Annotated in this window: 56 protein-coding genes and 1 pseudogene (1 of these 57 only partly in view); 31 read left to right on the forward strand and 26 right to left on the reverse strand. The window is 58.5% G+C overall.

What is annotated here, in order from left to right; all coding sequences use genetic code 11:
• Positions 1 to 167: 167 nt before the first annotated feature.
• Together PMI22_RS31000 and PMI22_RS01640 are read right to left on the reverse strand one after the other, a co-directional pair.
• Positions 168 to 329 carry a hypothetical protein gene (locus PMI22_RS31000; RefSeq protein WP_238543987.1) on the reverse strand — a complete coding sequence of 54 codons (162 nt, stop codon included), beginning with the start codon at positions 327 to 329 and terminating at the stop codon, positions 168 to 170.
• A gap of 98 nt (positions 330 to 427) precedes the next feature.
• On the reverse strand, positions 428 to 2,041 hold the full coding sequence (locus PMI22_RS01640) for a Fic family protein (protein ID WP_007949153.1): 1,614 nt from the start codon (positions 2,039 to 2,041) through the stop codon (positions 428 to 430).
• Positions 2,042 to 2,557: 516 nt separating this feature from the next.
• Between PMI22_RS01640 and PMI22_RS01635 the strand changes: the two genes are divergently transcribed.
• Entirely contained in the window at positions 2,558 to 3,484 is a 927-nt protein-coding gene (locus tag PMI22_RS01635; protein ID WP_007949154.1) for a LysR family transcriptional regulator, read from the forward strand.
• Here the strand turns inward: PMI22_RS01635 and PMI22_RS31005 are convergent.
• The 8 genes from PMI22_RS31005 to PMI22_RS01605 all read right to left on the reverse strand — a co-directional run bounded on the left by PMI22_RS31005 (position 3,401) and on the right by PMI22_RS01605 (position 11,562).
• The gene (locus tag PMI22_RS31005; RefSeq protein WP_007949155.1) at positions 3,401 to 3,718 is read right to left on the reverse strand and encodes an AzlD domain-containing protein; all 318 of its coding nucleotides are present in this window, start codon (positions 3,716 to 3,718) and stop codon (positions 3,401 to 3,403) included. The genes PMI22_RS01635 and PMI22_RS31005 overlap by 84 nt on opposite strands.
• Positions 3,697 to 4,413, reverse strand: a complete 717-nt coding sequence (locus tag PMI22_RS01630) for an AzlC family ABC transporter permease (RefSeq protein WP_007949156.1) — start codon at positions 4,411 to 4,413, stop codon at positions 3,697 to 3,699. The genes PMI22_RS31005 and PMI22_RS01630 overlap by 22 nt, the downstream gene beginning before the upstream one ends.
• A complete protein-coding gene (locus tag PMI22_RS0129830; RefSeq protein ID WP_177323452.1) occupies positions 4,410 to 4,823 on the reverse strand; it encodes a GNAT family N-acetyltransferase in 414 nt (137 codons plus the stop codon). Before PMI22_RS0129830 ends, PMI22_RS01630 begins: the two co-directional genes overlap by 4 nt.
• A 43-nt stretch (positions 4,824 to 4,866) precedes the next feature.
• A complete protein-coding gene (locus PMI22_RS01625) occupies positions 4,867 to 5,616 on the reverse strand; it encodes a 2OG-Fe dioxygenase family protein (protein WP_007949158.1) in 750 nt (249 codons plus the stop codon).
• 279 nt (positions 5,617 to 5,895) lie between these two features.
• On the reverse strand, positions 5,896 to 6,108 hold the full coding sequence (locus PMI22_RS01620) for a hypothetical protein (protein ID WP_007949159.1): 213 nt from the start codon (positions 6,106 to 6,108) through the stop codon (positions 5,896 to 5,898).
• A gap of 248 nt (positions 6,109 to 6,356) precedes the next feature.
• Complete coding sequence (gene aguA / locus PMI22_RS01615) at positions 6,357 to 7,463, reverse strand: agmatine deiminase (protein WP_007949160.1); 1,107 nt, start codon at positions 7,461 to 7,463, stop codon at positions 6,357 to 6,359.
• Between the two features lie 5 nt (positions 7,464 to 7,468).
• Positions 7,469 to 8,347: an N-carbamoylputrescine amidase gene (gene aguB, locus PMI22_RS01610; protein ID WP_007949161.1), complete on the reverse strand. Its 879-nt coding sequence runs from the start codon at positions 8,345 to 8,347 to the stop codon at positions 7,469 to 7,471.
• A gap of 302 nt (positions 8,348 to 8,649) precedes the next feature.
• Positions 8,650 to 11,562 carry an aminotransferase gene (locus PMI22_RS01605; protein ID WP_007949162.1) on the reverse strand — a complete coding sequence of 971 codons (2,913 nt, stop codon included), beginning with the start codon at positions 11,560 to 11,562 and terminating at the stop codon, positions 8,650 to 8,652.
• Positions 11,563 to 11,734: 172 nt separating this feature from the next.
• Between PMI22_RS01605 and rfbB the strand changes: the two genes are divergently transcribed.
• From rfbB to PMI22_RS01570, 7 genes are read left to right on the forward strand one after another with little or no spacing between them, the layout of a single operon-like run.
• A complete protein-coding gene (gene rfbB, locus PMI22_RS01600; RefSeq protein WP_033049780.1) occupies positions 11,735 to 12,817 on the forward strand; it encodes a dTDP-glucose 4,6-dehydratase in 1,083 nt (360 codons plus the stop codon).
• Positions 12,814 to 13,689: a glucose-1-phosphate thymidylyltransferase RfbA gene (rfbA, locus tag PMI22_RS01595; protein WP_007949164.1), complete on the forward strand. Its 876-nt coding sequence runs from the start codon at positions 12,814 to 12,816 to the stop codon at positions 13,687 to 13,689. Before rfbB ends, rfbA begins: the two co-directional genes overlap by 4 nt.
• Positions 13,686 to 14,231, forward strand: coding sequence for a dTDP-4-dehydrorhamnose 3,5-epimerase (rfbC, locus tag PMI22_RS01590; protein ID WP_007949167.1), 546 nt, complete (start codon positions 13,686 to 13,688; stop codon positions 14,229 to 14,231). The genes rfbA and rfbC overlap by 4 nt, the downstream gene beginning before the upstream one ends.
• Positions 14,228 to 15,097 carry a dTDP-4-dehydrorhamnose reductase gene (gene rfbD, locus PMI22_RS01585; protein WP_007949168.1) on the forward strand — a complete coding sequence of 290 codons (870 nt, stop codon included), beginning with the start codon at positions 14,228 to 14,230 and terminating at the stop codon, positions 15,095 to 15,097. The genes rfbC and rfbD overlap by 4 nt, the downstream gene beginning before the upstream one ends.
• 36 nt (positions 15,098 to 15,133) lie before the next feature.
• Entirely contained in the window at positions 15,134 to 16,942 is a 1,809-nt protein-coding gene (locus tag PMI22_RS01580) for a sensor histidine kinase (protein WP_033049781.1), read from the forward strand.
• Positions 16,939 to 18,330 carry a sigma-54-dependent transcriptional regulator gene (locus PMI22_RS01575; RefSeq protein ID WP_007949170.1) on the forward strand — a complete coding sequence of 464 codons (1,392 nt, stop codon included), beginning with the start codon at positions 16,939 to 16,941 and terminating at the stop codon, positions 18,328 to 18,330. The genes PMI22_RS01580 and PMI22_RS01575 overlap by 4 nt, the downstream gene beginning before the upstream one ends.
• A 40-nt stretch (positions 18,331 to 18,370) precedes the next feature.
• Complete coding sequence (locus PMI22_RS01570; protein ID WP_007949171.1) at positions 18,371 to 18,826, forward strand: thioesterase domain-containing protein; 456 nt, start codon at positions 18,371 to 18,373, stop codon at positions 18,824 to 18,826.
• A gap of 199 nt (positions 18,827 to 19,025) precedes the next feature.
• Here the strand turns inward: PMI22_RS01570 and cysQ are convergent, their stop codons facing one another.
• On the reverse strand, positions 19,026 to 19,859 hold the full coding sequence (gene cysQ, locus PMI22_RS01565; RefSeq protein ID WP_007949173.1) for a 3'(2'),5'-bisphosphate nucleotidase CysQ: 834 nt from the start codon (positions 19,857 to 19,859) through the stop codon (positions 19,026 to 19,028).
• On the reverse strand, positions 19,856 to 20,422 hold the full coding sequence (gene nudE / locus PMI22_RS01560; RefSeq protein WP_007949175.1) for an ADP compounds hydrolase NudE: 567 nt from the start codon (positions 20,420 to 20,422) through the stop codon (positions 19,856 to 19,858). Before nudE ends, cysQ begins: the two co-directional genes overlap by 4 nt.
• A gap of 90 nt (positions 20,423 to 20,512) precedes the next feature.
• Here nudE and yrfG point away from each other — a divergent pair, with 90 nt between their 5' ends.
• Positions 20,513 to 21,175 carry a GMP/IMP nucleotidase gene (gene yrfG, locus PMI22_RS01555; protein ID WP_007949176.1) on the forward strand — a complete coding sequence of 221 codons (663 nt, stop codon included), beginning with the start codon at positions 20,513 to 20,515 and terminating at the stop codon, positions 21,173 to 21,175.
• 100 nt (positions 21,176 to 21,275) lie between these two features.
• Here the strand turns inward: yrfG and lysM are convergent, their stop codons facing one another.
• Complete coding sequence (lysM, locus tag PMI22_RS01550; RefSeq protein WP_007949177.1) at positions 21,276 to 21,716, reverse strand: peptidoglycan-binding protein LysM; 441 nt, start codon at positions 21,714 to 21,716, stop codon at positions 21,276 to 21,278.
• Between the two features lie 136 nt (positions 21,717 to 21,852).
• On the opposite strand from lysM, the gene PMI22_RS01545 reads away from it, so the two are divergent.
• From PMI22_RS01545 to PMI22_RS01530, 4 genes are all read left to right on the forward strand, one after another.
• Positions 21,853 to 22,740 carry a LysR family transcriptional regulator gene (locus PMI22_RS01545; protein ID WP_007949178.1) on the forward strand — a complete coding sequence of 296 codons (888 nt, stop codon included), beginning with the start codon at positions 21,853 to 21,855 and terminating at the stop codon, positions 22,738 to 22,740.
• 95 nt (positions 22,741 to 22,835) lie between these two features.
• Complete coding sequence (gene fdhD, locus PMI22_RS01540; RefSeq protein WP_007949179.1) at positions 22,836 to 23,675, forward strand: formate dehydrogenase accessory sulfurtransferase FdhD; 840 nt, start codon at positions 22,836 to 22,838, stop codon at positions 23,673 to 23,675.
• Positions 23,672 to 26,020 (forward strand): FdhF/YdeP family oxidoreductase, encoded by a 2,349-nt coding sequence (locus PMI22_RS01535; RefSeq protein WP_007949181.1) that lies wholly within the window; start codon positions 23,672 to 23,674, stop codon positions 26,018 to 26,020. The genes fdhD and PMI22_RS01535 overlap by 4 nt, the downstream gene beginning before the upstream one ends.
• Positions 26,021 to 26,350: 330 nt before the next feature.
• Positions 26,351 to 26,845 carry a glycine zipper domain-containing protein gene (locus PMI22_RS01530; protein WP_007949182.1) on the forward strand — a complete coding sequence of 165 codons (495 nt, stop codon included), beginning with the start codon at positions 26,351 to 26,353 and terminating at the stop codon, positions 26,843 to 26,845.
• A gap of 71 nt (positions 26,846 to 26,916) precedes the next feature.
• Here the strand turns inward: PMI22_RS01530 and PMI22_RS01525 are convergent, their stop codons facing one another.
• Together PMI22_RS01525 and PMI22_RS01520 are read right to left on the reverse strand one after the other, a co-directional pair.
• Positions 26,917 to 27,336, reverse strand: coding sequence for an acyl-CoA thioesterase (locus tag PMI22_RS01525; protein ID WP_007949183.1), 420 nt, complete (start codon positions 27,334 to 27,336; stop codon positions 26,917 to 26,919).
• A gap of 30 nt (positions 27,337 to 27,366) precedes the next feature.
• Positions 27,367 to 28,593: a 3-hydroxyacyl-CoA dehydrogenase gene (locus PMI22_RS01520; RefSeq protein ID WP_007949184.1), complete on the reverse strand. Its 1,227-nt coding sequence runs from the start codon at positions 28,591 to 28,593 to the stop codon at positions 27,367 to 27,369.
• A 300-nt stretch (positions 28,594 to 28,893) separates the two neighbouring features.
• On the opposite strand from PMI22_RS01520, the gene PMI22_RS01515 reads away from it, so the two are divergent.
• Positions 28,894 to 30,396 (forward strand): Fic family protein, encoded by a 1,503-nt coding sequence (locus PMI22_RS01515; RefSeq protein WP_007949185.1) that lies wholly within the window; start codon positions 28,894 to 28,896, stop codon positions 30,394 to 30,396.
• Between the two features lie 32 nt (positions 30,397 to 30,428).
• Here the strand turns inward: PMI22_RS01515 and PMI22_RS01510 are convergent, their stop codons facing one another.
• The gene (locus tag PMI22_RS01510) at positions 30,429 to 32,357 is read right to left on the reverse strand and encodes a RecQ family ATP-dependent DNA helicase (protein WP_007949186.1); all 1,929 of its coding nucleotides are present in this window, start codon (positions 32,355 to 32,357) and stop codon (positions 30,429 to 30,431) included.
• Positions 32,358 to 33,187: 830 nt separating this feature from the next.
• Here PMI22_RS01510 and PMI22_RS01505 point away from each other — a divergent pair.
• From PMI22_RS01505 to PMI22_RS01485, 6 genes and pseudogenes are all read left to right on the forward strand, one after another.
• Complete coding sequence (locus PMI22_RS01505) at positions 33,188 to 33,463, forward strand: hypothetical protein (RefSeq protein ID WP_007949189.1); 276 nt, start codon at positions 33,188 to 33,190, stop codon at positions 33,461 to 33,463.
• A 282-nt stretch (positions 33,464 to 33,745) separates the two neighbouring features.
• Complete coding sequence (locus tag PMI22_RS01500) at positions 33,746 to 34,042, forward strand: hypothetical protein (protein ID WP_007949190.1); 297 nt, start codon at positions 33,746 to 33,748, stop codon at positions 34,040 to 34,042.
• A 129-nt stretch (positions 34,043 to 34,171) separates the two neighbouring features.
• Positions 34,172 to 34,486: a type II toxin-antitoxin system RelE/ParE family toxin gene (locus PMI22_RS01495; protein ID WP_007949191.1), complete on the forward strand. Its 315-nt coding sequence runs from the start codon at positions 34,172 to 34,174 to the stop codon at positions 34,484 to 34,486.
• A gap of 2 nt (positions 34,487 to 34,488) precedes the next feature.
• Complete coding sequence (locus tag PMI22_RS01490) at positions 34,489 to 34,776, forward strand: helix-turn-helix domain-containing protein (protein WP_007949192.1); 288 nt, start codon at positions 34,489 to 34,491, stop codon at positions 34,774 to 34,776.
• A 66-nt stretch (positions 34,777 to 34,842) separates the two neighbouring features.
• Positions 34,843 to 35,010, forward strand: a pseudogene (locus PMI22_RS32200) (YhfG family protein); the annotation flags it as partial.
• Positions 35,011 to 35,087: 77 nt separating this feature from the next.
• Positions 35,088 to 35,441: a DUF1493 family protein gene (locus PMI22_RS01485; RefSeq protein ID WP_007949195.1), complete on the forward strand. Its 354-nt coding sequence runs from the start codon at positions 35,088 to 35,090 to the stop codon at positions 35,439 to 35,441.
• 140 nt (positions 35,442 to 35,581) lie between these two features.
• Here PMI22_RS01485 and PMI22_RS01480 read toward each other — a convergent pair whose 3' ends face one another.
• The 3 genes from PMI22_RS01480 to PMI22_RS01470 form a co-directional block, all read right to left on the reverse strand.
• Complete coding sequence (locus tag PMI22_RS01480) at positions 35,582 to 37,123, reverse strand: phosphoenolpyruvate carboxykinase (RefSeq protein ID WP_007949196.1); 1,542 nt, start codon at positions 37,121 to 37,123, stop codon at positions 35,582 to 35,584.
• A gap of 180 nt (positions 37,124 to 37,303) precedes the next feature.
• On the reverse strand, positions 37,304 to 38,206 hold the full coding sequence (hslO, locus tag PMI22_RS01475) for an Hsp33 family molecular chaperone HslO (protein WP_007949197.1): 903 nt from the start codon (positions 38,204 to 38,206) through the stop codon (positions 37,304 to 37,306).
• 201 nt (positions 38,207 to 38,407) lie between these two features.
• On the reverse strand, positions 38,408 to 38,815 hold the full coding sequence (locus tag PMI22_RS01470; protein ID WP_007949198.1) for an RNA-binding S4 domain-containing protein: 408 nt from the start codon (positions 38,813 to 38,815) through the stop codon (positions 38,408 to 38,410).
• A gap of 216 nt (positions 38,816 to 39,031) precedes the next feature.
• Between PMI22_RS01470 and rimB the strand changes: the two genes are divergently transcribed.
• Positions 39,032 to 39,511 (forward strand): retropepsin-like aspartic endopeptidase RimB, encoded by a 480-nt coding sequence (gene rimB / locus PMI22_RS01465; protein ID WP_007949200.1) that lies wholly within the window; start codon positions 39,032 to 39,034, stop codon positions 39,509 to 39,511.
• On the forward strand, positions 39,508 to 40,413 hold the full coding sequence (gene rimK, locus PMI22_RS01460; RefSeq protein ID WP_007949201.1) for a 30S ribosomal protein S6--L-glutamate ligase: 906 nt from the start codon (positions 39,508 to 39,510) through the stop codon (positions 40,411 to 40,413). The genes rimB and rimK overlap by 4 nt, the downstream gene beginning before the upstream one ends.
• A gap of 110 nt (positions 40,414 to 40,523) precedes the next feature.
• Here rimK and PMI22_RS01455 read toward each other — a convergent pair whose 3' ends face one another.
• From PMI22_RS01455 to PMI22_RS32300, 3 genes are all read right to left on the reverse strand, one after another.
• Entirely contained in the window at positions 40,524 to 41,837 is a 1,314-nt protein-coding gene (locus tag PMI22_RS01455) for an ATP-binding protein (RefSeq protein WP_007949202.1), read from the reverse strand.
• Between the two features lie 103 nt (positions 41,838 to 41,940).
• A complete protein-coding gene (gene ompR / locus PMI22_RS01450) occupies positions 41,941 to 42,681 on the reverse strand; it encodes an osmolarity response regulator transcription factor OmpR (protein WP_007949203.1) in 741 nt (246 codons plus the stop codon).
• Positions 42,656 to 42,784, reverse strand: a complete 129-nt coding sequence (locus PMI22_RS32300) for a hypothetical protein (protein ID WP_007949204.1) — start codon at positions 42,782 to 42,784, stop codon at positions 42,656 to 42,658. The genes ompR and PMI22_RS32300 overlap by 26 nt, the downstream gene beginning before the upstream one ends.
• 258 nt (positions 42,785 to 43,042) lie before the next feature.
• On the opposite strand from PMI22_RS32300, the gene PMI22_RS01445 reads away from it, so the two are divergent.
• From PMI22_RS01445 to tauD, 7 genes are all read left to right on the forward strand, one after another.
• A complete protein-coding gene (locus tag PMI22_RS01445; protein WP_007949205.1) occupies positions 43,043 to 45,367 on the forward strand; it encodes a Tex family protein in 2,325 nt (774 codons plus the stop codon).
• Positions 45,367 to 45,750: a PaaI family thioesterase gene (locus tag PMI22_RS0129840; protein ID WP_007949206.1), complete on the forward strand. Its 384-nt coding sequence runs from the start codon at positions 45,367 to 45,369 to the stop codon at positions 45,748 to 45,750. The genes PMI22_RS01445 and PMI22_RS0129840 overlap by 1 nt, the downstream gene beginning before the upstream one ends.
• A gap of 243 nt (positions 45,751 to 45,993) precedes the next feature.
• On the forward strand, positions 45,994 to 47,577 hold the full coding sequence (gene gshA / locus PMI22_RS01440; protein ID WP_007949207.1) for a glutamate--cysteine ligase: 1,584 nt from the start codon (positions 45,994 to 45,996) through the stop codon (positions 47,575 to 47,577).
• 238 nt (positions 47,578 to 47,815) lie between these two features.
• Positions 47,816 to 48,793 carry a taurine ABC transporter substrate-binding protein gene (gene tauA / locus PMI22_RS01435; protein ID WP_007949208.1) on the forward strand — a complete coding sequence of 326 codons (978 nt, stop codon included), beginning with the start codon at positions 47,816 to 47,818 and terminating at the stop codon, positions 48,791 to 48,793.
• A 16-nt stretch (positions 48,794 to 48,809) separates the two neighbouring features.
• Positions 48,810 to 49,604, forward strand: coding sequence for a taurine ABC transporter ATP-binding subunit (gene tauB / locus PMI22_RS01430; protein WP_007949209.1), 795 nt, complete (start codon positions 48,810 to 48,812; stop codon positions 49,602 to 49,604).
• Positions 49,601 to 50,434 carry a taurine ABC transporter permease TauC gene (gene tauC, locus PMI22_RS01425; RefSeq protein WP_007949210.1) on the forward strand — a complete coding sequence of 278 codons (834 nt, stop codon included), beginning with the start codon at positions 49,601 to 49,603 and terminating at the stop codon, positions 50,432 to 50,434. Before tauB ends, tauC begins: the two co-directional genes overlap by 4 nt.
• Before the next feature lie 59 nt (positions 50,435 to 50,493).
• Positions 50,494 to 51,336, forward strand: a complete 843-nt coding sequence (tauD, locus tag PMI22_RS01420; protein ID WP_007949211.1) for a taurine dioxygenase — start codon at positions 50,494 to 50,496, stop codon at positions 51,334 to 51,336.
• Between the two features lie 131 nt (positions 51,337 to 51,467).
• Here tauD and mgrA read toward each other — a convergent pair whose 3' ends face one another.
• From mgrA to PMI22_RS01405, 3 genes are all read right to left on the reverse strand, one after another.
• The gene (gene mgrA / locus PMI22_RS01415) at positions 51,468 to 52,505 is read right to left on the reverse strand and encodes an L-glyceraldehyde 3-phosphate reductase (RefSeq protein ID WP_007949213.1); all 1,038 of its coding nucleotides are present in this window, start codon (positions 52,503 to 52,505) and stop codon (positions 51,468 to 51,470) included.
• A 135-nt stretch (positions 52,506 to 52,640) separates the two neighbouring features.
• Positions 52,641 to 53,042, reverse strand: coding sequence for a type II toxin-antitoxin system HicB family antitoxin (locus tag PMI22_RS01410; RefSeq protein WP_007949214.1), 402 nt, complete (start codon positions 53,040 to 53,042; stop codon positions 52,641 to 52,643).
• A gap of 108 nt (positions 53,043 to 53,150) precedes the next feature.
• Entirely contained in the window at positions 53,151 to 54,041 is an 891-nt protein-coding gene (locus PMI22_RS01405; RefSeq protein WP_007949215.1) for a LysR family transcriptional regulator, read from the reverse strand.
• Between the two features lie 122 nt (positions 54,042 to 54,163).
• Here PMI22_RS01405 and PMI22_RS01400 point away from each other — a divergent pair, with 122 nt between their 5' ends.
• The gene (locus tag PMI22_RS01400; RefSeq protein WP_007949216.1) at positions 54,164 to 54,898 is read left to right on the forward strand and encodes an SDR family oxidoreductase; all 735 of its coding nucleotides are present in this window, start codon (positions 54,164 to 54,166) and stop codon (positions 54,896 to 54,898) included.
• 154 nt (positions 54,899 to 55,052) lie between these two features.
• Entirely contained in the window at positions 55,053 to 55,313 is a 261-nt protein-coding gene (locus PMI22_RS01395) for a hypothetical protein (protein WP_007949217.1), read from the forward strand.
• 27 nt (positions 55,314 to 55,340) lie between these two features.
• Here the strand turns inward: PMI22_RS01395 and betT are convergent, their stop codons facing one another.
• A protein-coding gene (betT, locus tag PMI22_RS01390; RefSeq protein WP_162830884.1) for a choline transporter BetT crosses the window boundary here: on the reverse strand, positions 55,341 to 56,040 show its 3' end. The gene runs 1,256 nt beyond the window's last position; the window shows 700 of its 1,956 coding nt (coding positions 1,257-1,956); the start codon falls outside the window, past its right edge; it ends in the stop codon at positions 55,341 to 55,343.

Below are 56,040 nucleotides of genomic sequence, written 5' to 3' on the forward strand. Positions count from 1 at the left end.
CAACTACCTTGAAAAACGCCGTGTCGCCGAAATCGGATTTTTGCGACATGAGTGTTATCGCGAGGAAGGTTTCTACCGCTTGAGTGCAAAAAAGGCGTTGTTTGTGAGACTTTTGGGGCTGCTACGCAGCCCAGCGCGAGCAAGTTCGCTCGCCACAAGGTGAGCAATCAAGCGACGTCGACGGTTTCCACAGTGATCTGCTTCAGCGCATAAAACGGCGCAAACGCTGCTTCATCCGCAGTGGAGCCGGTAATCAAGCGCCACTCCCGCTCAATCGGCGTCCAATGCCGCTGACGTGCGCGCCCCAGTTTGTCGGTATCGGCCAACACAACTATCTGCGCCGCCCGCTTGATGATGCAGACTGTAAAAAAAGCCCCGAATCAATCGGGGCTTTTTTCTTTGCCTGAGCGAGCCCAGCTTGAGTCTGTCATCTACCAACAGGCTGATGCGGGTGGTATCGATCACTCACGCTACTGTCTATCGGCTCTTCCCCCCGCATCGACTGAGCCACAGCTTCGGTAATGGCGTCCCAAATGTCAGGCCTTGTCAGCACAGGCATTTCCTTTGCCAGGACGTTGCTCAGCTTCCCTTCGTTTTGCTCCATGGATCGCAGGAGCCGATCAGCCTGTTGATCCGGCATTTCAACGACCTCCTTGATCGCCTGTCTGGCCCTTATGTGGCTACGTAAATACCGCGACTCTTCACGCATTTGTTCAGTGATTGTGCGGCGAATGACGTTCGAGATGAACACTACGTGTGGCCCAAGGTTTGGATACCGCCACACCGGACGTGCCTGATCCTGGCCTGTGAATTCAATGTTCGAGACCACGCCGTCAGGGTACTGCGTACGAGTACTGGCGAACGTTACCTGGTCTCGTATGCCCTGCATGAGTGGTTTTGAAACATGATCCAGCACGCTGTCATACAGGCGCCGCTCAGCCGAGTCGTCGGTGATAACCGCTGAAATCGGAAGAATCACCGGGTCTGGAATGGCCCCGTCACGACGCAAAATGTCGTTGATCAGGAAGCGATGGACCCGGCCGTTGCCGTCAGCCAGTGGATGGATATAGACGAAAGCAAACGCGGCTACAGTGCTGCGCATGACCGGGGATTGCCCTCGGGTGCGATTCAGAAAGACGCGAATGCCTTCTAACATCCGTTCCAAATCACTCTCCGGGGGAGCGACATAATGGACAATCTCCTGATAGCGAACCGTCTCGCCAACAAACACGGGAGATTGCCGAATCCCCAGGCGTGTCAGTGTGGTCACTGCGCCAAGGATTTCTTCCTGCATCTCAGCCAGTGCAACATCGGTGAGCGGCAAGTCGCCCTGACCGGTTCGTCGCGCCAACACATCTGCGAAACGCTGGATACGGGTAGAACGATCCGCCTCCCCTTCAATCGCGAAACTGGCTTTGCTTTCCCGAAGTGTCATCCATGCGGCGGCGCGCAGCAGAAGGGCTTCGCCAAATTCAGCGGTCAGTTGACCAAAAAGATGAGGCACATCGAGGTCCGCTGCTGACTTGACTGCGGCTGTCTTGACGACGATTGGGCAGAAGTAACTCGTGCCCGGCAGGTTGTCATTCACTCGCCAACGCGGCACCTTCACCGCCTCTTCGGGTGACGCCGCCACCATAAGATCGGCGTTGATGGCGTCGACATACTTACCGCCTATAGGCTCGGGCGCTTGCAATTGCTCGCCTGTGAGCCACTCAAACAGAAACGCTGCCCTGCGTGCATATTGACCGGTGGGCTCAACATTTAACCAGTCTTGTACCGGTGCGGGACCCTCCTTGGTAAACAGCCGGCTCAAGAACTCAAGGTTCGGGACTTCATGCCGTAGGTGAAATTGCAGATGAGATGAGAGGTCCGGAGCGGGGCGCATATTCTCCGTATAGGTCTCAAGACGAAACCCATCTTCGACTTGAGTTGACCGTCGGCTACCGACCTGACTTAACACGGGTAGCCGTGCAATCGGCAGCACGTCGAATGTCGTCGCTAGCCAGGCAGCACCGATGGGGTCTACGGGAAACTCGCTCACGGTCACACTCCTTTGAACAACTCGGCTGAAATCAAAAATGCCTACAAATGAGAGTAACGATCAAAATCAGGTTTTGCCGCATAAAAACGATTATTTTTTGATGGATTTGCATAAAAACGAATATTTCAGACGCGTCAGATTGATCCGGCCTGATCCCTGAACGCATAAAAACGAGTTTCCGCGCTCAAAAATGATCATAAATCCTGACTTTTGCATAAAAACGTTTCGAGGGCGGCCAGCCTTACGAAGTCCGCAGGACGAAACCCGTACCGACAACCCCATTCTCACTCCAAAAAAATGCCCAAACCTCCCGGCCCGAGCATTCTTTTTTCCCGATCTCTTACCCTTCCCCTAAAACCCCGACGCGCCGTAATCTCCAACCATCGGACGCTAGCAACATTTCGCAACTAAACTCGGGACAAGCGGGTTCAGGTGCAGGATTATAGCCAGCACGTATCGCCCAACCGACGGCCAGGTACTCAACAACAGCCAGCCCACTTTAGAGGGCATTACCCAATGGATAGCAGAACCCTACGCAACCTCATGCGCATTGTGCAGACCGGCTCTTTGTCGGCGGCGGCAGAGCATTCCTGTTTAACGGTGCAGGCATTGGCTGCGCAATTGAACAAGGTCGAAGAGCAGTTTGGTTTTCGGTTGTTTCGTCGCTCCAACAAGGGGTTGACCCTGACCACCCAGGGCTCGGAACTTACGCCTTACATGGACAAGGTGTTGCTGGCCACGCGGCAACTTGAGGAAAAAGTGGCTGCGCTGAAGGTGCCTGGGCAGCGCACGCTCAAGGTGGCGCTGAACACCACGCTTTCGTCTGACTTCAATCGGCGAATGATCGGACGCCTGATTGAGGTATTTCCCGACTATCAGCTGGAATTCAGCTACGCCGAGTCGATGGAAAACCTCAGCAAGCTCAAGAATGAAGATTTCGATCTGGCCGTGTTGATCGGCCCGCAGCAGCCGGGATTGCCAAGCATTATCCTGCCCGAGGTTCAGGTGCAGGTAGTCGGTGCCCATTGCGGTCAGGAACATGATCCGCTGGTGATGCTGGGCAACAAGTTTCAGGTGCGTCCGGCCGGCGATTGTCCGTACTCCCACAGTTTTTTGCGTTTTCTCGACGCCGGCCTTGGCAATTACGAGTCGAACAAGCGGATGGTCTATTCCTGCAGCGAGACGCTGACGCTGTCGCTGATCACGCAGATGGATGGCCTCGGCATGGTGTCTCGTGACGCGGCCCAACGTAACGGCTTGACCATTTTCCCTGGCTTCGAAGATGCCCTCGAAGTCCGGTTGGCGGTCAATAACCCTGAGTTGTCGGGCCAGGCCTTGCAAGATGTGGTCGACCTGCCGCTACAGGAACGAGCCGAGCGCAATGTACGCAGCCGTTCCCACCGCAACGGAGAGAAAGAGGTTTTTGCTGAAGTACGCACATAACAACGTCGGAATCGCGGCATAAAATTCCGGGCGATCGAGCTGCAGGTGTTGATCCTTGATTAACAACGGCGTGAGGCTGATGGCAGCGACGATCGCCACGGGCAAGTATTCCAGCGCCCGGGCAATGAAGGGCGGCCAATGGTCGGTGTTCACTTGCAGCGGCAGCGCTCGTGGCAGGAACGTCACGGCCATCATGAGCACAACGACCAGAATCAGGAACGTTTGGTCAGGCATACACCCACCCCGCAGCCCACAAAGGTGGCGATAAATACGTTGAACGGCGAACTGCCGACCAGGCTCAGCGCGCCCATGCAAGCGACGGCGGCCAGTGCGGCGATGAGTTTGTTACGCGTATTGCACAAAGAAACCAGCACATAGAGCATCATCGCCGTCAGCGCGTAGTCGAGCTGATACTTGATCAAATGCGCCGCGTACTGCGCGCAAATCGCCCCGAGCAACCCGCCGAGCACCCATGAGGTGTGGCAATACAGATTGAAGCCGATCAGGTATCGCACATTGACCGGCGTACCTTTGCCCAGTTTGACGCTGTGGAAAGCGAACGATTCATCGGTCAAGCCTCCCGCATAACACCAACGCTCAAGTCGACTGAGCCCCATCGCCTGCAACGCCTTGGCCATATAGACCGACATCAGCATGTGCCGCGCGTTGATCAGAAACGTGGTGAGGACGATGGTGGTCAGCGACGCACCGCTGGAAATCAGCGCCAGGGCGGCAAACTGCGAAGCGCCCGCGTAAACGAACAGGCACATGGCGACCGGCAACCATAAAGGCATCCCGGCATTGACCGCCATCAGGCCGAACACAAACGCCACCGTGAAATAACCTGCCACCACCGGGCTGGCCTCCGCAAAAGTGCGCGAACGCGGTGGCCGGACCATCAGCGGCTGGCTGCTGGACGTCTCATTCATAGATCCCTCTCTAATGTTCTTTCGCCGCGCGGTTCGCAAAAACCCTGGGCACTCCAAAAGCGTTGGCCGGCGAGGTTCGCATCGTCGACAAACAGGAACATGCGCAGCACGCCCACACGTTTCATGTCCGCCGATGCCGCTTCAACCAGCCGTTGACCGACGCCCTGGCTGCGGTACATCGGGCTCACCGCCAGGTGGTTGATGGTGCCGCGACTGCCCAGCATGCCGCCCAGCACCGCGCCGACGATTTCGCCACTGAGGTCCAGCGCGATGAACGAGGTGGTGGTCTTTTGCACCAACACCCCGCGCAGGCATCTGGCGTCCTGCCATTCGCAGAAAGACACCTCTTCAAATTGCCGAAAAAAGCGTTCCAGACGCGGTGCATCTTTGGCCGTCGTGCGTCGCAACATCACCGGTGCAGGGCACTCGGAAAGGTTCGTGGGGTCGAGCTGTTCAGCGAACAATGTCAAAAGCGGTCCCGGGCCGCGAGAAGGAGATCGCCAGAATTTGTCGATAGGCCATGTTGTGGGAATGGGTATTGCGCGCCGGCGTGACGTAGTGGCGCATGTCCCGGTCAAGGAAGTAAGTGGTATCGAGAATGTCCGTGTACGTTGTCGACGCCAAATGCTCTTGTTCATGGGCGCTGTACAAGCGGCTCTCCGCCCCCTCCACATTATTACGCCCCCAAAAATGTACGCCGCTGAACGGGTAGCCGTCGCAGTGAATACCTTCCGGGGTGATTTCCAATTGTTTACCTGGCTTGATCTCGATACGGATCTGGTGAATCTGGCACTGCCAGATTTCGTCGTGCAGTTCCGGTGGCAGGACGTTTTTGTACACGTCGAAATCGGTGTCGATCAGGCTGCGCATCACCGGTGAATGGATGATTTCATCGGAGAAGTCCTGGAAGTGCCGCACCATTCCGCCCACATAGCTGTTGTTGGCCTTGGACTGAACGTAAGCGCGGTGTTCCAGCTGGGTCAGTTCGCGCGTAACAGGGTTGTATTCGAAGTCGCTGTAGCGGCGATACCGATTGCCCGCCTCGGCCTGACCGTAGTAACTGTCTGGCTCCATGTTTTCCCAACTTCGCGTCAATCTGACGAAGTCGGAGAAGTGTCCGAATAAATTGAAATCACTACTTTTGACGTTGACGTATTTATCGCGCCGTAGCGATTCGCCCACTTCTTTATTCAAAACGAGCATTTTTAAAATCTCCGTGCATTTAGCTACCTAATCTAGAGAGCACAGAATTTGCGTCCATGAGAAAGAATTTCAGGCTTCTCAAGCACGGCTTGAAACGGCGTTTGAAGCGGCTTTGAGTCGACTTTTACGACTGAAAACAGCCGTTTTCAGTGCTTTTTTACTGTGTCGAGGTAAAAACCAACGAACCCGTCAGGGGATTTTTTGTAGCTCGCAAAGTCATCGCCCATAAAAAAGCGCCGCCATCCCGGCAGCGCTTTATCAATCCTTTGTTTTTTCTTCTTATCCTTCCATCACATCCCACAACGCTTCCAGTTCCGCTTCGCTGAATAAACCAGCGGGGTAGCGCTCGATCATCGTCCGGCGCGGATCAGGTGCACTGATCTGACGCATTCCATTGGACTTCAACCAGTGCCCAAGATCCTGGAGCGATTCACCATTAATTGCCAGGGGATGCAACGCCCGCTCGCTCACTACATTTACTTCGGCGTTCATTTCAGCGCTCTCTCCTGGTTCGTGAGCGGCTAACTTTTCCAAGGTTTATGACAGAACATCGCAGTTCTCCCCCCCTCCCTGTTTCACGCGCTTACTGATACAAGAGCTGTGCCAATGTTTCCGTGCTGTCGAAAAGCGCAAACAAAAAAGCCCACAGTCCTTCAGGACTGCGGGCTTTTCATGTAGCGCAGGAGGGTTAACCTCTGCACAGCAATTTTTGCAACCATCTCAAGATGTTACAACTGCACTCACTCTTTGTGCGGCGCCGGTTGTTGTTGGGTAAGGCAGTGGATGTTACCGCCTCCCAGTAACAGTTCCCGGCCTGGCACCATCACCACTTCATGTTGCGGGAATAGCGTCTGCAAAATTTCTTTTGCCGGGCCGTCCAGCGGGTCATCGAAGCTCGGTGCGATAATCCCGCCGTTGACGATCAGGAAGTTCACGTAAGAACCGGCCAGACGAACAGTCGGATTGCGCTCCTGAGTGCCGTCCACCGGATCCACACCGGCGCACTCTTCTTCGGTCGCATACAGCGGCCCCGGAATGGGCATCTTGTGCACCGTGAACGGGCGACCCTTGGCGTCGGTGCTGTTTTGCAGCACGTTCATTGCCGCCTGGCAACGCGGGTAGTTCGGGTCTTGCGGGTCATCGGTCCAGGCCAGCAATACTTCACCCGGGCGCACGTAACAGCAGAAGTTATCCACATGGCCGTCGGTTTCGTCGTTGAACAGGCCGTCCGGCAGCCAGATGATTTTATCCACAGCCAGATTGGCGCTGAGTACTGCTTCGATCTCCGCACGATCAAGGTGCGGATTGCGATTGCGGTTGAGCAGGCATTCTTCGGTCGTGATCAGGGTGCCTTCGCCATCGACGTGAATCGAACCGCCTTCGAGCACGAAGCCTTCGGTGCGATAACGCTGGCTGCGCTCAATCTCAAGGATTTTGCCGCCGACCTGCGAATCTCGGTTCCACGGCGAATACAGACCGCCGTCAAAACCGCCCCACGAGTTGAAATCCCAGTTCACACCCCGGACTTCGCCACGTTTATTGATGACAAAGGTCGGGCCGGTGTCGCGAACCCAAGCGTCATCGCTGGACATTTCCACCACACGAATATTCGGCACATCGAGACGGGCGCGAGCGTTTTCGTATTGGCCCGCCGATACCGCGACGGTCACCGGCTCGAAACGCGCGATGGCTTTCGCCACCGCCACGTGTGCGGCTTGTGCCGGTTTGCCACCCAGGCGCCAGTTGTCCGGGCGCTCGGGCCAAATCATCCAGGTCTGGGTCTGTGGTGCCCATTCGGCCGGCATATGGAAGCCGTCGGCGCGAGGCGTGGTGTGCAAAGTGGTCATGACAATCAGGACTCCAGGGAACCGTCGAGAGTTTTCAGTGTGCCGTAAAGGTTCGGGCGGCGATCACGGAACGAACCCCACGCGCTGCGAATGTGCTCCAGCTCGTCGAGGTCAAAAGTGTGCACCAGAATACCTTCTTCGGTTTTGTTGAGCTCCTGAACTTTTTCGCCGAACTGGTTGGCGATGAACGACGAGCCATAGAAAGTAATGTCGTAGCCATCTTGCTCTTCGTTGCCGATGCGGTTGCTGGCGATCAGCGGCATCAGGTTCGCACCGGCATGGCCCTGTTGTACGCGCTGCCAATGTTCACGGGAGGAGATGGTCTTGTCGTGTGGCTCGCTGCCGATGGCGGTCGGGTAGAACAGAATTTCCGCGCCTTGTAACGCCATGCTGCGTGCGCATTCGGGAAACCACTGGTCCCAGCAGATACCCACGCCGATTTTCGCATAACGGGTGTTCCACACTTTGAAACCGGTATCGCCCGGGTTGAAGTAATACTTCTCGTGGTAACCAGGGCCATCCGGGATATGGCTTTTACGATAAATCCCGAGATTGGAGCCGTCGGCATCGATTATCGCGATGCTGTTAAAACGCGCGCGACCGGCCAATTCATAGAAGCTGATCGGTAGCACCACTTGCAGCTCTTTGGCGACTTTCTGGAAGTGCTTGATGGCAACGTTGTCTTCAACGGTCGTGGCCAGTTGCAGGTAATCCGGGTTCGGCTTCTGGCAGAAGTACGGGGCCTCGAAAAGCTCCTGAATCAAAATGATCTGCGCCCCCTTGGCCGCCGCTTCACGGACCAGCTTCTCAGCGGTTTCGATATTGGCTTCAAGGTCCCAGGAACAGGCCATCTGGGTAGCGGCGACGGTAACGATACGGCTCATGAATCGGCTCCTGAGCAAGGCTTGGGGTCGAGTGTGGCATCGACCCATGACAGAAATGGGAAGCACTGACTGTGGATCGACCATAGCGAGGCAGTGATGACTTTATAGACGATAAATATCGACTTTAGAAGCCAGAAACATGCCATCTGTCATATTTTTTTGCGCAAACGCCGATATCTATCGAGTTTTCACCGTACCAATGTGGGAGCGAGCCTGCTCGCGATAGCGGTCGAACATTCAACATTGTTGTCGACTGATCTTGCCCCATCGCGAGCAGGCTCGCTCCCACAGGAGAGATGTGTTTACAGGCCTTCTGCGAGCACCTTCGAGAGCATGTCGACAAAGAAATCCACGCTCCGGCGCGAGGTCACCATCGGCGGTTTGATCTTGAGGACGTTGAGAAAGTCGCCGGTCGGTTGCATGAAGATCCCCAGTTCACGCAAGCGATCACACAGCGCCGTGGTTTCTTCGGTCGCCGGCTCCAGTGTGTCGCGGTTGCGGATCAGTTCGACACCCAGATAGAAACCGGAGCCATGCACCGCACCCACTAGCGGATGAATATCGATCAGCGCTTCGAGGCGCTCCTTGAAATAGCCGCCCACCACCTGAGCGTTTTCCCAGAGCTTTTCTTCTTCCATCACATCCAGCACTGCCATGCCGATCTGGCAACTCACCGGACTGCCGCCCGCTGAAGAGAAGAAATAACCTTCGGCCTCCAGTGCTTCGGCAATTTCCCGACGCGTGATCACTGCGCCCAACGGCTGACCGTTGCCCATGCCTTTGGCCATGGTGATGATGTCCGGCACCACGCCCTGCTCTTCAAAGCCCCAGAAGAAATGGCCCATGCGCCCGTAACCGACCTGCACTTCGTCGGCGATGCACACGCCACCCTGTGCGCGAACCATTGCGTAGACCTGCTGCAAATAGCCCGGTGGCAACGAGATCCCGCCAGCATTGCCGTACACCGGCTCGCAAATGAAACCGGCCAACTGACGCTTTTGCTCGGTGATTTTCGCGAGATTGTGCTCAACGCTGCGCACGTAATCCGGCGCGCTGTCCGGGCCACGGAACTCACCGCGATACGTATTCGGAGCGATGACCGGATGCACCCAATCGGGACGGCTGCTCAAGGCCTTGGGGTTGTCGGCAATCGACGTTGACACCGCATCGGCGCCCACCGTCCAGCCGTGATAGGCCTCCAGCACGCTGAGCATGTCGCGCCCGCCGCTGTAAGCCCATGCCAGGCGAATCGCCAGATCGTTGGCCTCGCTGCCGCTGTTTACCAGGAATACGCGGTCCATGGAGTCCGGCGCCAACTTCAGCAAACGCTCGGAAAACTCGGCGACCGCTGCATAGTTGAAGCGCGAATTGGTGTTGAGCAACGACCATTGACGACTGGCGACTGCCGACATGCGCGGATGGCCATGGCCGAGTACCGCGACGTTATTGAGCATGTCGAGGTAGGAACGGCCCTGCATGTCGATGAGGTGGTTGCGCCAGCCGCGTTCGATGCGCGGCGGGTCGACGTAATAGTGCTTCTGGGTACGGGCAAAACTGGCGCTGCGACGCGCCAGCAAAGTCTGCGAATCGAGTTCCTCTTGCGCATCACAAGCCAGTCCCAGCAACGCGGCCGGCGACGGGCACAAGGCTTGCCAGGCCAAGGCGCGAGAAGGTGTGCAAAAAAACGGTGCATTGAAAGCAGTGCCTCGGCACATCTGCACGATCAGCGGTCCGCTGACCGAGCCCAACACCTGACCTTTGACCAGCGCCGCGCCAGTGTGCAGCGACGGTGTCACACCCCACAACCGCACGCTCAATTGCGGGCCGTCCAGTTGCAGCACGCCCGCCGACGGTTGATGAACCACACCGGCAAACGGTGATTCGACCGCCGTACCGTGGGGCACTCGCAACTCGACGTGCAACGGGCACGTGTCGGGTTCGGCCGCACTGTCTGGCTGAGTCCGCGACAATCGATACTGCCCATATCGACTGGCTGCCAGACCGTGAGTCTGCGCAGCTTGCGTCAGCAACTGCTGATCAATCCCCTCCTGCTCCCAGTTACCCGCCTCGAAATGCGGGCTGAGGACACCCAGATCAATCAAGGCAAACTCTCGTCCCACCAGGCTCGGCAGCAACGGTGCGAAACCTTCACTGCCAATACTCGGCAGGCTCTGGCCAACCGACGTCAGAATGGCCGCCTCCATCAATTCCAGCGGTACCGACGTGGCCACGCGGAAAATTTCCCACTCATGGGTCAGGTTGTCACGGCTGTACTGGTTGCCCGGATCAATGCTGACCTGCTGCTCGCCGCTGAGCACCAACACCGCCGCACGCGCGACGATCAACGGCCAGAGCGCCTGTAGTTCTGCCGGCTGCAACGGATTGACCGCGTGATAGGCCTCAATCGCCGGCAAAATGTAGAACGGATCGCTGTTGGCGTGATGCAGTAACGCCGCGCACGTCACCGAAAGATCAGTAATGCGCCAGGTGCGGACCAGGTCGCCGAAATCGATCACGCCCTGCAATTGCCATTGGCGTTGCGAATCCCGCTGCCAGACCACGTTGTCGTCGGTGATGTCCATGTGAATGGCCTGCACCGGCAACTTGTCCACCAACGGTTGCAGATGACGCTCGGCGCGTTCGGCGGCATCGGCGATCACCCGGCGTTGCGCGTCGTCCTTGATGACCGGCAGCAAATGGCCGATCAAAGCATTGGCGTGGCGGGCATCCCACTGCAACGTGCGCTCAAGGCCCGGATGTTCAAAAACGGCCAGCGCCAGGTCCATTTCACCGCATAGCTGGCCGAAACCGGCTACTACGGCTCCCGGCAGATGATCCAGGTGGGTGAGCGATTGGCCTTCGATGTAGTCAAGCAGGCGCACGTGCACCGATTGGCCCGCGACGTCCAGCGTGAGCAGATCAGCACCGTTTTTGGCCGGGATCACTCGCGGCACCTTCACCCCGGACTGCTCGCCCAGATGCTTAAGCCCCGCATGCTGGGCGTGCAGTTCCAGCGCCGCATAATCGCCACGGCAGATTTTCAGGACGAATCGCCCCCGGTCGCTGTCGACGCGAAAGTTGAGATCCTGCTGGCTGCCAAGAGCCTGCAACGTCCCGCTCAGCCCGTAATGCCCTTCCAGCAGCTCAAGCGCTTGCTGCGCAGACACTATCGGGCTAGGCAAACTGGCGCGGTGAATCAACGTGGCGAGCGGCATACAACGACCTCTGAAATGTTATTAGGCGCTTATATCGCCACTGCATCGATCGATAATCAACCCCCCGTTGACGCTGTGAATCTCAAATACGACCAACAACCCTCTTGCACCACCCCGCTCCTGCCGACAAGCTATGCTCATCCACTTGTCTTACGAAAAAAGGCTGGCCAACATGCGTATTCTCATCACCGGCGGTGCCGGTTTCATTGGCTCTGCCCTGATTCGTCACCTGATCCGGAACACGGGGCACGAAGTGCTCAACCTGGACAAACTGACCTACGCCGGCAATCTCGAATCGTTGACCAGCATTGCCTCCGACACCCGCTATGAATTCGTGCAAGCCGATATCGTCGATCAGGCGGCCGTGAGCGCAATCCTGGCGCGTTTCCAGCCGCACGCGATCATGCACCTGGCGGCCGAATCCCATGTAGATCGTTCCATCGACGGTCCTTCGGATTTCATTCAAACCAACATCGTCGGCACCTACAGCCTGCTGGAAGCAACCCGCGCCTACTGGCAGACCCTGGCCGAACCTGAAAAAAGCGCCTTCCGTTTCCATCACATCTCCACCGATGAGGTCTATGGCGACCTGCACGGCGTCGACGATCTGTTCACCGAAACCACGCCCTACGCGCCAAGCTCGCCGTATTCCGCCAGCAAAGCGGCGTCCGACCACCTGGTCCGCGCCTGGCAACGCACCTACGGCTTGCCGGTATTGCTGACCAATTGCTCGAACAACTACGGGCCGTTCCACTTCCCCGAGAAACTGATCCCGCTGGTGATCCTCAACGCTCTGGCAGGCAAACCGCTGCCGGTATACGGCAACGGCCTGCAAGTGCGTGACTGGTTGTTCGTCGAGGATCACGCCCGCGCGCTGCTCAAAGTGGTCACCGAAGGGGTGGTCGGCGAGACGTACAACATCGGCGGTCACAACGAACAGAAAAACATCGACGTGGTGCGTGGCATCTGCACCCTGCTCGAAGAACTGGCGCCGCAAAAACCGGAAGGCGTGGCGCATTTCGCCGATTTGATCACCTTCGTCCAGGACCGCCCCGGTCACGACCAGCGCTACGCCATCGACGCCAGCAAGATCCAACGCGAACTCGGATGGGTACCCGAAGAAACCTTCGAAACCGGCCTGCGCAAAACCGTTCAGTGGTATCTGGATAACCTGGAGTGGTGCCACCGTGTTCAGGACGGCAGCTATCAGGGCGAACGACTGGGCGCCATCACTACCAAGGAACTGCTCGCATGATGAAAGGCATAGTATTGGCAGGCGGTTCGGGTACGCGTTTGCACCCGATCACGCTTGGCGTATCGAAACAGCTGTTGCCGGTCTATGACAAGCCGATGATCTACTACCCGATCTCGGTACTGATGCTGGCCGGCATCAAGGACATCCTGCTGATTTCCACACCTCAGGATCTGCCGCAGTACCGCAACCTGTTGGGCGACGGCAGTCAGTTCGGGGTCAATTTCAGCTACGCCGAACAACCGTCGCCGGACGGTCTGGCCCAGGCTTTTTTGATAGGCGAAGAATTTATTGGCGACGATCCGGTGTGCCTGATCCTCGGCGACAACATCTTCCATGGTCAGCACTTCGGTGATCAGTTGAAAAACGCGGCAAAACGCCCTTCTGGCGCGACCGTGTTCGGCTACTGGGTCAACGACCCCGAACGCTTTGGCGTGATTGATTTCGACGGCGAAGGCCGTGCCTTGTCGATCGAAGAGAAGCCGAAAAAACCGAAATCCAGCTACGCCGTCACTGGGCTGTATTTCTACGACAACGACGTGATCGACATCGCCAAGGCCGTGAAACCCTCGCCTCGCGGCGAACTGGAAATCACCGACGTCAATAACGCCTACCTCCAACGCGGCGATTTGCAGGTCGAGCGTTTTGGTCGCGGTTTCGCCTGGCTGGATACCGGCACCCACGACAGCCTGCTCGAAGCCTCTCAGTACGTGCAGACCATCGAGCATCGCCAAGGCCTGAAAGTTGCATGCCTGGAAGAGATTGCCTACGAGAATGGCTGGATCAGCCGCGAGCTTCTGCTCGAGCGCGCCAGTTATTTCGGCAAGACCGGTTACGGCCAATACCTCTTCAAGTTGGTGGGGGAAGAACAATGAAGGTGACTGAAACCGCCTTGCCCGGTGTATTGATCATCGAGCCCAAAGTCTTCGGTGACGAGCGCGGCTTTTTCTACGAAAGCTTCAATGCCAAGGCGTTCGAAGATGCAACGGGGCTGAACACCCAGTTCGTTCAGGACAACCACTCCCGATCCCAGAAGGGCGTGTTGCGTGGTCTGCACTACCAACTGCAAAACACCCAAGGGAAACTGGTGCGCGTGACCGTCGGTGAAGTGCTCGATGTGGCGGTAGACATCCGTCGCAGTTCGCCGAATTTCGGCAAATGGGAGGCGGTGCGGTTGTCCGCCGACAACCACAGGCAACTCTGGGTGCCCGAAGGCTTTGCCCACGGGTTTGTCGTGCTCAGCGACTTTGCCGAGTTCCTCTACAAGACCACGGATTACTACACACCGTCTGCCGAACGCAGCATTCGTTGGGACGATCCGACCCTCGCCATTGATTGGCAACTGGAAGAAGCCCCACAGTTGTCGGCCAAGGATCAGAACAGTCAGCTCTTTTTAGAGGCTGATCTGTTTCCATGAGAATACTCATCAGTGGTCAAAACGGTCAGGTCTCCCGTGAGTTGCAGCGTCGCCTGGGTGATGTCGGTGAATTGATCGTGCTGGGGCGCGATCAGCTTGATCTGGCTCAACCGGAACAGATTCGTCGGCAGGTCCAGCGTGTTCGTCCCGACCTGATCATCAACGCGGCGGCTCACACGGCTGTCGATCAGGCGGAGAGCGAACCTGCGCAGGCATTTGCCATCAATGCGACCGGCCCGGGTGTATTGGCTGAAGAGGCGCTGGCGCTGGGCATCCCGTTGATTCATTACTCGACCGATTACGTGTTCGACGGCAGCAAGACCGCGCCTTACAACGAAGACGATGTGCCCAATCCGCTCGGCGTGTATGGCAAGAGCAAACGGGCCGGCGAACAGGCGATCACGGCGGTTCAAGGCCTGCACCTGATCTTGCGCACCAGCTGGGTTTACTCGACCCACGGCCGCAACTTCCTGCTGACCATGCAACGTCTGCTGCAAGAAAAACCGGAATTGCGCATTGTCGCTGACCAGATCGGCGCGCCCACCTGGGCTGGCACGATTGCCGAAAGCACCCTCGCCCTGATTGAACGCTGGCAAGCGGGACAGGCCGGTGCCTGGGGCACGTATCACCTCACAGCTCAGGGTGAAACATCATGGTTCGGCTTCGCCCAGGCCATTGGCGATGCGCTTCGGGAACAGGGTAAGCCGTGCGCCAACCTGCTGCCGATTCCGTCCAGCGACTACCCGACACCCGCAGCCCGGCCACTGAACTCTCGCCTCGATTGCAGTCGTCTGCAGCGCGAATGGGGCGTCTGTCAGCCTGACTGGCAAACTGCGCTGCGCGAGTGTCTTGCCGGGCAAGCCTAGGCATAATGCGCCTGTACCCCCAGGCGCCCGATGCTCATGACTCCAACCCTCCCTCGCAGACCCCGCTGGCGCAGCCTCGCCCTGCTGGCGCTGTGCCTGGCGCCGTTACTGTGGCCGCTGGAGCATTTGGCCGAGCGTTACTATCGCAGCGAACTGGCCGGGCAGAACCGTCAGACCCTCGACCTGTACGTCGCCAACCTGTTGGGCACGCTGCACCGTTATGAGGTCTTGCCGCAAATCCTCGGCGACCTGCCGGCCCTGCGTGCGGTACTCGGCGCGCCCGATGATGGCGTCACCCAAGGCAATGCCAATCGCTTACTGAAAAACATCAGCACCCAAACCGGTGCCGAAGTCATGTACTTGATGGACACGAGCGGCAAGACGCTGGCGGCATCCAACTGGGACAAGCACGACAGTTTCGTCGGGCGTAATTTTTCTTTCCGGCCCTATTTCAGCGAAGCCATGGCCGGGCGACTCGGACGGTTTTTCGGCTTGGGCACAACCTCGGCCAAACGCGGCTATTTCTTTGCCGCCGCAGTTCGCAATGGCGAAAAGGTCATCGGCGTGCTGGTGGTCAAAGTCGACTTGGACCACACCGAAAGCCTGTGGGGAAAAACCCCGGAGCAGCTGCTGCTGACCGACCAAAACGGTGTGGTCATTCTCACGTCGCGGCCGGAGTGGCGCTTTCGCTCAACCCGCCCGTTGACCGAAGAAGAAAACAAGGCCATTACCGCGATTCAACCGTACCCGACCCGCGATCCAAAACCGTTGAAGCTCAATCCCAATGCCTGGCTGACACAAACGCGGCAGATCGCCGAAACCGGCTGGAACGTCAGCATCCTCGCCCCGCGCACCTTGATCAACCGCCCTGTCCGCACGGTGGTCGCCATCGGTGGCGCAGCGCTATTGGTGTTGATGCTGTTGCTCGGGCTGATGATGCAGCGCCGCCGTCATTACCTCGAGCGCATCGCCTTCGAAGCCAAGGCCAGGCGCGAACTGGAAGGCCGGGTCGCCGAGCGCACCAGCGACCTCGAAGGCCTGAACCGGCGCCTGAAACAGGAAGTGCTGGAGCGCGAACACGCCCAGCAGGAGTTGGTGCGCGCGCAGGATGATCTGGTCCAGGCCGGTAAATTATCAGCGTTGGGAACCATGTCGGCGAGCATCAGCCATGAGCTCAATCAGCCCCTGGCGGCGATTCGCAGCTACGCGGAAAACGCTGAAGTGCTGCTCGATCATCAACGCACCGACGATGCTCGCGGCAACCTCAAACTGATCAGCGAACTGACCGGGCGCATGGCCTCGATCATCGCCCACCTGCGCGCCTTCGCCCGACGTGATCGCCATGCGCCGGAAAGCGTTGCGCTGCAACCGGCGCTGGATGACGCGCTGGCGTTGCTGGCCAAGCGCCGACGCAGCATGGAAGTCGAGCTGATCCGCGACTTGCCCGCCGCGACGCTGTGGGTCGAAGCCGGGGAAACGCGGCTGCGTCAGGTACTCGGCAATCTGTTGGCCAACGCCCTCGATGCGCTGACTGAAAAAGGCCCGCCGCGTAAACTCTGGTTGAGTGCCCAATCCACCGCTGACGGCGTCAATCTGTACATTCGCGATAACGGCCCCGGCTTTTGCATGGAAGCCCTGGGGCGCGCCAGCGAACCTTTCTACACCACCAAGACCCGCACTCAAGGGCTCGGGCTGGGGTTGGCGATTTGCGAAACCCTGATGCGTGCCTTCGGTGGTGAACTGTCGTTCGCCAACCACAAGGAAGGCGGCGCCCTGATTACCCTGAAATTGCGCGCAGGCGCACCGGGCGTGAGCCTGCAACCGTCCGAGGACCGAAGTGCATGACCATCGACAGCCGCATTCAGGTCGTGTTGATCGACGATGATCCCCATCTGCGTCAGGCCCTGAGCCAGACCCTGGACCTCGCCGGCCTGAAAATCCTGCCGCTGGCGCAAGCCAAAGGCCTGGCCGCGCAACTGGAGCGTGACTGGCCGGGCGTGGTGGTCAGCGACATTCGCATGCCGGGCATGGACGGCCTCGAACTGCTGACCGAACTGCATGCCCAGGACCCGGAGCTGCCGGTGCTGTTGATCACCGGTCACGGCGATGTACCGCTGGCGGTACAAGCCATGCGCGCCGGGGCCTATGACTTCCTGGAAAAACCCTTCGCCAGCGACGCCCTGCTCGACAGCGTGCGCCGCGCGCTGGACTTGCGCCGGTTGGTGCTGGATAACCGCAGCCTGCGTCTGGCCCTGAGTGATCGCAATGAATTGAGCACTCGACTGGTCGGGCAATCGGCGCCGATGCTGCGTCTGCGCGAGCAGATTGGCGCACTGGCCGCGACCAAGGCCGATGTGTTGATTTTGGGTGAAACCGGCGCGGGCAAAGAAGTCGTGGCCCGGGCGTTGCACGATTTGTCGAACCGTCGTAATGGTCCGTTCGTGGCGATCAATGCCGGCGCACTGGCCGAGTCTGTGGTGGAAAGCGAGCTGTTCGGTCACGAGCCCGGGGCCTTCACCGGGGCGCAAAAGCGCCGCATCGGCAAGTTCGAATTCGCCAACGGCGGCACACTGTTCCTCGACGAAATCGAGAGCATGAGCCTGGACGTGCAGGTGAAATTGCTGCGCTTGTTGCAGGAGCGCGTCGTCGAGCGTTTGGGCGGCAATCAGTTGATCCCCCTGGACATCCGCATCATCGCCGCGACCAAGGAAGACTTGCGCCAGTCCGCCGATCAAGGACGTTTCCGCGCTGACCTGTATTACCGCCTGAACGTCGCGCCGCTGCGTATTCCGCCACTGCGCGAGCGCGGCGAAGATGCGTTGGTGATGTTCCAGCACTTCGCCGATGAAGCCAGCGCACGCCACGGTTTGCCGCCCCATGAGCTGCAACCGGGACAACGCGCCCTGCTGCTGCGCCACACCTGGCCCGGCAACGTACGCGAATTGCAAAACGCCGCCGAACGCTTCGCCCTGGGCCTGGAACTGGCGCTGGACAATACTATGCCGGAGGGCGGTACCAGTATGCCGGTTCAGGGGTTCAACGGCGGCTTGAGCGAACAAGTGGAAAACTTCGAAAAAAACCTGATTGCCGCCGAACTGGCACGCCCTCACACCTCCGTGCGCAGCCTCGCTGAAGCGCTGGGCATCCCGCGCAAGACCTTGCACGACAAGCTGCGCAAACACGGGCTGAATTTCGCCGGCGGCTCCAGCAGCCCTGCTGACGATCTCGATTGAGCGACCGTTAAATCATCATTTTCAACCAAGAGGCCCGCGCATGAACCGCGACAGTCGTCACCTGGAATCCATTCTCCATCGCGACATCCCCCTGACGCAGGCCATGGGCATCAAAGTGCTCGACTGGCACGACCAGCAACTGCGCCTGTACTTGCCACTGGAGGCCAACGTCAATCACAAAAGCACCATGTTCGGTGGCAGTTTGTATTGCGGCGCGGTGCTGGCGGGTTGGGGCTGGCTGCATTTGCGCTTGCGTGAGGAAGGGATTGAAGACGGGCATATCGTGATTCAGGAAGGGCAGATCAGCTATCCGCTACCGGTGACCCAGGACGCGACGGCGATTTGCCAGGCGCCGAGTGCGGCAGTGTGGAAGAAGTTTTTGGCGATGTATCAGCGCTATGGGCGAGCGCGATTGACGCTGCATTCACGGATTGTGAATGTCGGCAGTGATGAGGATGCGGTGAAGTTTACCGGGCAGTACGTCCTTCACCGGTAACTGATCGTTCCCACGCTCCGCGTGGGAATACAGCCCGTGACGCTCCGCGTCACTGGACGCGGAGCGTCCCTAGAGGCGTTACCACGCAGAGCGTGGGAACGATCTTATTCGCAGCCTCGTTTCACTCGACAGCTCCTACAGAAAATCGCATCCCTCCTGTAGGAGCTGTCGAGTGAAACGAGGCTGCGATCCTTGATCTTTACGCCCGTGCCAACGCCAACAATTTTTCGCGCCACGCAGCCTTCGCCGGCAGCGCCAAAAAGAACTCATTCAACAGCGATTCCCGTGCAGGATAGCAAAACGGCGCACCGCTCAAGTCCAGCACCTCGCCGCCCGCTCCTTCCAGCACGCCTTGCGCCGCTGCCGTGTCCCACTGCGAAGTCGGTGCCAGGCGCGGATAACAATCCGCCGCCCCTTCCGCCAACAGGCAGAACTTCAGCGAACTGCCGATATTGGCCAGTTGCAACTCACCCAGACTGTCGCTCAACCCAGCCAGCAAGCGCTCTTGTTCCGGGCTCGAATGTCGACGACTGGCGACCACGGTAAACGCCTCTCCCACTGCAGGCACTTCGCGAACCTGGATCGGCAATGGCTGGCTGCCCTTGTCGCCGCGCCAGGCGCCCAAACCCGCACCACCGACATAGAAACGCCCGTTGGTCGGCACCGACACCACACCAAACACCACTCGCCCCTGCTCGATCAGCGCGATGTTGACGGTGAACTCTTCGCTGCCGGTAATGAATTCCTTGGTCCCGTCCAACGGGTCCACCAGCCACCACCGCTGCCATCCGGCACGCACGCTTTGTGGGATGTTGGCGTCTTCTTCAGACAACACCGGAATGCTTGGGTCCAGCGCGGTCAAACCGGACAGAATCAAATGATGAGCCGCGAGGTCTGCGGCGGTGACCGGAGAATCATCAGACTTGGACGTCACGGCAGTATCGATGCGCCAGAACGGCAGAATCGCTTCGCCAGCCGTCAATGCCAGTTCGATCACCGGCGCCATCAACGGATGGGGAAAATTCAACTTCATGGCAAAAACACCCCACGCTGGGTCAGTAGGTCACGGGCCAGATACAGTGCCGCCAAGGCACGGCCCTCGGTGAAGCGCGGGTTCTGCGCCAGGGCGGATAACTCACGCAGATTGATCTTGTCTACGCCCATCGGCTCGGGCTCGTCGCCTTCAAGGCTTTCTTCATACAGATCGGTGGCCAGCACCACCTGGATCTTCTGGCTCATGTAACCGGGCGACAACGACAACTCGGTCAGATGCTCCAGCTGTCGTGCGCCATACCCGGCTTCTTCCTTGAGCTCACGCACAGCAGCCGCCAGCACGTCTTCACCCGGCTCGATCAGGCCTTTGGGCAAAGACAGCTCATATTCATCCGTGCCGCCGCAGTATTCCTCGACCAACACCGCATGATCCGAATCGAGCATGGCCACGATCATCACCGCGCCATACCCCGCGCCTTTGCCGACCAGACGCTCGTACGTGCGCTCCACGCCATTGGAAAAGCGCAGTTTCAGCTCTTCGACACAAAACAAACGGCTGGTGGCGACGATCTCGCGGGCAAGTACGGTGGGTTTCTGGCGCATGAAAAGCTCCTTGGCGTGAACGCGCTACTATACCCGGCCTATCCTGTTTGTTGACTCTGGATATCTCTTTTACCGCTGGAGAAGTTTTTTATGTCCCTGCTGCCCTGGCGCGACATCGACACCGTTCTGCTGGACATGGACGGCACGCTGCTGGACCTGCATTACGACAATCATTTCTGGATGGAGCACTTGCCTCAGCGTTACGCCGAGCTGCATGGGGTGAGCCGGACCATGGCCGAGCTGGAATTGCAGCCGCTGTTCGAACGTAATGCCGGCCAGTTGCAGTGGTACTGCCTGGATTTCTGGAGCGCCGAATTGAAACTGCCGGTGCGCGAACTGAAACTGGAAACCGCGCACCTGATCGCCTTGCGCCCGGATGCTGATACCTTTCTGGCGGCAGTCAGACAGGCGGGCAAGCGTGTGGTGATGATTACCAATGCGCACCGGGATTCGCTGTCATTGAAGCTGGAAAGGATTGAACTGGCGCCCTACTTCGAGCGTTTGATCAGCTCGCATGATTACGGTTTCCCCAAAGAGAATGCGCAGTTCTGGGAGGCGTTGCAGGCGGACATCGGCTTTGATCCGGCGCGTAGCCTGTTTATCGATGACACGTTGCCGATCCTGCGCAGTGCCCGCCGTTTTGGCGTGGCGCATCTGTTGGCGGTGAGCGAGCCGGACAGTCGCAAAGGGCCCAAGGACACGGCGGAGTTTGCGGCGGTGGGGGATTATCGGGATTTGATTGCAGGGCTTTAGACCGAGTCGTCTGCATCGCGGGCAAGCCACGCTCCCACAGGTTTTATGTCGTCTGTAGGAGCGTGACTTGCCCGCGAAGGCCATCACACGGTCTTGAGGGTTACTCGGGAATCCGCAACGACTGCCCTGGATAGATCTTGTTCACGTCCTTGAGCATCGGCTTGTTGGCATCGAAAATCTTTTGATACTTGTTGGCATCGCCATACACGCGCAAGGAAATCGCGCTGAGGGTGTCACCCTTCACCACCGTGACAAACACCGCAGCCTTCGCCACCGGCCCGGTCACGGTGATCTGGTCATCAACATTGCCCACACCGGCAATATTGCCCACCGCCAGCAGAATTTTTTCCTTCTCTTCCTGACTGCCGACTTCCCCGGTCACGGTCACTGTGTCGCCATCCACCGTGGCCTGTACATTCGGGTTACCCAAGCCGACCTTGCTGATGTGTTCCTTCAACTGCTCGCTGGCATTGGCGTTGCCGGGGGTCAGCAGATCGAGCAGTTTTTCGCCGGCTTCCTTCACAAAGCTAAAAATACTCATGGTGCACTCTCCTTGGGTTTGGTTTCCAGACGCAAAAGCGTAGACCAAGCGGGTAACCCCCGGCTCCAACCCGACCAATGACGTTGATCGGGTGCAAGCGCTAGAATCCCCTCCTTCACCGCGCCCTGGAGCGAAGATGGACATCAAGCAACTGAAATTCCTCATCGCCCTCGACGAAACCCGGCACTTTGGCCAGGCCGCCGCCCGCTGCCACATCACCCAGCCGACCCTGTCCATGCGCTTGCGCAGCCTCGAAGAAGAACTCGAGTTGCCGCTGGTCAATCGTGGTCAGCGCTTTGAAGGGTTTACCGCACCGGGTGAACGTGTGCTGGCCTGGGCGCGCACCGTGCTGGCGGCTTATGACGGCTTGCAGGCTGAAGCCGCGGCCTGTCGCGGCAACCTGGTCGGTACGTTGCGCCTGGGTGTGGTGCCGCTGTCGAGTTTCGATCCGTTGCCGCTGATGCAACGCTTGCACGCTGAACACCCGAACTTGCGCTTCGAACTCTCGGCACTGAGTTCCGAGCAAATTCTCGAGCAGCTGTCGAACAATCGTCTGGACCTCGGCGTGTCTTATCTGGAGCGCCTGGACAACGAGCGCTTCGATTCGCTGGCGTTCAGTGAAACCCACATGGGCCTGCTCTACGATCAGCGCTTTTTCAGTTTCGGCGAAGCGCCTTTGAGCTGGGAGTCGCTGATCGCAATGCCGCTGGGAATGCTCACCAGTGGCATGCACTTTCGCCAGTCCATCGACCACAACTTCCACAGCCGCGGCCTGTCACCCCAACCACTGCTGCAAACCGACGCGGTGCACCAATTGTTACAAGCGGTTCATGGCGGCATGTGCTGCGCGGTGATGCCGCTGGACGGCGGTCTGGAAAACCTCACCGATCACTTGCGCCTGCACCCCATCGAAAACGCGCAAACCCTCGCACGGCTGGGGTTGATCATGCGTCGCAGCGCCCCACGCTCGGCCTTGGCGGAAGCCTGTTTTGCGATCTATCAGAAATCGTTGACAGCCTCTTGATCGACGTCATCTATCGGTAGATCAGTAATAGCGATTAGACGCGACCAATTGACGCGCCTAGGCTTAAACCTGACTAATCCCGTCGGTGATGCCTCATGAACACCAAGCGCCCCGGCTGCGCGGCGCCCGCACTCGAAACGCCCGCGCCAGACGCAAGCCAGACCTACAGTTTCTGTGACCTTCAATACACCGAATCGGCCAGCACCGCGCTGGCCGAAGAAGTGGCGTTGGCGATCGCCTTCAACGGCATCAGCCAGGCCGTCATGCTAGTGACGCCGACGGACCTTGAAGACTTCATCGTCGGCTTCAGTCTCGGCAGCGGCATTATCGAAGACGTGACTGACATCTATGACCTGCAATTGACCGGTGAAGGATCGGCACAGTACGCGCAAGTGACCATCGCCAATCGCGCCTTCTGGAACCTCAAGCTGCAGCGGCGGCAACTGGCCGGCACGAGCGGTTGCGGGCTCTGTGGCGTGGAAGCGGTTGAGCAGGCATTGCCCGACCTCAAGGTGTTGCCCGGCGCGCCGCTGCCGCCCGCCGAATGGCTCGATGGCCTGCGCGAACGCATCGGCGCATTCCAACCGCTGGGTCAACATTGCGGCGCGGTGCACGCGGCGGTGTTCATGAATGATCAGGGTGAATTGCTGCTGGGCCGTGAAGACATCGGCCGGCACAACGCCCTCGACAAACTGATTGGCGGGTTGATCCGCCAGAAGATCCCGACGACTGGCGGCCTGGCGATTGTCACCAGCCGTTGCAGCCTCGAATTGATTCAGAAAGTCTTGCGTGCCGGCATCCAGACCCTGGTCAGCCTGTCGTCGCCCACGGGCCTTGCCGTGCAATGGGCCCGTCGCCACAACCTCAATCTCATCCATCTACCCCAGAAGAATGCGCCGCGGGTCTACAGCCCAGCGTTGGAGACTCAAGCGTGAGCCAACATCAACAAGCCGACCAGACACCCGTCCCCCGCTACAAGCCCTATAAAGGCGCGGCCGGTGGTTGGGGCGCACTGGCCAGCGTTGCCCGGGCCTGGTTGACCAGCGACAACGCGCTGAAAAACCTGCGCATGATGCTCAAGACCAACAAGAACGGCGGGTTCGACTGCCCTGGTTGCGCCTGGGGCGATTCCAAGGAAGCCGGCATGGTGGCGTTCTGCGAGAATGGTGCCAAAGCGGTGAACTGGGAAGCGACCAAACGCCGTGTCGATGGCGCGTTTTTCGCCAAACACAGCGTCAGTTCGTTGCTGGAACAAAGCGATTACTGGCTCGAGTACCAGGGTCGTTTGACCGAGCCGATGTGCTACGACGTCGAAACCGATCGCTACAAGCCGATCAGCTGGGAAGCGGCGTTCGCCTTGATCGCCAGGCATCTGCGGGGCCTGTCGAACCCGAACCAGGCTGAGTTCTACACCTCGGGCCGCGCCAGCAACGAAGCGGCGTACCTCTATCAACTGTTTGTGCGCACTTACGGCACCAACAACTTCCCCGACTGCTCGAACATGTGCCACGAGGCCAGTGGTGTGGCGTTGGCGCAAAGTGTCGGCGTCGGCAAAGGCACCGTGACGTTCGATGATTTTGAACACGCCGATGCGATTTTCGTCTGGGGCCAGAACCCCGGCACCAATCATCCCCGGATGCTCGAACCGTTGCGTGAAGCGGTGAAGCGCGGCGCCCAGGTTATCTGCATCAACCCGCTCAAAGAGCGGGGCCTGCAGCGCTTTCAGCACCCGCAGCACGCGATAGAAATGCTCACCAACGGTGACAAGCCCACCAACACCGCGTTCTTCCGTCCAGCCCTCGGTGGCGACATGGCGATTGTGCGCGGTATGGCGAAATTCCTGCTGCAATGGGAGCGCGACGCACAGAAGGCCGGTGAGGCTGCCGTGTTCGACCACGACTTCCTCAACGAACACAGCGCCAACGTGCTGGAATACCTGGCCGCCGTCGACGATACGCCGTGGGAGCAAATCGTCGCACAGTCTGGCCTGCCCCTGGTGGAGGTCGAGCAAGCAGCGCGCATGTATGCCAAGAGCAGGAGCGTGATCATGTGCTGGGCCATGGGCATCACCCAGCATCGCCACTCGGTTGCGACCATCCAGGAAATCGCCAACCTGATGCTGCTGCGCGGCAACATCGGCCGGCCGGGCGCCGGTCTGTGTCCGGTGCGTGGCCACAGTAACGTGCAGGGCGACCGGACCATGGGCATCAACGAGCGTCCACCGGTAGCGTTCCTCGATTCGCTGGAGCGTCGCTTCCAGTTCAAGGTACCGCGTGACAATGGCCACAACGTGATCGAGGCGATCCATGCCATGGCCGAAGGTCGCGCCAAAGTCTTTATCGGTCTGGGCGGCAACTTCGCCCAAGCCACTCCAGACAGTTCGCGCACCTTCCAGGCGTTGAGCAATTGCGACCTGACGGTGCAGATCAGCACCAAGCTCAACCGCAGCCATTTGGCACATGGTAAAGATGCATTGATCCTGCCGTGCCTGGGCCGCACTGACATCGATATACAAACCGAAGGCCCGCAAGCGGTGACCGTGGAAGACTCGTTCAGCATGGTCCATGCCTCCAACGGCCAATTGCAGCCATTGTCGAACCGGATGCGCTCGGAGCCGTCGATCATTGCCGGTATCGCCGCCGCGACCCTGGGCAGTAAACCGGTGGACTGGAACTGGCTGGTGGCCGATTACGGCCGTATCCGCGATCTGATCGCCGACACGATTCCAGGCTTTCGGGACTTCAACGAAAAGATCAAGAATCCGGGCGGTTTTTATCTCGGCAACAGTGCCGGTGCGCGTAAATGGAACACACCGTCAGGCCGGGCCAATTTCCGTCCCAATGCCCTGCCTCAAGACTTGGTTCACGAGCGCACCCGCGCTACTGGCGTACTGCCGGATTTGATCATGCAATCGATGCGTTCCCACGATCAGTACAACACCACGATTTATGGTCTCGACGACCGTTACCGAGGAGTAAAAGGCCAGCGCGACGTGTTGTTTGTGAACGAAGCTGACATCATTCGCCTGGGTTTCAAACCGGGACAGAAAGCCGACATTGTTTCGATCTGGGATGACGGGCGTGAGCGTCGGGTGAAAGGCTTCACACTGCTGGCGTTTGATATTCCCGCGGGGCAAGCGGCGGCTTACTACCCGGAAGTGAATCCGCTGGTGCCGCTGGAAAGCATCGGGGATGGCAGCCATACACCAACGTCGAAATTCGTGTCGATCCGGTTGGAAATGGCGAGTGAGACCGGGCTGATTTTGGCAAGGTCGGCTTAACGCGGCGTGATCGTTCCCACGCTCTGCGTGGGAATGCTATCCGGGACGCTCTGCGTCCCAAAGCGGACGCGGAGCGTCCATTGAGGCATTCCCACGCTGAGCGTGGGAATGATCATATTCCGGACACTTTCCAATCGCCCACAAAAAAGGCCGTTCCTGTATAGAAACGGCCTTTGCGAAGTAACTAAAGACCGGCGAAAAACAGTTAAGTTCCGTCTAAAAAACAGTAACTTATAGAATTGTGCACAAGTCGTGTTACTCGTCGGATTTCGATTGTCACGCCTCTGACACGGCCTCAGGATCGCGTCGTCATCCCCTTGAGGTTCCTACATGAAGTTCTCCTCGATTCTCTTGTTGTCCCTTGGCTTGTTCAGTGGCATTGCTTCTGCTGGCGGCAACACCGAAGCCGGTGTGGGCGGCGCATTGGGCGGGGTTCTTGGCTCGGTCGTCGGTCAGTCGTTAGGCGGCAGTACAGGTTCCACAATCGGCGCGGCCCTGGGCGGCGCGGGTGGTAGCGCAGTCGGCGCAGACAAACACAGCCGTGGCGAAGCCGCCATCGGTGGTGCGCTGGGCGCGGCAGGCGGTAACGTGGTCGGTCGCAACATGGGCGGCACCACAGGCAGCCTGATCGGCGCGGCAGCAGGCGGTGGCGCCGGTGGCGCGCTGGGTAACTACATGGGCAATAAATACGATGATGATGACGGTGACAATGATCGTCGCTCCTATCGTGGCCATGGTGATCGTCGTTACTACCGTGACGGCCATCCAGGTCGTGGCCATGCCTATGGCCATCGCAAGCACAAACACAAATACTATCGCCACTGAGGCTTCCATCGCCTCGTTAATCGGTAGTTAAAAAAATCGCAGCCCTGGGGCTGCGATTTTTTTTGCCCCGTCTAAACCACCAGGCGTTCCAGCGCTCCACGTAATCCGGCCGGAATCGATACCGGCTGATTTGAAGCACGATCTACAAAGACATGCACGAAGCGCCCGGCCGCACAAGCTTCGTTTTCCCCTTGCTTGAACACAGCCAATTCGTATTGCACCGAGCTGTTGCCCAGCTTGCCAACCCGCAAGCCGATCTCGATCCGGTCCGGAAAGGCGATGGAGGCAAAGTAATCGCACGCCGAACTCACGACAAAACCCACGACCTCGCCGTCATGGATATCCAGGCCACCGACTTCGATCAGGTAAGTGTTCACCGCCGTGTCGAAGAAGCTGTAGTAGGTGACATTGTTGACGTGACCGTAGGCGTCGTTGTCGTGCCAGCGGGTGGTGATGGGCTGGAAGTGTGGGTAGTCGGTGCGTTGATTCATGCGCAGCTCTCGTCTTGAAGTGGCTGAAGTTTATCGATCCGCAAACCCTTTACTCACCTCTGCCAATTCCCCGATCAAGCGTGCCGGACGCCAGTGATCACCCTGTCGGGTTTCCAGTGCCATCAAGCGCTGATGAATGTCCGCCAAGCCTTGTTGATCCGCCCACGCCATAGGCCCACCCTTCGCCGCCGGGAACCCATAACCATTGAGGTACACCAGATCGATGTCGTGCGCAGACGCCGCAATGCCTTCCTGAAGGATCTTCGCGCCTTCGTTGACCAGTGCCAGCAGGCAACGCTCAAGAATCTCCTCAGCGCTTATCTCGCGACGCTGGAAGCCCAGCCCTTCGCTGACCTGCAACACCAGCGCATCCACTTCCACATCGTGCTCGGCCTGACGACTGCCCGGCTCGTAGTGGTAATAACCGTTGCCACACTTCTGACCGAAGCGCCCGAGTTCACACAACCGGTTGTCCACCTGGACTTCCGGCGCATCCTGCCCCGTGCCCGCCAGTTCCCGAGCCCGCCAGCCCAGGTCGACGCCCACCACGTCGTACATGCGGAACGGCCCCATGGCGAAACCGAAACCTTGCAGCGCCGCATCCACTTGATAAGGATAAGCACCCTCAAGCAGCATTTTGCGCGCTTCGAGCACGTAGGTATTGAGCATGCGGTTGCCGATGAAACCGTCGCAATTGCCCGCCACCACACTGACCTTGCCCATGCGCTTGCCCAGAGCCAGCGCTGCGTCCAGGACTGCCGGTGCAGTCTGGGCGCCACGGACAATTTCCAGCAGTTTCATGATGTGTGCGGGGCTGAAAAAATGCAGGCCCAGCACCTGCTGCGGACGGCGAGTGGCGGCGGCGATGGCGTCGATGTCCAGCGCCGAGGTGTTGCTGGCCAGTATTGCTTCGGGTTTCAGCAGGCCGTCCAGCTCGCGAAATATTTTCTGTTTCAGTTCGAGGTTTTCGTACACAGCCTCGATGACCAGATCGACGTCGCGGATCGATACGTAGTCCGCCGCTGCGGTCACTCGCGCAATGCGCGCGTCAGCTTCGGCCTGATCAATGCGCCCTTGGCGCACATTGTGAGCGTTGGTTTCGGCTACCGTGGCCAACGCCTGTTCAAGCATCTGCGGATTGTTATCCACCCACTGCACCGGCACCCCGGCGTTCGCCAGACACATGACAATGCCACGGCCCATGGTGCCTGCACCGATGACGGCGGCGCGCTGAATGTTGAATGGCGTCTGGCTCATGATTTGCTCTCTTGTTGGCGATCCAAAGACAGCCACCACCATAGTCAGGCGTCGTGCGTTTTTGAAATTTATTCCTGTGATGAGCGACATTCAGCGGATGGATGAGATACCCATTGCAGCCCCATTCTCACAGCAGAAGTCCGAGTCCTTTGGGATACAGAACTCTGGAAGTACTCAATAGGAGTGAAATGAGCGCTAGCCAACAGCTTGAATCAGGTTAAAATTTTCTTGCCAGCTTCGCCGATTTTAAAAAAAAACTTGGCGTGGTAAAAAAAATCTATCCGGACGGGGGAACTGCCGATGGGAAACCGAGTGGGCTACGCCCATTTGATTGATGCGCTGGATCTGAAAGCTATCGAGGTGAAGCGGCCAGCGATCATCCAGCCGGTTACCCGCCTGGAGAAAATCGGCGGTGCATTGTCAGTACCGCAGAGCGTTGCGCCAGCGGAAGATGACTATCTGGCTCACATCATATTTGCCCTAAAACATGAGGGCGTCAATCTCGCCATTCTGGCTCAGGCACTCCCTCATATTGATGGCCAAATACTGGTCGAAGCCATTACCAAGGCTCCCAGTAGCGCTTACCTACGTAAAATCTGTTTCCTCTGGGAGTTTTTCACCGGTCAGCACCTGGACTATCCCGATAATCCTCGCGGTACCGCTACTTTTCTATTTGCCCCGGACAACTACGTCACCGGGCCATCAGTACGAAACTCGCGCTGGCGAGTCGACTTCAATGGCCTTGGCACACTTCGATATTGCGCGACAGTCGAGCGCACAACAGAGATTCAGTCCTTGCTCGACTATGACATTCTGGGTAGATCAAGAGCCTTTATTGGCGCCCTTCCAAAAGAGATGATGGATCGGGCGATCAGTTGGGCGTATCTCAGCGAAACCGAAAACTCGTTTGCCATAGAGAAGGAAGCTCCCAGCGAGCAGAAAGCACAACGATTTGTACAACTGCTCCGCCAGGCACATGAGCGTCAGCCACTTACCGAAGATTATCTTGTTGCGTTACAAAACAGCACGATCTCTAACCCCTTCGATCGTGCAGCCGCATTCCGTCACGAACAGAATCACCTGAGCAATTCGTTTCGCGGCGCAGCTGGCGTGACCTACGTGCCGCCGGCCCCAGGGCTCTGTCGTGAATTGATGGAAGAGTTGATGACGTTCGCCAACAGAGCGCCAGAGCAACTCGATCCTCTTGTGGCCGCAGGCATCGCCTCTTTTGGCTTCGTCTTTCTGCACCCGTTCATGGACGGCAATGGCCGTCTTTCACGCTTCCTCATCCACTTGGCTCTGTGCCGAAGCGGCGCTCTCGAAAACGGTCTCTTGCTACCTGTTTCGGTCGCTATGAAGCGCGAAGAACAACATTATCTGGAAGCGCTGCAATCTTTCTCAAAGCCCGTTCGTGAATTCTGGGATGTTCGCTGGATTGATGCGGAAACAATGAGCTTCAACTTCATTGGTGACGCCAGCATCTATCGCTACTGGGATGCCACCGATTGCGTAGCCTTCACAATGGAAATGGCTAAACGGGCCCTCGAGGTAGAGCTGAGAGAGGAAACCGACTTTCTTCAGCGGTTCGATACACTCGTGAAGGTTGTGAACGAAAACTACGACGTTCGAGGCAATCTTTTGTCCAGGTTAGTCATGCAGTGCCTGGATCAAAACGGCATTGTTTCCAAAGGCCGCCGCAAGCAATACCAAGGATCGATTCAGGAGGAGGTCTTCGACTTTCTCGAGCAACAAGCTCAGTCGCTATTGGCCGATGTCTACGGCGAACTTAATAACGATGCTTGAACGACCGCTGAGGAAGCGGTCGTACATCAACTTCACAGATGTGCCTCGGCCCAACCGCGTACCTCGCCGTACGGATAATCCTCCATCGCCGCAAACCCGGAAATAGTCCGCGCCTTCATCTTGGTAAACAACGGCACACTAATCCCGCACAGGAAACGCGTCACACGCTCAGCCGAAGGAACGCTGCCGGTGTGCTGTTCATGCCTGTGGATAAAGTCGCCGCACAGCGCTTCAAAGTTTTTATCCACAAGCGCTGGCAAATCCGGTGGTGCCGGCAGTCGCGCAACCTGCCCGTGGCATACCGAACAATGCCCGCATTGCCGAGGTGCGTTTTCGTCACCGAAGTATTCGGCCAGGCGAAAGCCCAGGCAGTGGTCGGTGGCGAACAAATCCAGCATCGCGTGAATCCGCGCAATTTCCGTACGTTCGTGTTGGGTGAAATAAGCGTGCAGCTCGGCACTCAACGCCTGACTGTCAAAGCCCGTTTGCAGCAGGCTGTAGACCTCGGTCATCTGCTTGCTTTCAAGCTCGACCCAACCCTTTTCCTGGAAATAATCCAGCGCCTTGACCACCCGATTTCGCTCCGCCTGATGCTGCTCATACAGTGCATCGAAATTCACCGTGGCCCAGGTTCGCGCACGACTGGAGGTCTGGATGATCGCGGCCACGAAGTCCTTGCGCTCACCCTCGAAGCGCGCGAGCAAGGCGTCCGGCTCCTGCAAATACTTGAACCGGTATTCGGCGTAGTAGGCGTAACGCGGGGCGATTAAACCGCGCAGCTCCAGCTGCACCAGCAAGGTCTTGAGCGGCAATTGGCGAATGTTGCTTTGATCGGCCAACGGCCCCAATAGAAACTCCCATTGCCCCTCAGGCGCGGCGGCGAGCATTTCATCAAGCACGCAGCGGATACCGTCCAGTTCAGGAGTGTCGCCGTAAACGAAATTTTCCAGCACGTTGAGGCTGTCGCGGTTAGCCAATACCAGGCAGTCGGATGGCTTCCCGTCACGTCCGGCACGGCCGATTTCCTGGCTGTAGTTTTCGATGGATTTGGGCAGGTCGAAATGCACCACATTGCGGATGTCGCTCTTGTCGATACCCATGCCAAACGCGATGGTGGCGACGATGCAATTGGACTGTCCGCCCATGAATCGTTTCTGGATGGCTTCGCGTTGATCGTGGGGCAAACCGGCGTGATACGCCTCGGCTTGAATGCCGTTGTGCCCCAGGTGTTCAGCGATGTGCTCAGCGGTTTTTTGCAGGGTAACGTAGACGATGCTCGGCTGACCGGAGCGTTCGCTCATCCACTCGACCAGACGTCGGCGTTTGTCCTGACCGCGTACCGGCTCGACCAACAGGTTGAGATTTGGCCGGTAGAAACCGGTGGTCACTACATCTTCCGAGGCGATGGCGAACTTGGCTTCCATGTCCGCGATGACCTTGGGCGTCGCGGTGGCGGTCAGCAGCAGCGCCTGCGGAATATTGAACTGGCGCTGGTAGTCAGGCAGCTTGAGGTAATCGGGGCGGAAGTTGTGGCCCCACTCCGAGATGCAGTGCGCCTCGTCCACCACCAGTAGCGAGATGGGGACTTGCTGCAGGAAATTACGGAAACGCTCGTTTTTCAGACGCTCCACCGAGATCATCAAAATCTTCAACTCACCGGACTTGGCCCGAGCCATCACATCACTGGCGTCGTCGCGGCTCTGCGCCGAATCGATACTGCCCGCCGCGATGCCGTGGCGTTGCAGGAACGCCAGTTGATCCTGCATCAGCGCGAGCAACGGCGAGACCACCAGCGTCAGGTGCGGCAGCAACAAGGCCGGTAATTGATAGCAAAGGGACTTACCGGAACCGGTGGGGAAAATCGCCGCCGCCGAGCGCCCGGCCAGCACTGCACTGACCGCTGCCTCCTGACCCGGTCGAAACTGTGGGTAACCGAAAACCTGTTCCAAGGTGTTGTGCATAAGCTGTCACTCCGTTGACCGCTGCGAAGCCCAAAGCCTAGCTGGCAAACGCCGCGAGTCGAGAAAAGGTCGGGGACCAAAACGATACGGGATGATACCGCGTCGCTCTATGGGGCTTTGCCACAGGATGAAACAAACGAAACACTTTGTTCCTCGCAGGACCGCTCAATCTGACGGTAAGGTCTTTCTCGCAAACAACCGTCTGCGCATTTCACATCACGGCAGGACGCCTGATGGGCGCGGCATTTGAACAAGGAATGACCATGCTTCAAAAATCAATTTTGGCCGTTGCGCTTATCCTGACTTCCCTGCTGCTGAGTGCCTGCGATGGACCACCCGCGGAGCCACCGTTGCTCGCGACGTGTGACTCCCTGGAGTGTTCCGCCCAACAGGCCTGGCGAACGTCCTGACAACTGCGGGTCAAGTGGCTACGACACCACCCACGGACACCCGTAGCTGGCTCGTCCAACCTCTACTCCTGAAACACCCGGCTCTTGCTCTCTCATGCAGCATGGGCCGGTCTGATTTCACCCGTCAAAACCCTGCACAAACAAGCGTAGTTTCAGACTCGGCTCATCCAGCACTTCGCCTTTTTCGAAACGTCCTACAAATTCTGGCGCGCACGTTACTGAGGTTTGAAGCGTTGCGCCTGACAAGCTCGTAGGAAATTCGCCCCCTAAGGGTATGGCAGGAAAAAACTCGGGGGACACGTAGGCAAAAGGTGACATCGACGATAAACCCCCTACAAAACCCGTCCATTTGCGCGGTATTGCGACGCCTGGATGCGCGCCCCTATAGTTTGCCGCGCCGCTGAAAACAGGACGGACCCCATGCAAGACCGCTATCGCCCACTCAAAACCAGTTACAGCGAAACACCCGTGTTGGTCATCGACACTGACGCAGACCCTCACGAAATACTCGACGCCGCGCGACAACGCATCCGCGCCGCCACCGGCCTGCTCGAAACTCTTTATTGCCTGTGCTTTAAACAGGCTGATACAGACGACATCCCAAATATCGTCAACGCGTTATACCTGCTGACCCAGGACGGCAACGAACTGCTCGAAATAGCCCGGCAACGACTGCCGAAAATTACCGCTGGCTAATGCCCGGATGAAAATCCCTGTGGGGATCAGGCTTGCCCGCGATGAACGATAACGCGGTAGGCCTGAATGCCACCAAACGATAGATATTTCGGCTGGGAATAAGTCTGTAGGCAACGCCCTATCAAAGCTTCATCCCGGTCCTACAGCTTCAGATCCCTTGTCGTCTATCGCTGCTCGGCGGCTCACACCTATAGTCGTGATCGTCGCTGACACATTCAGCGACTCGGGCTTGGTCACCCGACAAAGAGAGCTCACATTTCCAACTAATACAGGTGTTCCTCAGTGACAACGTTAAATCCTCTTTTTGATCGCTACCGCCCACTGCAAACCAACCTCACCGATTCCCCGCCCCTGATCATCGACACAGAGGCCAACCCCCAGGCCATCCTCGAAGCTGCCATGCAGCGCATCCGAGCCTCCAGCGATCTCCTTAAAACCCTGCACTGCATCTGCTTCAAACACGGCGATGTCGAAGACATCCCCCACATCACCCACGCACTTTACCTGCTGACTCAGGACGGCTTCGACCTGATGCAAGTCGCCCAACAACGCATGATGGGCTGGAAAGCGCCTGCCTGACGCTGCGTGAACAGATCGTTCTCCCGCTCAACGTGAGAACGATCAACCACTAGTCGTGGCTGATCACATGAAAGGCATTTCAAGTCAGATCAGCGTTGCCCTAAAGTAAGCCAGTGGCGTACATTACCGATGATTTTCGTTGAAACCCCGATCTTCACCCGTCGAGCCAAAGAGCTGATGGATGACGATGCCTATAGCGCCTTACAGAAGGTATTAGTGGTGAACCCTTCGGTTGGCGACATCATCGAAGGAACAGGCGGAATTCGCAAAATGCGGGTCGCGGCCAAGGGCCATGGCAAACGAGGCGGAGCCCGAGTGATTTACTACCATTTCGTCTCAGCGTCGCAGATCGCGCTGTTGATGATCTACCCTAAAAATGAACAACACGACCTGACCGCCGATGAACGCAAAGCATTGAAAGCAGTAATCGAACACTGGAGATAACCGTGAGCAAGTTTTTTGATGAGCTAATGGAAAGCGTGCAACAGATGGACGAGATCGTACGGGGTGAGCGTCTGCCTTCCCGCGAATTCCATGTGGATGCGTTGCAAGTCAAAGAGATTCGCAAGGCTACTGGACTGACTCAGGCAAAATTCGCAGCGTTGATCGACGTCCAACTCGGCACTCTGCGCAACTGGGAACAGGGCCGCCGCGAACCGACAGGGCCAGCCAAAGCCCTGCTGAAAGCCATACATAATGACCCGGTCCATGTGTTGAATGCGTTAGCCGGCTGAACAGTGCAGCACTGTTGAATTCCCCCTGTCCCAGCATTCAAGCATTCGTAGCCCGAGGTAATTATGATGACTGAATTAACGTTCAAACATAAACAAGCTCACTACGAAAAGGTCCGTCGCTCAAATTACTTGGCCAGTCTGCATCTCTCAGGATTCGACACCTCACCGGCTGACCTCGATAGGCCGCTTCTGACACGAGAAGAAGCGCTCGCCAAATACCGACAAGACACTCCGCCACAATCTGCTCCCGCTCTTCCCCCCAAGCTTGGTGAATTATAAGATCCATCCAAGCCCAAACTGACACCCCTGCAATGAACCTCGCCCCCAACTTCCCCGACGACCACACAATGCACCTGCTCATGCAGTTGCTGCATGAAGAGCTCGGCCTGCCCGAACGCAAAACCATCAGCCTCACCACCTCGATCAACTTCGACCTGGGTTGTGACGGTGCCGATGCACAGCATTTGATGGAAGCACTGGAAGAGCAGTTCGGGATCGACTTCGTGGACTACGACGCCTATCGCTACTTTCATCCTGAGGGCTTTGACGTATCCCTCAAGCGCCGTGCCAAAGGTCGCGGCGACAAAGTCCTGCTGACCATCGACATGCTCTACCAAGCGATCAAGATGCAACGATGGGACACACAGAAACTGGAAGGCATCTAGCCAACCCCATAAGTGCCATTATTCTGGTCGTTTAGCGCGTTTTCAGCTGGAATATTGGCAGTTGTACGGTCATTGGTGAAAACCGACCCACAAAAAAGCCGCCCTCAAAGGGCGGCTTTTTCATTACATCAAACCAACACTTACAACTTCGGCCCGGCAGCCTTGATCGCGTCGCTCACTTCGAACTTCTTGAAGTTCTCAACGAACAAACCGGCCAGCGCCTTGGCAGATTCATCATAAGCAGCCTTGTCAGCCCAGGTGTTACGTGGGTTCAACAGGCCAGTTTCAACGCCCGGCACAGCCAATGGCACGTCGAGGTTGATGGTGTCGAGGTGTTCGGTTTCAGCACCGATCAAGGCGCCGCTCTGGATCGCTGCGATCACCGCACGGGTAGTCGGGATGTTGAAGCGCTTGCCAACGCCGTAGCCACCACCGGTCCAGCCGGTGTTGACCAGGTAGACCTTGGAGCCGAAGCCGCGGATGCGTTTGATCAGCAGCTCTGCGTATTCGCCAGCCGGACGCGGGAAGAACGGTGCGCCGAAGCAGGTGGAGAAGGTCGACTTGATGCCGCTGCCGGAACCCATTTCGGTCGAACCCACCAGTGCGGTGTAGCCGGACAGGAAGTGGTAGGCCGCTTGTTCTTCGCTGAGGATCGACACAGGCGGCAGTACGCCGGTCAGGTCGCAGGTCAGGAAGATCACAGCGTTTGGCTCGCCACCGAGGTTCTTCTCGGAACGCTTGGCAACGTGCTCAAGCGGATAGGCTGCGCGGCTGTTCTGGGTCAGGCTGACGTCGTCGTAGTCGGCGTGCTTGGCGTCATCGATAACGACGTTTTCCAGGACTGCGCCGTGCTTGATGGCTTTCCAGATAACCGGCTCGTTCTTCTCGGACAAGTCGATGCACTTGGCATAGCAACCTCCTTCGATGTTGAACACCACGCCCTCACCCCAACCGTGCTCGTCGTCACCGATCAGGTAACGGCTTTCGTCGGCGGACAGGGTGGTTTTACCGGTGCCGGACAGACCGAAGAACAGGGTCACGTCGCCCGCTTCACCGATGTTGGCAGCGCAGTGCATTGGCAGCACGTCAGCGGCCGGCAGCAGGAAGTTTTGCACCGAGAACATGGCTTTCTTCATTTCACCGGCGTAGCGCATGCCAGCGATCAGCACTTTCTTCTGTGCGAAGTTGAGGATCACGCAACCATCGGAGTTGGTGCCGTCACGCTCTGGAACGCATTCGAAGTTGGCAACGTTGAGCACCTGCCACTCATCACGGCCAGCCGGGTTGTACTGGGCCGGGTTGATGAACAGGCAACGACCGAACAGGTTCTGCCAGGCAGTCTGCGTGGTCATTTTTACGGCCAGGTAGTGGTCGGCGGACGCACCTACATGAACGTGGGAAACGAAATGCTCTTGCGCATTGTTGAACGCCTCAACGCGGTCCCACAGGGCATCGAACTTGTCGGCCGGGAACTTGCGGTTGATCGGGCCCCAGGCGATAGCGGCCTGAGTGGTCGGCTCTTCAACGATGAAACGGTCGACTGGCGAACGGCCGGTACGGTGACCGGTACGAACAACCAGCGCGCCGGTATCGGCAAGCTCGCCTTCACCGCGATTCAGGGCTTCTTTAACCAGATCATCAACACTCAGATCGGTGTACACGGCGTTATTGGCTTGCGTCATGAGGTTCCCCATCGGCCAGTGGCCGAGTGCTCCAAACGTTTTGTAGTAGAAAGTCGTGCACTACTACCGCGAGAAAAAGTGGGCCGGATTATGCCAGAAACGCCCAAAAAAAGTAGGGCCCTCCCGTCGTTACGGCGTAATTCCGGCACTAACCAGTGAATTTACCTGCGCTGAACCGTTTTAGTGACGGGTATCTGACGGCGTCTCGACGCCCGCACCGGCGAATAATTGGGCGATATCGGCAGCATCGAACAGGTAACGCTGGTTGCAGAACTGGCAATCGATCTCGATGTTGCCACCGTGCTCGACCACCAGATTTTGTGCATCTTCTTTACCCAGACTGACCAGAGCATTGGCCGAACGTTCGCGCGAACAGCTGCAACGGAAACGCAGTTTCTGCACATCGAACAGACGCACCTGCTCTTCATGGTAGAGGCGATGGAGTACGGTTTCGTTGTCCAGGCTCAGCAGTTCATCGGCGGTCAGGGTACTGCCCAGCGCGGTGATGTGCTGCCAGCTGGCGGCGCGTTCTTCTTCGTCTTTCAAGCGGTCGGCGGGCAGTTGCTGAAGCAGCAGGCCACGGGCGCGACGGCCATCGGCGTACAGCCAGAAGCGGGTGCCGACCTGTTGGGACATGACGAAGTAATTAGTGAAGCACTCGGACAGGGTTTCGCCGTCGAGGTCGACGATGCCCTGATAACGCTGACCATGGGTCGGGTCGACCGTCAGCGCCAGAACGCCGTTGGGCATCAGGTCGGCGAGCGTCGCGTCGGGGGCGATCTGGTCGGCCTCGTAACGGGCCAGGCCGCGGATGTCGCGCTCGCTGGAGCACTCGATCATCAGCAGCGGGATCGGGCCGTCGGAACGGGCCTGCAGAATCAGCAAACCATCGAATTTCAGCGCGCCAACCAGCAGCGAGGCGGCGGCCATCAGTTCGCCGAGCAGTTGTGCGACCGGTTCCGGGTAGGCGTGTTTGGCCAGGACTTCGGCGTAGCTGAGCTCCAACGAGACCAGCTCGCCACGGGTGTCGCTGTCATCGAAGATGAAGCGTTGGGTGAAGTCGTTATCCGGTAGGTCGGTCATAGGTCTGGTATCTGAATTGATCAAAATTGGGGTTCAAAGCCTCTGACGCCATTGGCCCTCTTTATGGCCCAAGGAGTCGGATGTTGTAGTGATTTTCGACGAGTGGCTATTTATCAGCACGTTGTACCGTCGGGGAATGTCCCGATATGGTTACTCATCCAGCCAATTGCAAGTCCGCCGCAGTCAAAGGCCCTGATCAGGCTAGTCGCCACTACTATTGCCGCGAAACTTGAACAAATCCCGTCGCTGTTTCTTGCTCGGTTTGCCATCGGTGGTCATCCCCAGCGCACCCGCCTTGCGCTGGGCAGCGGCGTTTTCGCGCTTGGCGATGCTGGCCTCGGTTTCGGCATACAGCGTCTGAGCCTCCGGCGCGCCACGGCGAACAATGGACAACGCTTGAACCACGACCGTACGTTCTTCGAAACCGGTGCGGATCACGAATTCGTCACCTACTCGTGGTTCCTTACCTGGCTTACAACGTTCGCCCCGGCAATGCACCTTGCCGCTTTCAATCGCCGCCTTGGCCAAGGCACGGGTTTTGTAAAAACGCGCGGCCCATAACCATTTATCGAGACGGACTTTGTCGTCCTCTTCATTTTTTTGTGCCATGGAATTTCCTCGCTCTGAAATATTGCTGAACTGTACTACCGTTTCAGTCGTACCAAGAATTGCACCGGCTCGGATTACAATGCACGCATTCCAGAACCTCCCTTGGGGGCTGGAAATCCGGGCCGTAGATATCTGTCGCCTTTTAACCATTATTCTGCGTGAATACCGCGAACTCGGTCGCTTGCGGGCCGAGCGGTTTCTACCGGTTGAGCAACTTTGAAGACATTTGACCATTTGACCGTTGTCGGTCTGCGCGAGTGGGTGGCGCTCCCTGATTTGGGAGTCGCGGGCCTGCGGGCAAAAATCGACACCGGTGCCAGCACCTCCAGCCTGCATGCCACCGACATCGAGCCGTTCGAGCGCGATGGTGAGCAGTGGGTGCGCTTCACCGCACACTTGGGCACGGTGGTGCAATTACGTCATCGACGCTGTGAAGCACCGCTGGTGACGATGAAAACCATTAAAAGCTCCAACGGTCACGCGCAGAAGCGATACGTGGTCAGCACCACCCTGGCCCTCGGTGATCGGGTCTGGCGAGTCGAGTTCACGCTCGCCTGCCGCAAATCCATGCGTTATCGCCTGTTACTCGGTTCAAAAGCCCTGATTCACGGCCAATTGGTGGTCAACCCGGGCATCAAGTACGTACAAGACAAGCCGGTGTTCCCGGTATCTACCTCCTCAACAGGTGTTGCATGAAGATCGCTGTGCTGTCGCGGAACCCGCGTCTGTATTCCACTCGTCGTCTGGTTGAAGCCGGTACCGAGCGTGGCCATGAAATGGTGGTGATCGACACACTGCGCGCCTATATGAACATTGCCAGCCACAAGCCGCAGATCCACTACCGCGGCAAGCCGCTGGAAGGATTCGATGCGGTAATCCCCCGGATCGGGGCATCGGTAACGTTTTATGGCTGCGCGGTATTGCGTCAGTTTGAAATGATGGGCGTGTTTCCGCTCAATGAATCCGTGGCCATTGCCCGTTCGCGGGACAAACTGCGCTCGTTGCAATTGCTGTCACGCCGCGGGATCGGTTTGCCGGTGACCGGGTTTGCTCACTCTCCGGACGACATCCCCGACCTGATCGACATGGTCAACGGTGCTCCGCTGGTGATCAAGGTATTGGAAGGCACCCAAGGCATTGGCGTGGTGCTGTGTGAAACGGCAACGGCGGCAGAGTCGGTGATCGAAGCGTTCATGGGCTTGAAGCAAAACATCATGGTTCAGGAGTACATCAAGGAAGCTGGCGGTGCCGACATTCGCTGCTTCGTGGTCGGCGACAAGGTGATCGCCGCGATGAAGCGCCAGGCCAAACCTGGAGAGTTCCGCTCCAACCTGCATCGGGGCGGCAGCGCCAGCCTGATCAAGATCACCCCCGAAGAACGCATGACCGCATTGCGTGCGGCGAAGGTGATGGGGCTGGCGGTGGCGGGTGTGGATATCCTGCGCTCCAATCACGGGCCGCTGGTGATGGAAGTGAACTCGTCACCGGGTCTGGAAGGGATTGAAACCACCACCGGGAAGAACGTGGCAGGGATCATCATCGAGCATCTGGAGAAGAATGGCGGGCCGAATATGACGCGGACCAAAGGGAAGGGGTAGAAAAGCAGCTTTAAGCGGCAAGCTTCAAGCTGCAAGTGAAAAGCACACGGCAGTCCCACGCAGGACTTGCTTTTCGCTTTTCGCTTGCAGCTTGCAGCTTGCAGCTGCGGCTATACCGCATCCCGAGGCAACATCAGCCCCAGTGGCAACCGCACCCGCGCTTCCAGTCCGCCACCGGACCGATTGCGCAGCTCGACATTCCCGCCATGCATCGAAGCAATCCGCTTCACGATCGCCAGCCCTAAACCAGTCCCCTTGCCACCCCGGGCACGATCCCCGCGGGTGAATGGATTGAAGATCGCTTCCAGCTCGGAAGGATCAATCCCCGCCCCACGGTCCATGACACTCAGCACCACATACGGCGCGGCGGTATCGCCAGACACATAGGCCGCCACCTCAACGCCGCTACCGGCGTGATGCAAAGCATTGCCGATCAGGTTGTTCAACAGTCGTTTCATCGATACCCGACGCAACGGAAACGGCTGGATCGGTTCCAGGCGCAAACGCACCTTTTCTTCATTCTGGTTGTACGGCGCAGCGACTTCGCGAACCAGGTCGCTCAAGTCCACTTCTTCCACTGATTCATCACGGCCATCGCGGATGAACGCCAGGAACTGATCGAGGATCGCGTCCATGTCTTCGATGTCGCGCACCATGTCGTCGGTAAGATCGGTGCGATCCCCCATCAACTCCAAAGACAGGCGCAATCGGGTCAATGGAGTCCGCAAGTCGTGGGACACACCGGCCAGCATCAGCTCACGTTCGCGACCGGCCTGCTCGACGTCCTCGGCCATCTGGTTGAAGGCGCGATACACCTCGGTCATTTCGCTGGGCGTATCGCTGATAGGTAGACGCACGCTGCGCCCCTGGCCGAGTTGCCTTGCGGCATACACCAGACGTTTCAACGGTTGATTGAGTTGGCTGACGAAGATCCATGCCGACGCGGTGGACAGCAAGCCAATGGCGAGGAACCAGCCGAGCACGTTCCAGATTTTCTGCCCACGCAACGGATGCGGGTACAGCGGCACTTTCAGCCATCCATCACCCAGGCTTGGCGCACGGACCCACAGCGCTGGCGGTGAGTGCATGCGTAACCGGACTTCGGTGTCGGCCCCCAGCTCGGCCTGCATCTGCCGCTGGTAGATTTCGCTGTACGGCCAATGGTGTTCACCTTCCGGCACACCGGCCCCCACCACCCGGATCAGCGTGGCCGCATCGGCGATCTTCGTGCGGTTTTCTTCATCGGCGGCCCAATAGGCGCGCAGCGTCAGGGCGACGCCGTGACTGTATTGACGGTCCACCAGCACGTCTTCGTTCATCAACAGATAAACCAGGGTCAGCGCCTTGGAAAACAGGACGACGATCAACACCAGCCAAAGGGTGCGGGAGAAAAAGCTCTGGGGAAACCAAACGGGGGTTTTCATGGATAGCCGCTACACACTGGCAGGAACGAGCGATGCTCGCATATTGCAGATCGCGAGTCTGCGGACAATATCGCCCGCAAGACCCGCTCCTGCAAATCACCGATCACTTGGTGGCGGCGCCATCCGGAACGAACACATAGCCCACGCCCCAGACTGTCTGGATGTAACGCGGCTTGGACGGGTCGGGTTCAATCATCCGGCGCAGACGGGATATCTGTACATCGATGGAACGCTCCAGGGCATCCCACTCGCGACCACGGGCCAGGTTCATCAGTTTGTCACGGGTCAGAGGCTGACGCGCGTTCATGACCAATGCCTTGAGGACCGCAAACTCACCGGTGGTGAGCATGTGCACTTCGTCACCGCGCTTGAGTTCGCGGGTCGCCAGCGACAGTACGTAATCACCAAAGGTCACGCTTTCGTCTTCGCTACCCGGCGCACCCGGTACAGGTGTCGACTGACGACGCAGGACCGCTTTGACGCGGGCCATCAGTTCGTCCGGGTTGAACGGCTTGGCCAGGTAATCGTCGGCGCCCAGTTCCAGGCCCTTGATGCGGCTCAGCTCATCGCCCTTGGCAGTCAGCATGATGATGGGAATCTGATTGTTCGCCGTGCGCAAGCGACGACAAGCGGTCAAGCCGTCTTCGCCGGGCAACATCAGGTCGAGGACAACCAGGTTGAACACTTCGCGCGCCAGCAGGCGATCCATTTGCTCGGTGTTCGGAACGGCGCGGGCGCGGTAGCCCTTGCTGACGAAAAAGCGTTCCAGCAGGCTGCTGAGCCCCGGATCGTCGTCAACAATAAGAATTTTTTCGCCTTCAGCAGTGTTTGCAGTGCTGCTCATTAGATGCTCCTTTGATCTCGGCGCGCATTATGGCGTAGCTGTCGTTATACGCACCGAGTGCATTGTTAGCAGATTTTTCCTCCACCGCCAGCAAACCGGCCATTACCACTCCAGCCTGCGATGCCCCCGAACGGCCGAACGCTGGTTATAATGCGCGGCCTTTTGTGTCAGGCAACATCAGACAGGTACTACAGGCAGGCGCTATTTATTTCCCTGCCGCCCGCAGTAAATGTTCGATTTCACGGGTCAATGGGGTGCCCTTTGATCCAGGCAGCGGCGCAGGCCAGGCCGCTCAACCAGACTCGCAGAGCCTTTAATTCTGCGCCTGCGAGCCTGCTTTCACAATTTGTCAGGTGGTTTTATGGACAGCATCAACAGCCGCATCGCCGAGGAACTCGGTGTACGCCCACAACAGGTCGAAGCGGCCGTCGCGCTACTCGATGAAGGCTCTACCGTTCCCTTCATCGCCCGTTACCGGAAAGAAGTGACCGGCAGCCTCGATGACATCCAGCTGCGTCATCTGGAAGAGCGTCTGCGCTACCTGCGAGAACTCGACGAACGGCGCATCAGCATCCTCGCCAGCATCGAAGAGCAAGGCAAGCTGACCCCACAACTCGAGCGCGACATCAAGCTCGCCGACACCAAGACCCGCCTCGAAGACTTGTACCTGCCCTACAAGCAAAAGCGCCGCACCAAGGGCCAGATCGCCCTGGAAGCCGGCCTCGGCGAACTGGCCGACGGCCTGTTCAACGACCCGTCCCTGACGCCAGACACCGAAGCCGCACGTTTCATCAACGCCGAAAAAGGCGTGGCCGATGTGAAGGCAGCCCTCGAAGGCGCCAAGTACATCCTCATGGAGCGCTTCGCCGAAGACGCTGGCCTGCTGGACAAACTGCGCAGCTATTTGAAGCAGGAAGCCACCCTCAGTGCCCGCGTCATCGCCGGCAAGGAAGAGGAAGGCGCCAAGTTCCGCGACTACTTCGAACACGACGAACCGCTGAAAAGCATGCCGTCGCACCGCGCGCTGGCGATTTTCCGTGGCCGCAACGAAGGCATTCTCAGCTCTGCGCTGAAAGTCGGCGACGAACTGCCGGGCACCATGCACCCGTGCGAAGGCATGATCGGCCAGCAATTCGGCATCCAGAACCAGAACCGCGCCGCCGACAAATGGCTGGGCGAAGTGGTGCGCTGGACCTGGAAGGTCAAGCTCTACACCCACCTCGAAACCGACCTGCTGGGCGAGTTGCGCGATGGCGCGGAAACCGAAGCGATCAACGTGTTCGCGCACAACCTGCACGACTTGCTGCTGTCCGCTCCGGCCGGCCCGCGCGCGACGCTGGGCCTCGACCCGGGTCTGCGCACTGGTTGCAAAGTTGCCGTGGTCGACGCCACCGGCAAGCTGCTGGATCACGCCACGGTCTACCCGCACGTGCCCCACAACAAATGGGATCAGACCCTCGCGATTCTTGCTGCCCTGTGCGCCAAGCATTCAGTCGACCTGATCGCCATCGGCAACGGCACCGCCAGCCGCGAAACCGATAAGCTGGCCGCTGAGCTGATCAAAAAATATCCGGCAATGAAGATGACCAAAGTGATGGTCTCCGAGGCCGGCGCATCGGTTTACTCGGCATCTGAACTGGCGTCGAAGGAATTCCCGGACCTGGACGTGTCGATCCGCGGCGCCGTGTCGATCGCCCGTCGCTTGCAGGATCCATTGGCTGAACTGGTGAAGATCGATCCGAAATCCATCGGTGTCGGCCAGTACCAGCACGACGTGTCGCAGCTGAAACTGGCGCGCGGTCTGGACGCGGTGGTGGAGGACTGCGTGAACGCCGTCGGCGTGGACGTCAACACCGCCTCCGTGGCGCTGCTGGCGCGCATCTCCGGTCTCAACGCGACCTTGGCACAGAACATCGTCAGCCATCGCGATGAGCACGGCGCGTTCAAAACACGCGCAGCGCTGAAGAAAGTCGCACGTCTGGGCGAGAAAACCTTCGAACAGGCCGCAGGCTTCCTGCGCGTGATGAACGGTGACAACCCGCTGGATTCGTCGGCCGTTCACCCGGAAGCCTATCCGCTTGTCCAGCGCATTGCCGCTGAAACCGACCGCGACATCCGCTCGCTGATCGGCGACGCGAGTTTCCTCAAGCGTCTTGATCCGAAGAAGTACACCGACGAAACCTTCGGCCTGCCAACGGTCACCGACATCCTGCAAGAGCTGGAAAAACCTGGCCGCGATCCACGTCCCGAGTTCAAGACCGCCGAGTTCCAGGAAGGCGTCGAAGACCTCAAGGACCTCGAACTGGGCATGATCCTCGAAGGCGTCGTCACCAACGTGACCAACTTCGGCGCGTTCGTCGACATCGGCGTGCATCAGGACGGTTTGGTGCACATCTCCGCGCTTTCAGAGAAGTTCATCAAGGATCCGCGCGAAGCTGTGAAGGCCGGTGATGTGGTGAAAGTGAAGGTCATGGAAGTCGACATCCCGCGCAAACGCGTGGGCCTGTCGATGCGCATGAGCGACACCCCGGGCGAGAAAATCGACGGCGCTCGCGGTGCACGTCCGGGGTCGGCGCCACGCCAGTCCCAGAACACCGCACCGCGCAAGGAAACAACCGCGCCGGCCCCGAGCAACAATGCGATGGCGTCGCTGTTCGCCAACGCCAAGCAGTTGAAGAAACGCTGATGGAAATCCCCGCCGGGCTAACCGAAAGCGCGTTTTTCAAGCTACTGGGCTGTCGCTTGCACAGCCTGGAAACCGGGGTGGCGCAAGTTGCCCTCGGGCTTGCGCCAGAGTTGCGCAATCGCGGCGGCAAGCTGCATGGCGGGGCTTTGTTCAGCCTGGTGGACATTGCCATGGGGCTGGCCTGTTCCAGCACCCACGGCTTTGACCAGCAGAGCGCGACCATCGAATGCAAGATCAACTACATCCGCGCCGTTTCAGACGGTGAAGTGATGTGCACGGCGCGGGTGATCCACCCGGGCCGCCGCACGCTGGTGGTTGAAGCTGATGTGATGCAGGGCGACAAACTGGTCGCAAAAGCACAAGGCACGTTCGCTGTCCTGTAGCTAGTTGTCATCGATTTGAGTTAATTTCGCCAGTACGCAACCTGTGGGAGCGGGCTTGCTCGCGAAGGCGGTGTGTCAGGCGGCATTTGTGCTGACTGACACGCCCTCTTCGCGAGCAAGCCCGCTCATACATTGATTACGGAGAGTTTCAAAACCAGGCGAAAACGCCAGTTTTAACTTCACCCTTGTAGACCGTCTTGCCCACCCCCATATTGGGGCGACTGACGCGTGAAGGAATCCAACTTGAGCGAACTTCTCAACCGCCGCCTGGCCCTGCTTGGCGAGCGCGCTAACCTCTCTCTGCTCGAACAGTGCCTTCACGGCATCGAACGTGAATGCCTGCGCGTGACAGGTGAAGGTCGCCTGGCGCAAACGCCGCACCCGGAAGAATTGGGTTCCGCGCTGACCAACGAACAAATCACCACCGACTATTCCGAGTCGCTGCTGGAATTCATCACGCCCGCCCTGCCCGACCCGGCAGATACCTTGGCGAGCCTGGACAAGATTCATCGCTTTGCCTACAGCAAGCTCGGCAACGAGTATCTGTGGAGCCCCTCGATGCCGTGCCCGTTGCCGGCCGAGGCAGACATCCCGATTGCCTATTACGGCACGTCCAACATCGGTCAGCTCAAGTACGTCTATCGCAAGGGCCTGGCCCTGCGGTACGGCAAGACCATGCAGTGCATCGCCGGGATTCACTACAACTTTTCCCTGCCGGAAAAGCTTTGGCCGCTGCTCAAAGAAGCAGAAGGCTTCGTCGGCACCGATCGCGACTACCAGTCCTCGGCCTACATCGCGCTGATCCGCAACTTCCGGCGCTACAGCTGGCTGCTGATGTACCTGTTCGGCGCCTCGCCTGCGCTGGACGCCGGCTTCCTGCGCGGGCGCTCGCACCAGCTCGAACAACTTGACCCGGACACCTTGTACCTGCCGTACGCCACCAGCCTGCGCATGAGCGACCTCGGTTACCAGAGCAACGCTCAGGCCGGTTTGACGCCGTGCTACAACGACCTGTCGAGCTACACCGACAGCCTGCGCAAAGCGGTCGCCACGCCGTATGCGCCGTATGTCGAGATCGGTACGCATCAGGACGGTGAGTGGGTTCAGCTCAACACCAACATCCTGCAGATCGAAAACGAGTACTACTCCAACATCCGCCCCAAACGCGTGACCTACACCGGGGAACGGCCGATTCAGGCGCTGGTGGCCCGTGGCATTCAGTACGTTGAAGTGCGCTGCCTGGACATCAACCCGTTCCTGCCGATGGGCATCGACCTGCAGGAATCACGATTCCTCGACGCCTTCCTGCTGTATTGCGCGCTGAACGACAGCCCGTTGTTGACCAATAATTCTTGTGGCAACGCCACCTCGAACTTCCTTAGCGTGGTCAAGGAAGGTCGCCGTCCGGGCCTGCAATTGAAACGCGGCAGTGAATCGGTGGACCTCAAAGAGTGGGCCAGCGAGTTGCTGGAGCAGATCGCTCCGTTGGCGGCGATGCTGGATCAAAGTCATGGCGGCGATGCGCACAGCAAGGCGCTGGATGCGCAGTTGGCCAAGGTCAAGGATTCCTCGCTGACACCTTCGGCCCAAGTGCTGGCGGCGATGGCGGAACACAAGGAAAGCTTCGCTCAGTTCTCCCTGCGTCAAAGCCGGGCACATGCGGCGTTTTTCCGTAGCGAGCCCTTGAGTGGCGAGGATCAGGCGAAATTTGAAGAACGGGCGCGTTCTTCGCTGGCGGCGCAAGTGGAGCTGGAGCAGAACGAAGTCGGCGATTTCGATGTGTTTGTCGGATCGTATCAGGCGAGCATTCTGGCAATCAGCAACTAACTTCCCCGTCCAAATGATCGTTCCCACGCTCTGCGTGGGAATGCCTCAAGGGACGCTCCGCGTCCAGGCGACGCAGAGCGTCACGGGCTGCATTCCCACGCTGGAGCGAGGGAACGATCAGCTCCCACTAAAATCTTCCACTCATAAGCTAATTCTAAAAAGTTATTTATTTTATAATTCTTAGATCATTTAGTCTCCTTTGACGCCGACTCTCGGTTGCCTGACAAGGAGCTTCCCAATGAAACTGCATTTCCCACTTCGCCTCCTGGCGGCCGCCTCTTTGGCTGCAGCAAGTTTCTTTGCCCAGGCGGCTGACGTCACCGTCGCCTACCAGACCACCGTAGACCCGGCGAAAGTCGCCCAGGCCGACGGCGCGTACGAAAAAGCCACAAACGCCAAAATCGACTGGCGCAAATTCGACAACGGTGCCGACATCATCGCTGCCATCGCATCCGGCGACGTGCAGATCGGGTACCTCGGTTCCAGCCCGCTGACCGCTGCGATCACTCGCAAAGTTCCGGTAGAAACCTTCCTCATCGCCACCCAGATCGGCGCCGCCGAAGCCCTGGTCGCTCGTGACGGATCCGGGATCAAGACGCCACAGGATTTGATCGGCAAGAAAATCGCCGTACCTTTCGTTTCCACTGGCCACTACAGCCTGCTGGCGGCGCTGAAGCACTGGAACATTGATCCATCGAAAGTCACCGTCCTCAACCTCGCCCCGCCCGCAATCATCGCCGCATGGAAACGCGGTGACATCGACGCGACCTACGTATGGGACCCAGCCCTCGGTGTTGCCAAGGAGAATGGCAAAGTGCTGATCACCTCGGGTGAGCTGGCCAAGTTCGGTGCCCCGACCTTCGATGCCTGGATCGTGCGCAAAGACTTCGCCGAGAAGCACCCTGAAATCGTCACCGCGTTCGCCAAGGTCACCCTCGACGCCTACGCCGATTACCGCAAAGACCCGAAAGCCTGGCTCGCCAACCAGTCCAACGTCGACAAACTGGTGAAGCTCTCCGGCGCCAAGGCCAGCGATATTCCGCTGCTGCTGCAAGGCAACGTCTACCCGCTGGCAGCTGATCAGGTGCTCACCCTCGGCGCACCGACCACCAAGGCCATCACCGACACTGCTGTGTTCCTCAAGGAACAAGGCAAGGTCGAGGCCGTGCTGCCGGACTACGCGCCGTACGTCAGCGCCAAGTTCATCACCAACTGATCGGGAGTTAAGTGCGATGGCCTTGCTACAGCTGGAGCGCATCAGCGCACAGTACCCCGGCAGCCCGGACCCGGTACTGGCGGATATTTCCCTGAGCCTTGGGCCCCAGCAATTGCTGGTCGCCCTTGGCCCGTCCGGCAGTGGCAAGACTTCGCTGTTGAACCTGATTGCCGGATTTGTCGAGCCGAGCGGCGGGCGCATCACCCTTGACGGCGTGCCGGTCAAAGGCCCTAGCGCCGAACGCGGCGTGGTGTTTCAGGACGATGCCTTACTGCCCTGGCAGGACGTGTTGGCCAACGTTGGATTCGGCCTTGAGCTCGCCGGTGTTTCCCGGGAAAAACGCGAAATCCGCGCAAGGGAAATGCTCGCACTGGTAGACCTTTGCGGTTTCGAAAATCGTCGCATCTGGCAGCTCTCGGGCGGCCAGAAGCAACGTGTCGGCCTGGCCCGCGCATTAGCCGCCGATCCTCGTGTCTTGCTCATGGACGAGCCCTTTGGCGCCCTCGACGCGTTCACCCGCGAACAGATGCAAGAGTTGCTGTTGCAAGTCTGGCAGCGCACCTCCAAACCCGTATTCCTGATTACCCACGACATTGAAGAAGCGGTATTCCTCGCCACGGATCTGATTCTGTTGGCGCCCAATCCTGGGCAAATCGTCGAGCGTCTGAGCCTGGATTTCGGTCAGCGTTATGCCGCTGGCGAGTCGGCCCGAGCGATCAAATCCGACCCGCGCTTTATTGAAACCCGCGAACACGTGCTTGCCAAAGTCTTCTCCCAACGCAGCGCCGCCACGCGGCAGGAGCGCGCATGAGCAGCTATGAAATTCCGGCCATAGCAGTGAAACCCGGTTCAACAGTGATCCCTGTTCGTCGCAGTTTGAGCACACGCTGGATCAGCGTACTGACGCTGGTCGCCCTCGTTGCCATTTGGTGGGCCGTGACCAGCACGGGAATGATCGAACCGCTGTTCCTGCCACCACCGTCTGCCGTACTGCAAAAAGGCTGGCTGCTGGTGACCACGGGATACATGGATTCGACGTTGTGGCAGCACTTGGGCGCGAGCCTCAGCCGCATCGGCCTGGGCCTGGGCTTTGCCGTGCTCACCGCCGTGCCGGTTGGCATCGCCATCGGCCACAACCGCATCGCTCGCGGCATTCTCGATCCGCTGATCGAGTTCTACCGTCCGATTCCGCCTTTGGCTTATTTGCCGCTGATCGTGATCTGGTGTGGCATCGATGAGTTGTCGAAAGTGTTGCTGATCTACCTGGCGATTTTCGCCCCGATTGCCATCGCCACCGCGACCGGTGTGCGCACCGTTGACCCGGCCAAATTGCGTGCTGCGCAGTCGCTGGGTGCGACCCGAACGCAGTTGATTCGTCATGTGATTCTGCCAAGTGCCTTGCCGGATATTTTAACCGGTGTGCGCATTGGACTGGGTGTGGGTTGGTCGACCCTGGTCGCCGCCGAATTGATTGCCGCCACCAGCGGGCTGGGCTTCATGGTGCAATCGGCCGCGCAGTTCCTGGTGACCGATGTAGTGGTGCTGGGGATTCTGGTGATCGCGCTGATTGCCTTCGCCATGGAAATGGGACTGCGCGCCCTGCAACGCAAACTGGTGCCGTGGCACGGCCAGGCACACTGAAAAAACATCATGTGAAAACCCTACAAAAGCTCTACACCCCGAATTTGAAGAGAATCACCATGAGTGACCTGAACATTGTCCCTTTAAGCTCGGCTCTCGGCGCACAGATCAGTGGCCTCGACATCAGCCAGCCGCTGAATCTGGAGCAACGCGACGCCATCGAGCAGGCGCTGCTCAAGCATCAAGTGTTGTTCTTCCGAGACCAGCCGATCACCCCGCAGCAGCAAGCGCGATTCGCCGCGAATTTCGGCGACCTGCACATCCACCCTATCTACCCGAATGTGCCGGAACAGCCTGAAGTGCTGATCCTCGACACCGCCGTCACCGACGTGCGCGACAACGCGATCTGGCATACCGACGTGACCTTCCTGCCGACCCCGGCGATGGGCGCGGTGCTCAGCGCCAAGTTGCTACCGGAGTTTGGTGGCGACACGTTGTGGGCCAGCGGGATTGCGGCGTATGAAGCGTTGTCGGCACCGATGAAATCCTTGCTCGAAGGGCTGACGGCGACTCACGATTTCACCCGGTCGTTTCCGCTTGAGCGTTACGGCAATACGCCCGAAGCACTGGCTCAGTGGGAGGAAGCTCGGCGCAAGAATCCGCCACTTTCACATCCGGTCATTCGCACACACCCGGTCAGCGGACGGCGCTCGTTGTTCGTCAGCGAAGGCTTCACGTCGAAGATCAATGAGCTGTCGGAAACCGAGAGCGAAGTGATTCTGAAGTTTTTGTTCGCTCATTCAACGCGACCGGAATTTACCATCCGCTGGCGTTGGCAGAAGGATGATGTGGCGTTTTGGGATAACCGCGTGACCCAGCATTACGCGGTGGATGACTACCGGCCGGCGCGGCGGGTGATGCAGCGGGCGACGGTGTTGGGGGATGTGCCGTTCTTCCGCTAATTCCGGAATCCGATCGTTCCCACGCTCCGCGTGGGAATGCAGCTCGGGACGCTCCGCGTCCCATCCAAAGCCGAACGCGGAGCGTCCGCTGAGGCGTTCCTACGCAGAGCGTGGGAACGATCAGTGCTCCGTTACTCAGCCGTCGAAGGCTTCTCCCAAAGATTGATCCCGCCTTCCTGGGCAAACCGGTCAATCTCCGCCAACTCCTCAGCGCTAAAGCTCAAGTTCTTCAACGCCCCGACGTTTTCGATAATCTGCTCCGGCCGACTCGCACCGATCAGCGCCGACGTCACCCTCGGATCGCGCAGCGTCCACGCCAACGCCAACTGAGCCAAACTCTGCCCGCGCCCCTTGGCGATTTCGTTAAGCCCACGAACATGGGCAATATTGGCCTCAGACAAGTGTGAGGACTGCAACGAAGCACCGCCCGGGCGATTGACCCGCGCATCCTTCGGAATGCCATTGAGGTATTTGTCGGTCAGCAGGCCCTGCGCCAATGGCGTGAAGGCAATCACGCCGGTGCCGAGTTCGTCAGTAACGTCCAGCAGGTCTTTTTCAACCCAGCGATTGAGCAGGTTGTACGCCGGCTGATGAATCAACAGCGGCACTTTCCATCCTTCCAACAGCGCCGCCATTTCACGGGTTTTCACCCCGGAATACGACGAGATGCCGATGTACAACGCCTTGCCCTGCTGCACCGCTGTGGCCAGTGCACTGGCGGTTTCTTCCAGCGGGGTGTCCGGGTCGAAACGATGTGAATAAAAAATATCCACGTAGTCCAGGCCCAGTCGCTGCAGGCTCTGATCCAGGCTGGCCAGCACGTATTTACGTGAACCGCCGCCCTGCCCGTAAGGACCTGGCCACATGTCCCAACCGGCCTTGCTGGAGATGATCAGCTCGTCGCGGTACTGCTTGAAGTCTTCGCGCAACAGACGGCCAAAGTTGATCTCGGCGCTGCCGTACGGAGGGCCATAGTTGTTGGCCAGGTCAAAGTGATTGATCCCCAGATCGAATGCCGTGCGCAGCAACGAGCGCTGGGTATCAATCGGCGTGCTGTCACCGAAGTTATGCCACAGCCCCAGGGACAACGCCGGCAGCACCAGACCGCTGCGGCCTACGCGGCGGTAAGGAATGGAATCGTAGCGGTTTTCGGCAGCGGTGTAGGTCATCGAATCCTCTCTTGTCGGTCTTGAATGCGGTATCGACTGCGTCGCAAGTTGCCCAGCATACGCCCGGACAAACGCCGATAAACCTCGGACTCGAGAAAATGCTGAAACGTTTCACAGATTTTTAACTGACCCACCTTATGCCGACAACTCACGCAGCGCTGCGGCCGCTAAAAACCCGGATCTTGAGCTGTACCGCTGATCTCGCCTGACTGTCTGGTCGATACGTTCAAGAAGCTGCTCGGGAAGCGTGGCATTGAAACGCACTGACTTGCCGAAATAAGGCGTGATATCGAACTCGACCACACCCCACACACCGCCCGCGTAATCGGGGTTATCCAGATGAGCATCAATCTCTCGCACCTTAGGCAATGAATCACCATCGGCGACCAGGCCTTCATAGTGCAACGCCAACGCTTCCTTCACGTTTTCAAATGCCTGCGCCACCGTAGCGCCCGCGGAGAAACAACCCGGCACATCCGGGATAATCACTCCGTATTCTGAGTCGGCATCCTTGCGCAGAACGACCGGAAATTTCATTTCGGTGAGTCCTATTAACTAGGTTCATGCGGCGCACTATAGGTAAAAAACCATCATCAAAACCCACAATACACATCCTGAAACTGATCGCCTCCAACTCCTGTATGACTACCTCGCCCCCGCAAACACCTCCCCCAACCAATCCACAAACACCCGAACCCGTGGCGACATGTGGCGGTTGTGCGGATACAACACCGAAACCGGCATCGGCGGTGGCGGCATATCGGTGAGGACTTCTCGCACCAGCCCTTGGGCAATCTGCGTTTCCATTCGGTAATGCGGGCACTGGATCAGCCCGAGCCCGGCGATGGCGGAAGCGGCGTAGATTTGCGCGCCGAACACTGAAAGCGCGCCGTCGATGGCCACTTCCTTCAGCTCGCCCTTCACCATGAATTCGAAGGGAAACAGCTTGGCGGTGGTGCGCGAGACGTAGTTCACCGCGCGGTGATGTTTCAGGTCCTGGAGGGTTTTCGGTTCGCCGTATTTGCGCAAGTAGGCGGGGCTGGCGCAGGTGATCTGGCGAAGATTGGCGATGCGTTTTCCGATCAGTGCCGAATCGCTCAGAGTGCCGGCGCGCAGCACACAATCAACGCCTTCGGCGATCAAATCGACAAAACGGTCCGACTCGCTGATGGACAGTTCGATCTGCGGGTAGCGCTCCATGAATTGCGGCAATGCGGGGATCACAAAGCTTTTCGCCAGCGTCCCGTGCAGGTCGACGCGTAACCGGCCTTTCGGGGCGCCGCCGCGAAAGGCCAGCTCGGCCTCTTCCAGTTCCGCCAGCAGTTGCACGCAGCGCAGGTAGTACGCCTCGCCGTCCAGGGTTGGACGTACCTTGCGCGTACTGCGCTCCAGCAACCGTGTGCCGAGCCAGGCTTCGAACTGGTTCAGGGTGTGGGTCAACGTGGCGCGGGGCAGGTTCAGGTCTTCGGCCGCCAGGGTGAAGCTGCTGCGCTCGTAGATCCGCACGAAGACTTTCATCGCTTTGACTTGATCCACGTTGGCTTCCGATTGTTGGCGATTATTGAACAGTCAAGGCAACTCTCGTGCATTTATCGGCCTGAGTAAACATGTGAATCTGGCTTCACATCCCGCCCACAACTTCATCAGGAATCAACACCATGACTACTCAGAAAGTTGCCATCGTTACTGGCGCCTCCCGTGGCATCGGCGCCGTGATTGCCAAACAGCTGGCCAGCGACGGTTTCGCCGTCGCCATCAATTACGCCAGCAGCGCCACTGAAGCCTCGGCCCTGGTGGTGGAATTGCGTCAGGCCGGCCATCAAGCCATAGCGATCAAGGCTGACGTGGCCAAGGCGGATGACGTGCGCCGGATGTTCGACGAGACCGAAACACAACTGGGCAAGGTCGACGTGCTGGTCAACAACGCTGGCATCCTCAAGGTGCTGCCGCTGGCGCAGCACACCGATGAACTGTTCGAGCAGACCTTCAACATTCACGCACGCGGCACGTTCAACACCTTGCGGGAAGCGGCGACGCGTTTGAACAGCGGCGGGCGGATCGTCAACTTTTCCAGCAGCACTGTCGGCCTGAATTTGCCGGGTTACGCGGTGTACATCGCCAGCAAAGCGGCGGTGGAATCGTTGACTCAGGTGTTTGCCAAGGAAATGCGCGGGCGCAATATCACCGTGAATGCCGTGGCGCCGGGGCCAGTTGCCACCGAGTTGTTTTTACACGGCAAGAGTGAAGAACAGATCCAGAACTTTGCCAAGATGCCTCCGCTGGAGCGCCTGGGTCAGCCGGAGGATATTGCTCGCGTGGTGTCGTTTTTGGTGGGGCCGGATTCGGCTTGGGTCAATGGGCAGATTTTGCGCGCTAATGGTGGGTTGGTTTAACTAAGCTCATACAAAGACCGAAGCGCTCCCTTCGCGAGCAAGCCCGCTCCCACATTAGACCGAGTTGCTGGCATGTACGCAGTCAAATGTGGGAGCGGGCTTGCTCGCGAAGGCGGTTTAGTAGGCAACAAAAATTTGAAGGATGGACTCCACTATGCACACAGCCATCATCATCACCTTCGGCCTGGCCCTCCTTGCCATGATGCTGTTCATCGGCGAAAAAATCGGCTTCAGTCGCCAGACGCTGACCTACAGCTTTGTGGTCCTGTGGCTGGCGCTGACGGTGATCAACGGCGCCATCGGCGTGGTCACTGCCGGCCAGTCCTTGAGTACAGAGCTGGGGATCGGCACGGTGGTGTTCAGTGTGCCGGTGGCAGCGCTGGTGCTGTTTATGGTGATGAGCGCCGAGGCCTGAAACAGGCCCGGCGCCAACAGTTTTCGATCAACGCACCAAATGCAAAAACTGCAGATGCCGTTCGTATTGGTCAAGGATGTCGTTGATGATCTGATCCTTGGTGTACCCCACCAGATCGTAGTCCTGACTGCCCTCGCTCAAATGCACTTCTGCCCGGTAGTAACGACGGTTGTTGAGTTGCTTGGAGCCCATACCGCCACGGGCAAAGGATGGAGTGAAATAGCCGCGCATCTGCACCTGATAAATAAACGGATGCTGTTCACCGTGACCGATTTCCAGGCTGACGCTGTCGTTGGCCGGGTCCGGTTGCGTGATCACGTTCAAACCCTTTTCGACGAACACTGCCGACACTTCCTCAATCGCCGGTCGCACCGTCGTATCGAGAAAACGGTACACCTCATCCCGGGACGGGAAGTGCACCGCCTGACTCAAGCGCTGACGCCAGCCACCGCGTCGTGAGCCGGCCACCGGCGCCAGTGAATGCAGTTGCGCGATCTGCTTCTGGGATTCCAGGTAGAACGCCTTGTGCAGCCCCCACATCATCAACAGCAGGATCAGCGAGAACGGCAGCGAGGTCAGCACCACCGCCGACTTCAACGCATCGATGCTGCCGGAGAACAACAATGCACTGGTCACCAGCGCCGTCATTGCGCCCCAGAACACCCGCAGCCATTTCGGCCCGTCTTCATCCGGGTTGCCACCCTTGGCGGACAACGTCGACAGCACC

Source organism: Pseudomonas sp. GM21 (assembly GCF_000282215.1).
Lineage (GTDB): Bacteria > Pseudomonadota > Gammaproteobacteria > Pseudomonadales > Pseudomonadaceae > Aquipseudomonas.

What these genes read in the sequence shown, in the direction of transcription:
- PMI22_RS01635 (WP_007949154.1), top strand. Translation starts at nt 2,558, where the DNA reads ATGGATAGCAGAACCCTACGCAACCTCATGCGCATTGTGCAGACCGGC.
- PMI22_RS31005 (WP_007949155.1), bottom strand. Translation starts at nt 3,718, where the DNA reads ATGCCTGACCAAACGTTCCTGATTCTGGTCGTTGTGCTCATGATGGCC.
- PMI22_RS01630 (WP_007949156.1), bottom strand. Translation starts at nt 4,413, where the DNA reads ATGAATGAGACGTCCAGCAGCCAGCCGCTGATGGTCCGGCCACCGCGT.
- PMI22_RS0129830 (WP_177323452.1), bottom strand. Translation starts at nt 4,823, where the DNA reads ATGTTGCGACGCACGACGGCCAAAGATGCACCGCGTCTGGAACGCTTT.
- PMI22_RS01625 (WP_007949158.1), bottom strand. Translation starts at nt 5,616, where the DNA reads ATGCTCGTTTTGAATAAAGAAGTGGGCGAATCGCTACGGCGCGATAAA.
- PMI22_RS01620 (WP_007949159.1), bottom strand. Translation starts at nt 6,108, where the DNA reads ATGAACGCCGAAGTAAATGTAGTGAGCGAGCGGGCGTTGCATCCCCTG.
- aguA (WP_007949160.1), bottom strand. Translation starts at nt 7,463, where the DNA reads ATGACCACTTTGCACACCACGCCTCGCGCCGACGGCTTCCATATGCCG.
- aguB (WP_007949161.1), bottom strand. Translation starts at nt 8,347, where the DNA reads ATGAGCCGTATCGTTACCGTCGCCGCTACCCAGATGGCCTGTTCCTGG.
- PMI22_RS01605 (WP_007949162.1), bottom strand. Translation starts at nt 11,562, where the DNA reads ATGCCGCTCGCCACGTTGATTCACCGCGCCAGTTTGCCTAGCCCGATA.
- rfbB (WP_033049780.1), top strand. Translation starts at nt 11,735, where the DNA reads ATGCGTATTCTCATCACCGGCGGTGCCGGTTTCATTGGCTCTGCCCTG.
- rfbA (WP_007949164.1), top strand. Translation starts at nt 12,814, where the DNA reads ATGATGAAAGGCATAGTATTGGCAGGCGGTTCGGGTACGCGTTTGCAC.
- rfbC (WP_007949167.1), top strand. Translation starts at nt 13,686, where the DNA reads ATGAAGGTGACTGAAACCGCCTTGCCCGGTGTATTGATCATCGAGCCC.
- rfbD (WP_007949168.1), top strand. Translation starts at nt 14,228, where the DNA reads ATGAGAATACTCATCAGTGGTCAAAACGGTCAGGTCTCCCGTGAGTTG.
- PMI22_RS01580 (WP_033049781.1), top strand. Translation starts at nt 15,134, where the DNA reads ATGACTCCAACCCTCCCTCGCAGACCCCGCTGGCGCAGCCTCGCCCTG.
- PMI22_RS01575 (WP_007949170.1), top strand. Translation starts at nt 16,939, where the DNA reads ATGACCATCGACAGCCGCATTCAGGTCGTGTTGATCGACGATGATCCC.
- PMI22_RS01570 (WP_007949171.1), top strand. Translation starts at nt 18,371, where the DNA reads ATGAACCGCGACAGTCGTCACCTGGAATCCATTCTCCATCGCGACATC.
- cysQ (WP_007949173.1), bottom strand. Translation starts at nt 19,859, where the DNA reads ATGAAGTTGAATTTTCCCCATCCGTTGATGGCGCCGGTGATCGAACTG.
- nudE (WP_007949175.1), bottom strand. Translation starts at nt 20,422, where the DNA reads ATGCGCCAGAAACCCACCGTACTTGCCCGCGAGATCGTCGCCACCAGC.
- yrfG (WP_007949176.1), top strand. Translation starts at nt 20,513, where the DNA reads ATGTCCCTGCTGCCCTGGCGCGACATCGACACCGTTCTGCTGGACATG.
- lysM (WP_007949177.1), bottom strand. Translation starts at nt 21,716, where the DNA reads ATGAGTATTTTTAGCTTTGTGAAGGAAGCCGGCGAAAAACTGCTCGAT.
- PMI22_RS01545 (WP_007949178.1), top strand. Translation starts at nt 21,853, where the DNA reads ATGGACATCAAGCAACTGAAATTCCTCATCGCCCTCGACGAAACCCGG.
- fdhD (WP_007949179.1), top strand. Translation starts at nt 22,836, where the DNA reads ATGAACACCAAGCGCCCCGGCTGCGCGGCGCCCGCACTCGAAACGCCC.
- PMI22_RS01530 (WP_007949182.1), top strand. Translation starts at nt 26,351, where the DNA reads ATGAAGTTCTCCTCGATTCTCTTGTTGTCCCTTGGCTTGTTCAGTGGC.
- PMI22_RS01525 (WP_007949183.1), bottom strand. Translation starts at nt 27,336, where the DNA reads ATGAATCAACGCACCGACTACCCACACTTCCAGCCCATCACCACCCGC.
- PMI22_RS01520 (WP_007949184.1), bottom strand. Translation starts at nt 28,593, where the DNA reads ATGAGCCAGACGCCATTCAACATTCAGCGCGCCGCCGTCATCGGTGCA.
- PMI22_RS01515 (WP_007949185.1), top strand. Translation starts at nt 28,894, where the DNA reads ATGGGAAACCGAGTGGGCTACGCCCATTTGATTGATGCGCTGGATCTG.
- PMI22_RS01510 (WP_007949186.1), bottom strand. Translation starts at nt 32,357, where the DNA reads ATGCACAACACCTTGGAACAGGTTTTCGGTTACCCACAGTTTCGACCG.
- PMI22_RS01505 (WP_007949189.1), top strand. Translation starts at nt 33,188, where the DNA reads ATGCAAGACCGCTATCGCCCACTCAAAACCAGTTACAGCGAAACACCC.
- PMI22_RS01495 (WP_007949191.1), top strand. Translation starts at nt 34,172, where the DNA reads ATGATTTTCGTTGAAACCCCGATCTTCACCCGTCGAGCCAAAGAGCTG.
- PMI22_RS01485 (WP_007949195.1), top strand. Translation starts at nt 35,088, where the DNA reads ATGAACCTCGCCCCCAACTTCCCCGACGACCACACAATGCACCTGCTC.
- PMI22_RS01480 (WP_007949196.1), bottom strand. Translation starts at nt 37,123, where the DNA reads ATGACGCAAGCCAATAACGCCGTGTACACCGATCTGAGTGTTGATGAT.
- hslO (WP_007949197.1), bottom strand. Translation starts at nt 38,206, where the DNA reads ATGACCGACCTACCGGATAACGACTTCACCCAACGCTTCATCTTCGAT.
- PMI22_RS01470 (WP_007949198.1), bottom strand. Translation starts at nt 38,815, where the DNA reads ATGGCACAAAAAAATGAAGAGGACGACAAAGTCCGTCTCGATAAATGG.
- rimK (WP_007949201.1), top strand. Translation starts at nt 39,508, where the DNA reads ATGAAGATCGCTGTGCTGTCGCGGAACCCGCGTCTGTATTCCACTCGT.
- PMI22_RS01455 (WP_007949202.1), bottom strand. Translation starts at nt 41,837, where the DNA reads ATGAAAACCCCCGTTTGGTTTCCCCAGAGCTTTTTCTCCCGCACCCTT.
- ompR (WP_007949203.1), bottom strand. Translation starts at nt 42,681, where the DNA reads ATGAGCAGCACTGCAAACACTGCTGAAGGCGAAAAAATTCTTATTGTT.
- PMI22_RS32300 (WP_007949204.1), bottom strand. Translation starts at nt 42,784, where the DNA reads ATGGCCGGTTTGCTGGCGGTGGAGGAAAAATCTGCTAACAATGCACTC.
- PMI22_RS01445 (WP_007949205.1), top strand. Translation starts at nt 43,043, where the DNA reads ATGGACAGCATCAACAGCCGCATCGCCGAGGAACTCGGTGTACGCCCA.
- PMI22_RS0129840 (WP_007949206.1), top strand. Translation starts at nt 45,367, where the DNA reads ATGGAAATCCCCGCCGGGCTAACCGAAAGCGCGTTTTTCAAGCTACTG.
- tauA (WP_007949208.1), top strand. Translation starts at nt 47,816, where the DNA reads ATGAAACTGCATTTCCCACTTCGCCTCCTGGCGGCCGCCTCTTTGGCT.
- tauB (WP_007949209.1), top strand. Translation starts at nt 48,810, where the DNA reads ATGGCCTTGCTACAGCTGGAGCGCATCAGCGCACAGTACCCCGGCAGC.
- tauC (WP_007949210.1), top strand. Translation starts at nt 49,601, where the DNA reads ATGAGCAGCTATGAAATTCCGGCCATAGCAGTGAAACCCGGTTCAACA.
- tauD (WP_007949211.1), top strand. Translation starts at nt 50,494, where the DNA reads ATGAGTGACCTGAACATTGTCCCTTTAAGCTCGGCTCTCGGCGCACAG.
- mgrA (WP_007949213.1), bottom strand. Translation starts at nt 52,505, where the DNA reads ATGACCTACACCGCTGCCGAAAACCGCTACGATTCCATTCCTTACCGC.
- PMI22_RS01410 (WP_007949214.1), bottom strand. Translation starts at nt 53,042, where the DNA reads ATGAAATTTCCGGTCGTTCTGCGCAAGGATGCCGACTCAGAATACGGA.
- PMI22_RS01400 (WP_007949216.1), top strand. Translation starts at nt 54,164, where the DNA reads ATGACTACTCAGAAAGTTGCCATCGTTACTGGCGCCTCCCGTGGCATC.
- PMI22_RS01395 (WP_007949217.1), top strand. Translation starts at nt 55,053, where the DNA reads ATGCACACAGCCATCATCATCACCTTCGGCCTGGCCCTCCTTGCCATG.